The organism is Psychroflexus aurantiacus, assembly GCF_010820555.1.
Classification (GTDB): domain Bacteria; phylum Bacteroidota; class Bacteroidia; order Flavobacteriales; family Flavobacteriaceae; genus Psychroflexus; species Psychroflexus aurantiacus.
On sequence record NZ_JAAIKD010000006.1, the window covers coordinates 57,672 to 115,342 of the forward strand.

49 protein-coding genes (1 of these 49 only partly in view) are annotated in these 57,671 nt (G+C 41.0%); 32 read left to right on the forward strand and 17 right to left on the reverse strand.

Features of this window, described 5'->3' with window-relative positions; translation table 11 throughout:
- Positions 1-207 carry the 5' end (the start) of a glycosyltransferase gene (locus G3567_RS11170; RefSeq protein ID WP_164005415.1) on the reverse strand. It extends 858 nt beyond the left edge of the window, so 207 of the gene's 1,065 nt are visible here — the first part of the coding sequence; the start codon lies at positions 205-207; its stop codon lies off the left edge, out of view.
- Between the two features lie 59 nt (positions 208-266).
- Between G3567_RS11170 and trmB the strand changes: the two genes are divergently transcribed.
- From trmB to G3567_RS11190, 4 genes are all read left to right on the forward strand, one after another.
- Positions 267-944, forward strand: coding sequence for a tRNA (guanosine(46)-N7)-methyltransferase TrmB (gene trmB / locus G3567_RS11175; protein WP_164005416.1), 678 nt, complete (start codon positions 267-269; stop codon positions 942-944).
- A 3-nt stretch (positions 945-947) separates the two neighbouring features.
- On the forward strand, positions 948-1,562 hold the full coding sequence (locus tag G3567_RS11180; protein WP_164005417.1) for a LysE family translocator: 615 nt from the start codon (positions 948-950) through the stop codon (positions 1,560-1,562).
- An 11-nt stretch (positions 1,563-1,573) separates the two neighbouring features.
- Entirely contained in the window at positions 1,574-1,903 is a 330-nt protein-coding gene (locus tag G3567_RS11185) for an MGMT family protein (RefSeq protein WP_164005418.1), read from the forward strand.
- A gap of 504 nt (positions 1,904-2,407) precedes the next feature.
- Complete coding sequence (locus G3567_RS11190; RefSeq protein WP_164005419.1) at positions 2,408-5,812, forward strand: hypothetical protein; 3,405 nt, start codon at positions 2,408-2,410, stop codon at positions 5,810-5,812.
- On the opposite strand, the gene G3567_RS11195 is transcribed toward G3567_RS11190, so the two are convergent.
- Positions 5,809-7,326, reverse strand: a complete 1,518-nt coding sequence (locus tag G3567_RS11195; protein WP_164005420.1) for a lytic transglycosylase domain-containing protein — start codon at positions 7,324-7,326, stop codon at positions 5,809-5,811. The genes G3567_RS11190 and G3567_RS11195 overlap by 4 nt on opposite strands.
- A gap of 136 nt (positions 7,327-7,462) precedes the next feature.
- Between G3567_RS11195 and G3567_RS11200 the strand changes: the two genes are divergently transcribed.
- A complete protein-coding gene (locus G3567_RS11200; RefSeq protein WP_164005421.1) occupies positions 7,463-8,506 on the forward strand; it encodes a ferredoxin--NADP reductase in 1,044 nt (347 codons plus the stop codon).
- Here G3567_RS11200 and G3567_RS11205 read toward each other — a convergent pair.
- Positions 8,503-8,895: a DUF2721 domain-containing protein gene (locus tag G3567_RS11205; protein WP_164005422.1), complete on the reverse strand. Its 393-nt coding sequence runs from the start codon at positions 8,893-8,895 to the stop codon at positions 8,503-8,505. The two genes, G3567_RS11200 and G3567_RS11205, sit on opposite strands and share 4 nt — an antisense overlap.
- Before the next feature lie 101 nt (positions 8,896-8,996).
- On the reverse strand, positions 8,997-11,264 hold the full coding sequence (locus G3567_RS11210; RefSeq protein ID WP_164005423.1) for a TonB-dependent receptor: 2,268 nt from the start codon (positions 11,262-11,264) through the stop codon (positions 8,997-8,999).
- Positions 11,265-11,372: 108 nt separating this feature from the next.
- Here G3567_RS11210 and G3567_RS11215 point away from each other — a divergent pair, with 108 nt between their 5' ends.
- The 3 genes from G3567_RS11215 (at position 11,373) to G3567_RS11225 (ending at position 13,496) form a co-directional block, all read left to right on the forward strand.
- Entirely contained in the window at positions 11,373-12,026 is a 654-nt protein-coding gene (locus G3567_RS11215; RefSeq protein ID WP_164005424.1) for a metal-dependent transcriptional regulator, read from the forward strand.
- 2 nt (positions 12,027-12,028) lie between these two features.
- On the forward strand, positions 12,029-12,850 hold the full coding sequence (locus G3567_RS11220; protein ID WP_164005425.1) for a ZIP family metal transporter: 822 nt from the start codon (positions 12,029-12,031) through the stop codon (positions 12,848-12,850).
- Positions 12,851-13,061: 211 nt separating this feature from the next.
- Entirely contained in the window at positions 13,062-13,496 is a 435-nt protein-coding gene (locus tag G3567_RS11225) for a hypothetical protein (RefSeq protein ID WP_164005426.1), read from the forward strand.
- 2 nt (positions 13,497-13,498) lie between these two features.
- Here the strand turns inward: G3567_RS11225 and G3567_RS11230 are convergent, their stop codons facing one another.
- Together G3567_RS11230 and G3567_RS11235 are read right to left on the reverse strand one after the other, a co-directional pair.
- Entirely contained in the window at positions 13,499-14,095 is a 597-nt protein-coding gene (locus G3567_RS11230) for a lipoprotein signal peptidase (RefSeq protein ID WP_164005427.1), read from the reverse strand.
- A gap of 278 nt (positions 14,096-14,373) precedes the next feature.
- A complete protein-coding gene (locus tag G3567_RS11235) occupies positions 14,374-14,694 on the reverse strand; it encodes a hypothetical protein (RefSeq protein ID WP_164005428.1) in 321 nt (106 codons plus the stop codon).
- A 273-nt stretch (positions 14,695-14,967) separates the two neighbouring features.
- Between G3567_RS11235 and G3567_RS11240 the strand changes: the two genes are divergently transcribed.
- Positions 14,968-15,357: a hypothetical protein gene (locus tag G3567_RS11240; protein ID WP_164005429.1), complete on the forward strand. Its 390-nt coding sequence runs from the start codon at positions 14,968-14,970 to the stop codon at positions 15,355-15,357.
- A gap of 191 nt (positions 15,358-15,548) precedes the next feature.
- On the opposite strand, the gene G3567_RS11245 is transcribed toward G3567_RS11240, so the two are convergent.
- A complete protein-coding gene (locus G3567_RS11245; protein WP_164005430.1) occupies positions 15,549-16,805 on the reverse strand; it encodes a dipeptidase in 1,257 nt (418 codons plus the stop codon).
- Positions 16,806-17,152: 347 nt separating this feature from the next.
- On the opposite strand from G3567_RS11245, the gene G3567_RS11250 reads away from it, so the two are divergent.
- The 6 genes from G3567_RS11250 to G3567_RS11275 all read left to right on the forward strand — a co-directional run bounded on the left by G3567_RS11250 (position 17,153) and on the right by G3567_RS11275 (position 25,738).
- The gene (locus tag G3567_RS11250; protein WP_205521222.1) at positions 17,153-18,004 is read left to right on the forward strand and encodes a fructosamine kinase family protein; all 852 of its coding nucleotides are present in this window, start codon (positions 17,153-17,155) and stop codon (positions 18,002-18,004) included.
- 73 nt (positions 18,005-18,077) lie between these two features.
- On the forward strand, positions 18,078-19,040 hold the full coding sequence (locus G3567_RS11255) for a bile acid:sodium symporter family protein (RefSeq protein WP_164005431.1): 963 nt from the start codon (positions 18,078-18,080) through the stop codon (positions 19,038-19,040).
- Between the two features lie 306 nt (positions 19,041-19,346).
- Complete coding sequence (locus tag G3567_RS11260) at positions 19,347-20,084, forward strand: hypothetical protein (RefSeq protein ID WP_164005432.1); 738 nt, start codon at positions 19,347-19,349, stop codon at positions 20,082-20,084.
- Positions 20,081-22,834, forward strand: a complete 2,754-nt coding sequence (locus G3567_RS11265; RefSeq protein ID WP_164005433.1) for a TonB-dependent receptor domain-containing protein — start codon at positions 20,081-20,083, stop codon at positions 22,832-22,834. Before G3567_RS11260 ends, G3567_RS11265 begins: the two co-directional genes overlap by 4 nt.
- Positions 22,835-22,849: 15 nt before the next feature.
- On the forward strand, positions 22,850-24,013 hold the full coding sequence (locus G3567_RS11270; protein ID WP_164005434.1) for a DUF4249 domain-containing protein: 1,164 nt from the start codon (positions 22,850-22,852) through the stop codon (positions 24,011-24,013).
- A 15-nt stretch (positions 24,014-24,028) separates the two neighbouring features.
- A complete protein-coding gene (locus G3567_RS11275; RefSeq protein WP_164005435.1) occupies positions 24,029-25,738 on the forward strand; it encodes a hypothetical protein in 1,710 nt (569 codons plus the stop codon).
- A 54-nt stretch (positions 25,739-25,792) separates the two neighbouring features.
- Here the strand turns inward: G3567_RS11275 and G3567_RS11280 are convergent, their stop codons facing one another.
- The gene (locus G3567_RS11280; RefSeq protein WP_205521223.1) at positions 25,793-26,329 is read right to left on the reverse strand and encodes a hypothetical protein; all 537 of its coding nucleotides are present in this window, start codon (positions 26,327-26,329) and stop codon (positions 25,793-25,795) included.
- Positions 26,330-26,405: 76 nt separating this feature from the next.
- On the opposite strand from G3567_RS11280, the gene G3567_RS11285 reads away from it, so the two are divergent.
- Entirely contained in the window at positions 26,406-29,381 is a 2,976-nt protein-coding gene (locus tag G3567_RS11285; RefSeq protein WP_164005436.1) for a zinc-dependent metalloprotease, read from the forward strand.
- 276 nt (positions 29,382-29,657) lie between these two features.
- Here G3567_RS11285 and G3567_RS11290 read toward each other — a convergent pair whose 3' ends face one another.
- Together G3567_RS11290 and G3567_RS11295 are read right to left on the reverse strand one after the other, a co-directional pair.
- Positions 29,658-30,890: a serine hydrolase domain-containing protein gene (locus G3567_RS11290; RefSeq protein WP_164005437.1), complete on the reverse strand. Its 1,233-nt coding sequence runs from the start codon at positions 30,888-30,890 to the stop codon at positions 29,658-29,660.
- A 203-nt stretch (positions 30,891-31,093) separates the two neighbouring features.
- Positions 31,094-31,819, reverse strand: coding sequence for a phenylalanine-4-hydroxylase (locus G3567_RS11295; RefSeq protein ID WP_164005438.1), 726 nt, complete (start codon positions 31,817-31,819; stop codon positions 31,094-31,096).
- 274 nt (positions 31,820-32,093) lie between these two features.
- Here G3567_RS11295 and G3567_RS11300 point away from each other — a divergent pair, with 274 nt between their 5' ends.
- The 11 genes from G3567_RS11300 (at position 32,094) to G3567_RS11350 (ending at position 46,399) form a co-directional block, all read left to right on the forward strand.
- Positions 32,094-33,086 (forward strand): Gfo/Idh/MocA family protein, encoded by a 993-nt coding sequence (locus tag G3567_RS11300; protein WP_164005439.1) that lies wholly within the window; start codon positions 32,094-32,096, stop codon positions 33,084-33,086.
- Positions 33,087-33,251: 165 nt separating this feature from the next.
- A complete protein-coding gene (gene serS, locus G3567_RS11305; RefSeq protein WP_164005440.1) occupies positions 33,252-34,523 on the forward strand; it encodes a serine--tRNA ligase in 1,272 nt (423 codons plus the stop codon).
- An 88-nt stretch (positions 34,524-34,611) separates the two neighbouring features.
- A complete protein-coding gene (locus G3567_RS11310; RefSeq protein WP_164005441.1) occupies positions 34,612-36,438 on the forward strand; it encodes a tetratricopeptide repeat protein in 1,827 nt (608 codons plus the stop codon).
- A 1-nt stretch (position 36,439) separates the two neighbouring features.
- The gene (locus tag G3567_RS11315) at positions 36,440-36,748 is read left to right on the forward strand and encodes a DUF4286 family protein (RefSeq protein WP_164005442.1); all 309 of its coding nucleotides are present in this window, start codon (positions 36,440-36,442) and stop codon (positions 36,746-36,748) included.
- Positions 36,748-37,614 (forward strand): 16S rRNA (adenine(1518)-N(6)/adenine(1519)-N(6))-dimethyltransferase RsmA, encoded by an 867-nt coding sequence (gene rsmA, locus G3567_RS11320; protein ID WP_164005443.1) that lies wholly within the window; start codon positions 36,748-36,750, stop codon positions 37,612-37,614. Before G3567_RS11315 ends, rsmA begins: the two co-directional genes overlap by 1 nt.
- A complete protein-coding gene (mgtE, locus tag G3567_RS11325; RefSeq protein ID WP_164005444.1) occupies positions 37,604-38,953 on the forward strand; it encodes a magnesium transporter in 1,350 nt (449 codons plus the stop codon). Before rsmA ends, mgtE begins: the two co-directional genes overlap by 11 nt.
- Positions 38,954-38,955: 2 nt before the next feature.
- The gene (locus G3567_RS11330) at positions 38,956-39,366 is read left to right on the forward strand and encodes an acyl-CoA thioesterase (RefSeq protein ID WP_164005445.1); all 411 of its coding nucleotides are present in this window, start codon (positions 38,956-38,958) and stop codon (positions 39,364-39,366) included.
- A 40-nt stretch (positions 39,367-39,406) separates the two neighbouring features.
- Positions 39,407-40,345 (forward strand): 2-hydroxyacid dehydrogenase, encoded by a 939-nt coding sequence (locus tag G3567_RS11335; RefSeq protein ID WP_164005446.1) that lies wholly within the window; start codon positions 39,407-39,409, stop codon positions 40,343-40,345.
- A 447-nt stretch (positions 40,346-40,792) separates the two neighbouring features.
- A complete protein-coding gene (locus tag G3567_RS11340; protein ID WP_164005447.1) occupies positions 40,793-41,662 on the forward strand; it encodes a hypothetical protein in 870 nt (289 codons plus the stop codon).
- Positions 41,663-41,881: 219 nt separating this feature from the next.
- The gene (locus G3567_RS11345) at positions 41,882-42,187 is read left to right on the forward strand and encodes a hypothetical protein (protein ID WP_235923580.1); all 306 of its coding nucleotides are present in this window, start codon (positions 41,882-41,884) and stop codon (positions 42,185-42,187) included.
- Between the two features lie 747 nt (positions 42,188-42,934).
- Positions 42,935-46,399 carry a T9SS type A sorting domain-containing protein gene (locus G3567_RS11350; RefSeq protein ID WP_164005448.1) on the forward strand — a complete coding sequence of 1,155 codons (3,465 nt, stop codon included), beginning with the start codon at positions 42,935-42,937 and terminating at the stop codon, positions 46,397-46,399.
- Between the two features lie 90 nt (positions 46,400-46,489).
- Here G3567_RS11350 and G3567_RS11355 read toward each other — a convergent pair whose 3' ends face one another.
- On the reverse strand, positions 46,490-46,828 hold the full coding sequence (locus G3567_RS11355) for a single-stranded DNA-binding protein (RefSeq protein WP_164005449.1): 339 nt from the start codon (positions 46,826-46,828) through the stop codon (positions 46,490-46,492).
- A 631-nt stretch (positions 46,829-47,459) separates the two neighbouring features.
- Here G3567_RS11355 and G3567_RS11360 point away from each other — a divergent pair.
- Genes G3567_RS11360 through G3567_RS11375 form a run of 4 tightly spaced genes read left to right on the forward strand, consistent with a single transcriptional unit; the run spans position 47,460 to position 50,572 of the window.
- Positions 47,460-47,639: a hypothetical protein gene (locus tag G3567_RS11360; RefSeq protein ID WP_164005450.1), complete on the forward strand. Its 180-nt coding sequence runs from the start codon at positions 47,460-47,462 to the stop codon at positions 47,637-47,639.
- Between the two features lie 43 nt (positions 47,640-47,682).
- Complete coding sequence (locus G3567_RS11365) at positions 47,683-47,862, forward strand: hypothetical protein (RefSeq protein ID WP_164005451.1); 180 nt, start codon at positions 47,683-47,685, stop codon at positions 47,860-47,862.
- Positions 47,863-47,897: 35 nt separating this feature from the next.
- Positions 47,898-49,898 carry an ATP-binding protein gene (locus G3567_RS11370; protein WP_164005452.1) on the forward strand — a complete coding sequence of 667 codons (2,001 nt, stop codon included), beginning with the start codon at positions 47,898-47,900 and terminating at the stop codon, positions 49,896-49,898.
- 5 nt (positions 49,899-49,903) lie between these two features.
- Positions 49,904-50,572 (forward strand): response regulator, encoded by a 669-nt coding sequence (locus G3567_RS11375; RefSeq protein ID WP_164005453.1) that lies wholly within the window; start codon positions 49,904-49,906, stop codon positions 50,570-50,572.
- A 34-nt stretch (positions 50,573-50,606) separates the two neighbouring features.
- On the opposite strand, the gene G3567_RS11380 is transcribed toward G3567_RS11375, so the two are convergent.
- The 3 genes from G3567_RS11380 to tyrS form a co-directional block, all read right to left on the reverse strand.
- On the reverse strand, positions 50,607-51,566 hold the full coding sequence (locus tag G3567_RS11380; RefSeq protein WP_164005454.1) for an OmpA/MotB family protein: 960 nt from the start codon (positions 51,564-51,566) through the stop codon (positions 50,607-50,609).
- Between the two features lie 42 nt (positions 51,567-51,608).
- The gene (locus tag G3567_RS11385) at positions 51,609-52,373 is read right to left on the reverse strand and encodes an exodeoxyribonuclease III (protein ID WP_164005455.1); all 765 of its coding nucleotides are present in this window, start codon (positions 52,371-52,373) and stop codon (positions 51,609-51,611) included.
- A 335-nt stretch (positions 52,374-52,708) separates the two neighbouring features.
- Positions 52,709-54,004, reverse strand: a complete 1,296-nt coding sequence (gene tyrS / locus G3567_RS11390) for a tyrosine--tRNA ligase (protein WP_164005456.1) — start codon at positions 54,002-54,004, stop codon at positions 52,709-52,711.
- Positions 54,005-54,077: 73 nt separating this feature from the next.
- Here tyrS and G3567_RS11395 point away from each other — a divergent pair, with 73 nt between their 5' ends.
- Positions 54,078-55,073: an SDR family oxidoreductase gene (locus G3567_RS11395; protein ID WP_235923581.1), complete on the forward strand. Its 996-nt coding sequence runs from the start codon at positions 54,078-54,080 to the stop codon at positions 55,071-55,073.
- Here the strand turns inward: G3567_RS11395 and G3567_RS11400 are convergent.
- Genes G3567_RS11400 through G3567_RS11410 form a run of 3 tightly spaced genes read right to left on the reverse strand, consistent with a single transcriptional unit; the run spans position 55,070 to position 57,594 of the window.
- The gene (locus G3567_RS11400; RefSeq protein ID WP_164005458.1) at positions 55,070-55,525 is read right to left on the reverse strand and encodes a DUF4296 domain-containing protein; all 456 of its coding nucleotides are present in this window, start codon (positions 55,523-55,525) and stop codon (positions 55,070-55,072) included. The genes G3567_RS11395 and G3567_RS11400 overlap by 4 nt on opposite strands.
- Positions 55,522-56,865 carry a dihydroorotase gene (locus G3567_RS11405; protein WP_164005459.1) on the reverse strand — a complete coding sequence of 448 codons (1,344 nt, stop codon included), beginning with the start codon at positions 56,863-56,865 and terminating at the stop codon, positions 55,522-55,524. The genes G3567_RS11400 and G3567_RS11405 overlap by 4 nt, the downstream gene beginning before the upstream one ends.
- Before the next feature lie 3 nt (positions 56,866-56,868).
- Positions 56,869-57,594: a polyprenol monophosphomannose synthase gene (locus tag G3567_RS11410; protein ID WP_164005460.1), complete on the reverse strand. Its 726-nt coding sequence runs from the start codon at positions 57,592-57,594 to the stop codon at positions 56,869-56,871.
- Between the last annotated feature and the right edge of the window lie 77 nt (positions 57,595-57,671).

A 57,671-nucleotide genomic window follows, 5' to 3' on the forward strand; every position in this document is an offset into this window, starting at 1 on the left:
GCTTGAATAGGTCACCTGACTTGAATGTAATTCCAAAACTTCAAGTTCAGGAAATTCGTCTTTCAGCAATTGCAGGGCGTTTCCATCTGAAGCCAGGCTTACTTTGGAGCCCTGGTTCAGAAAATAGCGGATGACAGGGATACACCTTGTAGCGTGGCCCAGCCCCCAGTTAAGCGGGGAAACTAAAACATGACGGGGAAAAGCCATAATAGAAGATTTTGCGTATTGGTAAATTTAGTTAATTTTACACGAAAATTTCAGCAAAGGTGGGGAGTAAAAACAAACTAAAACGGTTTCAAGAGAATGAGGTTTTCGAAAATGTAGTCCAGCCTACACGTTCTGAAATTGTAGAGGAAACCTATGCCTATAAAGGCAAGTGGAAACAGGAGTTTTTTAAAAATAACAATCCCTTAGTCCTGGAACTGGGCTGTGGCAAAGGTGAATATACAGTGGGACTGGCCAGAAGAAATCCAGACACCAATTTTTTGGGCATTGATATCAAAGGCGCCAGGTTTTGGAGAGGTGCCAAAACGGCGCTGGAAGATAATATGACCAATGTAGGATTCCTGAGAACACAAATCGAGCTGGTAGACCAGGTTTTTGCAGAAGGCGAAGTCGATGAAATCTGGATCACGTTCCCCGACCCGCAAATCAAATGGAAACGTACCAAGCACAGAATGACCAATCCTGAGTTTTTAGAAAAGTACAAAACGATTTTGGCTAAAGACGGCATCGTGCATCTGAAAACCGATAGTGAGTTTATGCATGGGTATACGCTGGGTATTCTGGAAGGCCTTGGGCATGACATCATCTACGCCCATCATGATATTTATGTGAATCATGAAGCTCCGGAAGAAGTGGTGGGTATCCAGACCTTTTATGAACAGCAATATCTAGATAAAAAGAAATCTATAACCTATCTGAAATTCAGACTTAAGCCATAGTTTTTGGAGTATTTACAAATTTATCTTTTCACCTACCTGGCTGCTTTGGTTGGCGTAATTCCGCCAGGCTTAGTCAATATGAGTGTGGCTAAAACCTGCCTGGAAAGGGGAAGGCGTAATGGAGTTTTAATGGCTTTCGGAGCTTCCAGCATTGTGTTTTTCCAGGCCCTGTTGGCGGTTTTAATTTCAAAATTTATATTCTCAAACCCGTATGTTAAGAATATTTTTCTGCAGGCGGGAATTGCCATACTCATCCTGATGTTTATTTATTTTTTGCTCTCGGCCAATTATAAAAAAACGCAGAGGAATATCAAAAAGCGCACGGGAACCAAGAGTTTTTTTACCGGCGTTTTGGTATCGGCCATCAATATTTTTCCCATCCCTTATTTTGTGCTTATAGCCACCTTGCTAAGCAATAATTTCAAAATAGCCTTCTCTTTTTACAGCGACTTGTTTTTCGCGTTAAGTGCTGCCCTGGGAACACTGACAACCCTTTATTTTTATGTGATCTTTATGATGCGAATAGGGGGTAAAACAGAACTTTTTAAAAGGTATTCCAACTATTTCATGGCTCTTTTGATGCTTATTCTTATCGTCGTGACCTGGTTTCGTCTCTAAGAACTATAAAAATGGCCAACTCAGATTTTTTTGAAAAAGTATATGCAATAGTCGCCCGCATTCCAGAAGGGAAAGTCACAAGCTACGGCGCTATTGCCAAAGCTATAGGCTCAGCCAAAAGTTCCCGAACGGTAGGCTATGCTATGAATGCCTGTGTAAAATTAGATCGCGACCTTCCCGCCCATCGCGTGGTTAATCGAAACGGCGTTTTAACAGGGAAACACCATTTCCCCGGTCAGGATACGATGCGAAAGTTGCTGGAAGAAGAAGGCCTGAACATCGAAAATGACCAGATTAAAAACTTTAAATTTTATTTTTGGGAACCGCCTATAAATCAGTAGGTTGTAAATTCATCTTTAATATTTACTTAAAAAATGCTCAAAATATTGATTTAATGCTATATATTCGCATCAGGATGAAGTTTTTCACAATAGATTGGTTAATTAGCAAAGCCCTGGTTTTATAACCGGGGCTTTGTGTTTTTACCCCATTTTTGAACTTTGATTTGTTTATAATAGGATTATAGGGTTTTATTGGCAATTGTTAAGTTTTAATTTGGTATAAATTAATACCTTAATTGCTTTGAAATCTAAACTTATCTTTTATATTTGTGTCAGGATGAAGTTTTTCATAATAGATTGGTTAATTATCAAAGCCCCAGATTCATAACTGGGGCTTTGTGTTTTTATAAACTTTTCTATAGTTATAGCACTTAGTCTTTTTTTTGACTCGACAGGGCTCATGATCAGAAAGCAGCTTTGTTTTTCGCAGGATTTCATCATTAATTTGTCACTACTTTTTTAAGAGGCTTTAAAATATTTCTGTAATGCTTTAGTTTTACACACATGAGGCAACTTCTTTTTTATGTCTTTTTGTGTGGCGGAGTAACTTCACTTTGGGCGCAGTCCGGACTGGTAACCAAAACGCTTGCTATCCGGGACACCATACAGCTGGAACAGGTGAGTATAAGCCCATTTCAATTTAAGTTGCAGACCACAGACAGCGTAGAAATAAGACCTTCACTTTACCAGATTGATTTTCCCCTGGCTCAGCTGATTCCCTTTTCAGAATTGAAACGAACCCGGGACAGTTTAATAGTGACTTACTTAAAGTATCCGGATTTTCTTACCAAAACCTATAAAGCACTCGATGAAAAGCTTATTCTGGATACCGGTGATCCGGTAGATAATCTCTATGAACTTCAGCAGCAGAAACAGCCCGGTAATTTTATTCCCTTTTCAGGCCTGAGTACCAGCGGGAGTATCTCTCGTGCGATCAGTGTGGGGAATAACCAGAATGCGGTGGTGAGGTCTGAACTTGACTTACAGATCTCAGGGAAAATCTCAGAAAACGTGGTTTTGCGAGCCTCCATACAGGATGATAATGTACCAGTGCAGTCCGGAGGTTATACTCAGCAGCTCAATGAATTTGATCAGATCTTTATTGAACTGCAAGCCGAAAAGTGGCGAATCCGAGCCGGGGATATAGACTTGGTGGAAAACCAGTCTTTTTTTGCCTCCTATACCAAGCGTGTACAGGGTCTTTTGCTTTCTGCAGAGGTTGGAAATGAAGAACGGCAGACTGAGGTTTATGGAGCTGCGGCTTTGGTAAGAGGTGTGTTTACCAGGAGTGAATTAACTGCGATTGAAGGCAATCAGGGGCCTTATAAACTCGTAGGAGACAACGGCCAGCTTTACGTTTTAATAGTCTCCGGAAGTGAAGATGTGTATGTGAATGGAAGACTGCTTACCCGAGGTGAAAATGAAGATTATCTGATCGATTATAATGCCGGTGAAGTTATTTTTAACTCTACATTTCCGATTACGTCTGAAATGCGAATCGTCGTGGAATACCAGGTTTCCGACAGGAATTTTTCAAGAATCGTTGCCACAACGGGGTCCCGTTTTAGATCCGAATCTCTTCAGCTAAACGGATTTCTCTACAACGAAAATGATCTTAAAAATCAGCCATTACAGCAAAGTCTTACCGATGAGCAGGTGGATGTGCTGGAAGAAGCAGGTGATGACCAAAGTGACATGTTTGCCCCCAGCGCTGTTCCAGCCGAGTTTTCTGAAAACAGAATTTTATACACCAAAACATTTCTGGACGGTCGGGAGATCTTTGTTTTCTCTTCCGATCCGGAGGCTGAACTCTTCCAGGTTCGCTTTACCAATGTAGGTCCCAATCAGGGAAACTATGTTCTTTCAAGCCAGGATGCTATTGCGACGATTTATGAGTATGTGTCTCCGGTTAACAGCGTTCCACAGGGTAATTTTGAACCTATTGTTCGACTCTTTGCGCCTACCAAACTCCAAATCGCTATGCTGAATGGTGTGTATTCACCTTCCGAAAAATCCAGCATTCAATTTGAAGTTGCCGCGAGTAACGCCGATGAGAATCTGTTTTCAGAACTGGATCAGGGAGATAACCGCGGTTTGGCTGCTCAGTTTTCGGTCAACCAGACCCTTTATAAATCCGAAGCCAACAACAGCCTAGATGTGTTTGCAAACCTTAATTTTATAGAAGATACCTACACCAGTATAGAGCGTCTGTACAACGTAGAATTCACCAGAGACTGGAATCTGTTCAATCCCTCGGGAGACCAGCTTTTTTTGGATGCTGGTTTTGATTATCGAAATAACTTGGAAAGTTTTACGCGGTATAACTTTCAGCGTCTGTCTTATTCAAAGAATTTCTTAGGTCAGAAACATTCTATAATCGCCAGGCAAATTCAGAACAAATTCAGAATAGATGTCAACGCCAGCTACCTGGATAGCGAATCCCCTGTTTTGACCTCAAAATTTGCCAGAGCCGGGGTTTCCGGAATTTATGATTTCGGGAAGTTTTGGTCTGGATTGCGCTACACTATGGAAGATAACCAGGAACTGCGAGTAGAAACGGAAGAGTTTACACCCAACACCCAGCGGTTTTCCGGTTATGAAGTCTTTTCCGGAGTTGGAGATTCCACAAGTGTGTATGTGGAAGCAGGCTATCGGTACAGACAAAACGATAGTTTGAGAGCAAATCTGCTAAAACGCGTCAATACCTCCAGTAACTATTTCGTGCGCTCACAACTGGTCAATACGAAAGCTTCCAGATTAAGCCTGTTTGCGAATTTGAGAACTCTAAAATTTAAGGAAGAAAACAGAGCCGATGAGCAGACTTTAAACTCCAGAATCGTCTATTCTCAAAATCTATGGAACCGGCTTGTCAATCTCAATACAACTTACGAAACCAGCAGTGGAAGCATAGCTCAGCAGGAATTCACTTACCTAGAAGTAGAACCGGGACAGGGGCAATACACCTGGATCGATTACAACGAAAACGCCATCCAGGAACTGAATGAATTTGAAATCGCTCAATTCCAGGATGAAGGCCGTTACGTGAGGATTTTACTGCCCAATCAAATCTTTGTCAGAACCAATCAGGCTCGTTTCAGCCAGCAATTCACATTGAATTTTCAAACCTGGCAAAATCAGAAAGGCTGGAAAAAAATCGCCTCTCACTTTTATAACCAGACCTCCTTATTGCTGGATAAAAAAATGAGAAAAGATGGGAATTCGCTTAGTCTCAATCCTTTTAAATCCAGCGGTCAGGAGGTTTTGGGTGAGAACACGACCTTTAGAAACATCCTTTTTTTTAACAGAGGCCTGCAGAAGTTTACTACCTCCTATAATTTTACGAAAAACACCACCAAAAACCTCACGGTTCTGGGGCTCCAAGAAAGTTCAAACCTGTTGCAGGAACTCAAGTTTATTCACAAATTTCAGGAAAGCTGGCTGATCACTTCAACTCAGGATTACAAGTCCTCTGAAAGTTTTTCAGATCAGTTTGAAAACAGAAACTTCACTATTGAAGGCTTCTCATTTCATCCCAAAGTCTCCTATTTACTGGGAGATAAACGTTTTGATGTTTTTTATGCATATACCTCAAAAGAAAATCAAATAGGGGGTCTGGAAGCCTTGAAGCAGCAGACCTTAGGTTTATCTTTTGTACTCAACAACAACCAGAAATATAGCATTACAGGGGAGGCCAGTTATATTCAGAATGACTTTGAAGGCGGTGCGTTTTCTCCGGTCGCTTACCAGATGCTGGAAGGTTTGCAGCCCAACGACAATTTTACCTGGTCGCTTTTTTTACAAAAGAAAATCACTGCTTTTCTGGATCTTAACCTGACCTATTTTGGCAGGAAAAGTGAAAACCTCAAGGCTATTCATACCGGTAGTGTTCAGTTGAGAGCCTTTTTCTAACCCTTGGAAACTTTAAGCTTCATGCCTGGCTGAAGGCGATTGCTTTTCAGCTTATTGAGTTTTTTTAGGTCTTCTACGCTTAGGCCGGGATATTTTTTGGAAATCGTCCATAAGGAATCTCCCGGCTTCACGTTGTAGAATTCTGTATCACGTTTTGATGAATTGTCAGTTTTTGAATTACTGTCAACCACAGCATCCATATTTTTGGGATAAATAACAAGCTTTTGACCGATATTCAGATTCGTTCCGTTGAGGTTATTCCAGGCTTTAATCTGGCTAACCCCTACGCTGTATTTTTCAGCAATCCTGCCCAGATAATCCCCGGATTTCACCTTATAACTGATTTTATCTTCTGCTTTTATATACTTAGGTTCAGGTTCTTTGGCAATTGCCGCCAGCTTTTCTGAATAACCATAAATCATATCTTCATTGGCTGCAAACAAACCTGCTTTTTCATAAGGAAGGCGGACGTAATAGGATTTGTCTTTTTCAAAGGGGATGATGCCTAATTTATAACTTGGATTCAGAAATTCGAGAAGTTCTTTGTTGGTTTGGGTAACTTCAGCAATCTGATCTAAAGTGATGCGCTGCTTGACTTTCAGGGTATCTGTGCCGTAATAGGTGGACCTTGGGCGTTGAGGTTGAAAACCATGTTCTTCGGCATACTCGTGTATATAAAGCATGGCCTGAAATGAAGGCACATAGCCGGCGGTTTCCCGGGGTAAATAACGTCTGAGTTTCCAGTAGTTGGTTTCCCCGCCACTTCGGCGTATGGCTTTGGAGACATTCCCCATGCCTGAATTGTAGGCCGCCAGGGCCAGGTCCCAGTCTCCAAACATGATGTAAAGTCTTTTTAAGTATTTGGCAGCAGCTTCTGTAGAAGCCACGGGATCCATGCGTTCATCGACATAACTGCTTACATCGAGATCGTACATTTTAGCGGTACTGTACATAAATTGCCATAGACCCGTGGCGCCAACTCTGGATTTTGCTCTAGGATTTAAGGCAGATTCGACCAGGGCCAGATATTTCATTTCCAAAGGCACGTCATGCCTGTCGAATGCAGCCTCAAACATGGGGAAGTAGAATTCACTCAAACCCATCAGCCGTTCGGTTCCTTCTTTCTCACGCCTTAAGAAATAACCGATGACACTTTCCAGACTTTCATTATATTCAATGTTGAATGGCGTTTTAGCATTTAAAGCAGCTAAACGCGCTTTGAGAAGTGCAGTTGGAATCTCGGTGATTATGCTGTTCTGATTCAAACTGTCTTTAATCACATTTTCCAGGTGCTGCGAAAAGTTTTGGTCTGTTAGCTGACTTTTCCAAAGAGAATCCAGTTCCATGGATTTTTGATAATCCCTGAGGATCAGTTCTAAAGAGTCTATTTCAACTTTATGAATTTCAAGCTTACCAGCTTTCCAGTTTAAATCTGTGGTAATGGGATTCTGTGCAAAGCATAATACTGTGCTGAATAAACTGATGAAAAGAAAGCGTAAAAAGGTAAACCTCATAAAATTAGTTTTAAGTAGTTCAAATGTACTTTGAAAAACTGAAAGTGTAGATAAAAACTTAAAACCGCATTAAATTATTGTTCATTGTTTAGGCTAATTCTTGAAGGGTTGTATTTTTGGGCACAAAATAAAATCGATGACTCATTTTCATACACTTTCTATCAAGGAAATCAACAGATTAACCGATAAAGCAGTTAATATAATTTTTGACGTCCCTTCTGAATTAGCTTCAGAATATACTTTTAAAGCAGGACAATACATCACTTTGGAAGCCAAAATTGATGGCGAAGAGGTAAGACGCTCTTATTCCATTTCTTCCGAAGAAGGGAAAGACCTGGGAATTGTCGTCAAAGCCATACCTGGTGGAAAGTTTTCCAATTATGCCAATTCTGCTTTAAATGTTGGGGATACTATGGAAGTGCATCCGGCGGAAGGTAAATTCGTTCTTCCAGAGCAAATCGATGACAACACCTTTGCTGCATTTGTCGCAGGAAGTGGAATCACGCCGGTAATGTCGATGCTAAGAACTTCATTATCCCAGTCTGAAACCTCCAAATTCGTTTTGGTCTACGGTAATAAATCTCCAGAACAAAGCATTTTCCTGCAGGAAATTTTAAGTCTTCAGAAAGAATATCCGAAGCGATTTTTCCCTGAATTTATCTATAGTGAAGCTAAAGAGGATGGGGCCAGATTTGGAAGGATAGAGCGCTCGACCGTGAATTACATCATCAAAAATAAATATGAAGCCTATGGGTTTTCAGAATTTTACCTCTGTGGTCCGGAGCAGATGATAGAAGCCGTCACCGAAAGTTTAAGTGCTGCTGGAATCGATAAAGACAACATTAAATACGAATTGTTTTTCTCCAAGTCGGAAGGCAGCGTGGAAGCCAGCACAGATGGCAAAACCCGATTGACCGTGATCGTAGATGATGAAGAATTTGAATTTACCATGGAGCAAAGCGAAGTCATCCTGGATGCGGCTTTAGCTCAGGACATCGATGCCCCGTATTCTTGTCAGGGGGGAATCTGTAGTTCCTGTGTTGCCAAAATCAAGGAGGGAACCGCAGAGATGAGAAAAAATCAGATCTTAACCGATGATGAACTTGAGGAAGGCCTGATTTTGACCTGCCAGGCGCAACCTACCTCGGCAAAAGTCGTGGTGGATTACGATGATATTTAGTCGTTTTCAATGTTTTTAAGCTGAATATTTAAGGCGTTTACACTGATTTGAATTTCGATAATGGATAAGATGAGCGAAACCATGAGTAAGACCAGTGAGACTCCGAAAATGATGCTGCCAAGGGTCTGCCAGGTTTCGTAAATGGCAAACATGCTGACAACGCAAAGCAGAAGGGACACGATACCGAATAATTGCATGTTTTTGATAAGGGTCACTCGTTTTTTCAGGTTTGAAATCTGCGCTTTGACGTCAGTATCAGGATGGTCCTGGTATTTTTGATGCAAATTTCGTATCAAGCCTGCAATGGTTAAGAACCTGTTGGTGTAGGCGAGAAGCAGCAGTGAAATGGCGGGAAACAGCAAAGCCGGAGTAGTTAAAGAAACATCCATACGGTTATTCATTTTGAAAAGTGAGTCAAAGATACTTAGGCTCTGTCAATTTCGTAGAATCCCAAGACATAAAATAGTATTCTATCGTTTTCTATACTGCATTAAAACTGATACCTCACATTCAACATCAGGTTTCTGCCGGGACTTGGAATATCGAAAGCCCTCAAAATCGATAAGTGATCCACGTAGGTTTCGTTCAGGACATTTTGTAAGGTTGCTGAAACTTCAAGAGGTCCTGAGTTGCCAATCTCAAAAGACTTGGTGAAGCCCATGTCCACCAAGGTAAACCCCGGGGTTTCTTCCTCATTAAAACCTGGCTGGTCCTGTCTTGCAACCCCTCTTACTTTTGTAAACACCGAAGTGTTTTGAAGTTTACCAAAGCTGTAATTGACTTTTAAGCTGGCATTGTCTGGAGGGATAAACGTCAGTGGTTCCTCAAAATCTTTGTTTTCCCCTCGAACCATAGCTGCACCGAGATTAAATCTTAAGTTTCGGCTGGCTAAAGCGACATATTGCAGATTGATTTCGCTACCGTAAAGCCTGGCCTCCACCTGCTGGTATTCCCAAATCTGTAGACCGGAATCAGGTCGTGTTTCACCGGTGTCTGCGAAAAAAATATAGTTATCGACCCGGCTTCCAAAAACCGACCAGTCCAGGCGAAATCTGTCCCTTGTCAAACTGTAATTCAAATCCAGCTGCAGGCTTTGCTCCCGCTCAAAATTAGCGTTTCCTATTTCAAATCGGTTGGTCCCCGGATGCTGGCCGAAAGAATACAATTCGGCCAGATCCGGTGAACGAAAACCGGAAGAGAAATTGGCCTTGAGTTTCTGAGTTTCGCTGAGTTGTTTTGTAATCCCAAGCGAACCCGTAAACCCGCTAAAGCTGGATTCCAGAGTACGGTTTTCGGGATTACCCGGCAAAACGAAGCCCTGTTCAATAAATTGATCATCGCTGGCATCTGCCTTTACCAGGCGGTAGTCGTAACGCAGAGCCCCCTGTATGAAGTAAGTGTTCCAGTCCCAGTTCACCAGGTAGTAAGCGCCATTTTCAGCGTAACTGGCGTTGGGAATTAAGATCTCCTCGACAGGCTCTTGATTTTCATTTTTCAGAAAATTACCCTGTAAACCCAGGTTGTGCGTGAATGGGCCGGCATCAAAATTTAGTCGGGCATTGTAAAAGGTATTGTTCTGATTGAGTCCCAGGTCCACCAGATCCTCTCGACTTTCTATTTCCTTTCTCACATTAACATGATGCGACACATGAACTACAGTTTCAAATGTTCCGTGATCACTATGCTGGTTATAAGAAATCAGGACATCGGCCACTTCCTGGAACGGTAACTGCATGGTTCTGTCATTTCGAGTCGTGGCATTGGAATTTTCCAGTTCATCTTCCCCAATAATGCCCAGGTTTTGCATGGAGTAGGATACCGATAATTTATTGTCGAAATGTTCTTTTTCGATTCCAGCATGAACTCTGGCACTACTCATATTATATCGGCTGTTTCCAATGATATCTCCGCTGCCCGATGTATAATCCGCATGATTTTCGTAGGCAAGTTCGACCCCGTAGAACAGGTCGTTTTTCAAGTTCTGTCCTGCCGAGCCGTAGGTCCTCAGTCCTCTGGAAACCGAATTGAAAGTCGTTCCTACATTACCGGAAAGCCTGGTTGAGTTTTTATAAAATTCATCATCATGAATCAAAATCACTCCTCCCAAAGCTCCCGAGCCATAGAGAACAGAGGCGGGCCCTTTGATGACATCGATACGCTCAACGCCAAGGTCATTGACGCCCAAACCATGATCGGCTCCCCATTGCTGATTTTCTAGTTTATTACCCTGAAAAATAGTAGCTACCCGACTAAAACCAAGTCCGCGTATAAAAGGCTTTACAATGCCCTGACCAAATTCTGCACCGTAAACCCCGGGCACCTCCCTGAGAACGCCCATCACCCCGGACGGACTGCTTTTGTTTTCTATGCGCCCCATACTTATCGGGGTATAATTGTAGGGTGTTTTTGAATTTAATCCCGTTTGCCGGTCAATGATGACCACCTCATCCAAGGTGTTGTTTTTGGGCTTGAGCTGGAACACCACTTTGGTGGTTTCTTTTAATTTTACTTCTACGGACTCAATTAAATCGATATAGCCTAAGGAGGTTACCCTAAGCTGATAAGTTCCCGGAGCCAGATTTTGAAACAGGAATTTCCCGTTTTGATCGGTGATGCTGTAAGCCTCCTGTCCCAGGACTTCAATGGTCGCCGAGACTCCTGCTTCATCTTCGAATTCGATCTTACCTTCAATGCTACCGGTCTGTGAATAGCTTTCGAAACTTATCAGAAGCAAAACCATATAAACTATATATTTCATCAAAACTTAATTTAAATTTAGACAAAACTAAAAATAATTAATGTACAAATCTAAATATATTATAAGATTAAAAAAAATACTTACTTTTGTGCATCTTAAAAATGTTTTATGTTTTCCTTATCTGAAGAGAATTATCTAAAAGCCATTTTTCATTTGCAAAAACATTCCACAGCTGGAGTGAGCACAAATGCTTTAGCCGAAGAGATGCAAACCAAAGCATCTTCGGTCACAGATATGGTCAAGAAGCTATCCGACAAGAAACTGGTGGTTTATAAAAAATACCAGGGCGTATATTTGTCTGAGTCCGGCCGTAAAACCGCTTTGAAAATCATAAGAAAGCACAGGCTGTGGGAGGTGTTTCTGGTAGAAAAACTTAACTTTTCCTGGGATGAAGTCCACGATGTGGCAGAGGAACTGGAACACATCAAGTCAGAAAAATTAATTTCAGAACTGGATAAATTCCTGGATTATCCCAAAAGAGATCCGCATGGGGATCCCATTCCAGATGCTCAGGGTGATTTTCAGGTGGCTAACAAAACCCTGCTATCCGATTTGTCCACGGGTGAAAAAGGAACTTTGGTGGGGGTAAAGGATACCTCCTCTGAATTTTTGAAGTACCTGGACAAAAATAAAATTGCCTTGGGTAAAACCATAGAAGTCATGGATCAGGAAAAATTTGACGGGTCTATGTTGATTCAGATTGAAAAAAACAGGCTGAGAGTATCGACACAGGTGACTGCAAACATTTACATTAAAATTTAATTATGGAAACTATTCTTTCTTTTTTCGAAGCCCAGGATCCGGTGATGGCTGCTCTTATCGCTACCATTTTTACCTGGCTGGTAACGGGGCTTGGCGCTTCATTAGTCTTCTTTTTCAAGGGTATGAATCGGAAGTTATTTGATGCTATACTGGGGTTTACCGGGGGCGTGATGGTCGCTGCCAGTTTCTGGAGTTTGCTGGCGCCGGGTATCGAAATGAGTCATGGGGAGGGTTTTGTGAAAGTCATTCCTGCGGTGGTTGGTTTTGTCATGGGTGCACTTTTCATTTTTGCATTGGATAAGGTTTTACCGCATTTGCATGTCAATTTCAAAGAAAGCAGAAAAGAAGGTGTCAAAACCAAATGGCATAAATCCGTATTACTCACGCTGGCCATTACCTTACATAATATACCCGAAGGTCTGGCTGTTGGTGTTCTCTTTGGGGGTGCTGCAGCAGGGATGGAGGGCGCCAGTATTGGGGGTGCTGTTGCCCTGGCTATTGGTATTGGTCTGCAGAACTTTCCTGAAGGTTTTGCTGTGGCGATGCCCCTGCGCGGACTAGGGCTTTCACGCTGGAAGAGTTTCAATTACGGGCATTTATCGGCGATTGTCGAACCCTTTGCGGCTGTACTAGGGGCCTGGGCCGTGTTAACCTTTGAGCCTATTTTACCCTATGCGCTTTGTTTTGCCGCCGGTGCTATGATATTCGTGGTAATCGAAGAAGTGGTGCCGGAGTCCCAGCAAGCCAGGAATATTGACCTGGCAACCCTAGGCTTTATTGCTGGCTTCGTGGTGATGATGACCTTAGACGTCGGTTTGGGCTAGTTTTTTTCTTCTTAATCGATGTCTTGTCGAGCGCAGTCAAGGCATTTTTCTCTGATGAATATGAAATTGATCAGTCCACAAATTATCGGTTTTAAAACTTTCTTAGCCTAGCTGCTTACATAAGGCTAGAAAAGGTTTAAACTCTAATCAGAATTTATATTGGTATAATTTCTGTTACCTTTAGGTTTTAAAACGCTAACCCACACGGCTTATGAAATTTTATCTATTGGTTTTAAGTCTCATGTCGATGACATTAAGTCTATCTGCCCAGAGTTCCGAAGAAAACAAAAGCACACCGACAGAACGAGTTCAGGTACCTGAGATTTTGACCAAAATCGGTCTCTTGCAGGGTATTGAAGTCGACGGACATCTTATCACCTTCAAAGGAGTGAGGAGTGACGGGCGTTGTCCTAAAAAGATCACTTGCGTCTGGGCCGGTGAAGCCGAAATTCTTATAGAAATTAACGATGGGACCGAAACAGTGGCTAAGCACATAGTGATTCCGGCTATGGGTACCCACAGCGAAATTCTATCCACATCAACCCATACGGTCTACTTAAAAAACCTGAGGCCCTATCCCGTTAATGCCGGTGAGGATATTGAGGACTATCAGCTAGTGCTGAAAATCGTGACTAAAAACGCTTAAGTTTATTTCTTCGGAAATGCCTTTTTGTTGAAGACCAGTAAAAGTCCGAAACCGGTGCTTATGGCGGTGTCGGCGATATTGAAGACAGGCTCAAAAAACACAAAACGCTCACCTCCCCAGATCGGAATCCAGTCCGGTAAAATGCCATTATAAATCGGGAAATATAGCATGTCAACTACCTTTCCCTTAAGCAATTCGCCGTAAGGTTCTTCTGCAAAAAGGGTCGCGACCTGTCCTAAACTCGTGTCGAAAATCACGCCGTAAAAGACAGAGTCGATGATGTTGCCAATAGCTCCGGCTAGAATTAAAGAAACCGAGATGATTAAAATTTTGGGAGAATCTTTTTTTATGGAATCCCAAAGCCAGTAACTGATCAGACCGATGGCTACGATTCTAAAGGTGGTCAACAGTATTTTTCCGTAAGATCCCGGAATCTTGGCTCCCCAGGCCATACCGTCGTTTTCCACAAAAAGGATGCGGAACCAGTCGAAAACATAGACTTCTTCGCCCAGCATAAAGTGGGTCTTGATATAAATTTTAGAAACCTGGTCTATAATTAGAATAAGCAGGATGAGCAGGGAAGCTTTCTTTAAAGACATAATGTTAATTTGAAAGCACAAAAATAGTTTTTTTATTGAATTGGGATTTTATTTCTATTTCTTTTACGCCATTGTAAACTTTGAGAGGTGTGTTTTATCTGTTTTCTGACTTTAATACCACAAGCTTACAGACTTACAGCTCTTCAACTTTTAGCTATCAAGAACGTGATGAGTGGCCCGGAGTGAGATGAGAACTGAAGGCTTAGCTCGAAAACGGAAAGCCGTCACCATAACAAAAAGATAAAAAGTTAGCCTCAGCTCAATATGCTCATCCAGCCTTAAAAAGCAACCAGTTCCTGAATGCTCATCATATTCAGGGCCTGCTGAATCCCGTCTTTAAGTTGATTGTATTGCGTTTTATTAAAAGTAAGCTGCAGATCCGGATAAGAGGTGTCCACTATGACTCTAAGCTGTTGGTCAGGAAATATATAAGCCCTTTCCTCAAAAGGAGTGGTGAAAAAAGAAAGCTTCCAGTCCAGAAACTCTTCTTTACTAAGACCGACAATAACCTGTTGAAAATAGACGCAGACCTTTTCGCAGGATTTACATTGAGAAATTAAATATTCAGAATCTTCGTATAAAATAGTGGTATCACACATAACTTAAGATTTAGGGCCTGGGTCTGCCATCACTGGCTTTTTGGAATGGTAAAGGCGGATCAGGGCTTTATTTAAAAATCAATAGACGCGTCAAATATAAAACTTATTTAGATTTAATAAAAATAAAAACAGTGAGTTTGTTTAAAATTCAGTCTGTAAGTTACGGGAACCAGATTTTGGAAATAGAAAAGTCAAACCTATCTTTAATATGCACCATTAACTTTATTTCTTTATCTGTATACCAAGTATGAATTTTATAAAAATAGCAACGGTATGAAAATGAAAAGAGGCATCCCCTGGATCGTTACCGGACTTGGACTGTTCATTATTATTTTATACCTCATCAACGTGGAGAGGGCCTTTTCAGAACTGAAATCTGCAGAAAACGTTCGGCTTTCCGTCAGGAATTTTCAAATCAGCATCTGGTGTGCCTGGGTGTTGATTACCTCCTCAGCCACCTATTACCAGTGGACTTTAAAGAAGTATACCCTATTAGTTTTGGATTATCTTATCGTCATTATCGCCTTTATTTTTCTAAGACATTACCTGAATCTTGGGGAAGCCAAAAATCTGTGGTCATTTGGCGGTGCGTTCATCATGGGGAGTAATTATATGACTATTGAAAAGTTTAATGAACGCATTGATAAATCAATGGAAGATTAATCAAAACACGTCATTCTAAAGCCAAAATGGAGCTATAAGTTTATTGGACTGAATTTTCTGAAAGAGAACTTAAAAATATTTAATTATTATTTTAAAAAAGTTAGTTATGAGGTCGCCAAGTGAAATAGAATGCATTGAAAAAGCCCGGTTCTCACCGGGCTCTGAAATTTAAACCAGTTTAAAGTAGTTAATTAGTACTGACCGCTATTGGACTTGGCATAATCCAGTACGGTAGTCCAGACCCGAAATACATTCTTATGGCAAATCCTGGCAATATCTTCGTCAGAATAGCCTCTGCGGATGAGTTCGGCGATAAGGTTAGGAAATTGGGAGACATCCTTCAGACCCTCAGGCAGGGTGTCGCCTACACCGTCATAATCAGATCCCAGGCCCACGTAATCGATACCCACCAGGTTGACCACATGGTCGATATGGTCTGCTACTTTTTCCACATCGGCATAGATGTAAGGGTTTTTGGTATTGAATTCTTTTATAATGGGTTTTGCAGCCTCATCATCGTAACTCAGTTCCTTTTCTTCCAGAAGTTTTTTGAGCTTCTCCTGGTTTTCGTCGCGGCTTTTCTGGGAGGCCTCATCCAGAAAATTAGACCCAAAATTGATTTGTATAACGCCCTTGTTTTCTGCAAGACGCTTGATGAGACTATCTGACATATTTCTCTCAAAACCGGGTGTAAAATGCCTGCAGGAAGAATGAGAGGCAATGACGGGAACTTTGGTTTCTTCCATGACATCGTAAAACGCATTGTCAGAAATATGACTCACATCTACCATGATCCCTGTTTTATTCATTTCACGGACTACCAGACGGCCAAAATCACTCAACCCCTGATGGGTGGCGGTAGTGTCGTAGCTGGAATCTGATATCTGATTGTCCTTACTGTGGGTAAGTGTAATGTAACGGATGCCGCGCTCAAAAAAATAATTTACATTCTCTAGTTCGGTTCCTATAGGGGCACCGTTTTCCATACCCATAGGCAGAGAAATTTTGCCGGCTCGGAAATTTTCCTGTACTTCAGAAGGGCTTCCTACCAGGGCAAATTTATCCGGATAGGTGGTGGTCATGGATCCAACCAGGTCGATAAGAGAATCGGCAAGGGCTTTTGCACCGCCTGTCTCCTGTAGTCTGGCAGGAATGTAGATCGACATAAAAGGAGCATCGAGTCCGCCTTGCTTTGCCCGTTCATAATCAAAATCTCCTTCTCCCGCATCAATAACAAGACTGCCGTTTTCGGGTGTTATTTTATCTATGCCGCGGCCTTTGAGCCAGTAGGGAAGATCGACGTGACCATCGGTGATGATAAGTGCCTGTGCGAGGGAGTCGGCCTTTTGCTGAACCTCTTCTTCAGACATTGACTCCGTTTCTTTAGGATCTGTTTTACAGGCTGTTGCGGCAACAGCGATCATAAGCAGTAGTACTATTTTTTTCATGGTAGGGTTTAAGATTAAGGGAGGGAAGTTAAGAAATTTTGTCAAAAAGCCTAGTGGATTCCTGCGATAGGCTCTGCCGTAAGGAGGGGAGCCAGATTTTATCAGTACCTGAACTTAAATAGTCCTGGTAGTCCGGGAACTCAGCTTAAAAAATGTTGACAAAATCATTCCGACCGGCAAAGGGTTTAAAAATATCTCCTAAGCATCTGAATCCGAAGAGCTGTAAAGTGCACAGGCTGCTAGACACAACTTAGTATAGTTTTCCAGGTCCTTTTAATTTAAAAGTTATTTAGTTTCATAATTTTGTAATTTCATACTGATTTTTTTTAAGTAAATGTTTCATTTCTATGCTTACAGAACACCTTAAAAAACACCTGGAAGAGCGTTTCAGCTTTGCTATAAAATCAGCTCAAGCCCTAAGAGGCGGGGATATCAATTCCGTTTTTCTTTTAAAAGGCTGGAATGGAAATGTTGTGGTCAAGGTGAATAAAGCCAGTGCTTTTCCCAAAATGTTTCAGAAGGAAGCGAATGGATTATCTGCTTTAAAATCAACTCAGGCGATTGATGTTCCCGAGGTATTGGGTTATGGTGACTTCAAAACGCGAACTTACCTAATGATGGAGTATAAGCCCTCAGGTCAGGCCGATCAGGGATTTTGGGAGCTGTTTGGTCAGCAGTTGGCCGATCTGCACCGCAATACACAGGAAACTTTCGGTTTCATGGAAGACAATTATATTGGAAGTCTGCCTCAGTATAACGGAAGTGCAGCATCTGCCTCAGAATTTTATATAGAGCAGCGTTTAGAGCCTCAGGTCAAAATGGCAAAAGATAATGGGTATGAGTTTGAGAACATAGAGAGCTTCTATCAAAAACTGGAAGAGATGATTCCCGATGAGACTCCGTCATTAATTCACGGCGACCTTTGGTCTGGTAATTATCTGGTCAACTCGGAGGGTAAACCCTGTTTAATTGATCCGGCGGTGGCTTATGCGCCCCGCGAAATGGATCTGGCCATGATGAAGCTCTTTGGAGGTTTTGATGACAAGCTGTTTCAAGCCTATGATGAATCTTTTCCATTCGAAAAGGATTGGGAGAAACGCATAGCTTTGTGGCAATTATATCATATACTTGTTCACGTTAATCTGTTTGGTGGTCACTATTATCAACGGGCAAAAGATGTATTAGGATGCTATCTTTAACAGGTTCAACCTGAACAAGATTGACTTAGAATACCCGGATAGTTTCGTAGATTTAAATGTTTAAGTTCTGTAAATGAAGATTGATAAATTCGTTCTGGCAATAGTGTTGACTATTGGGGTTGCCTATTTTTTTCCCATGTTTGGTGAGGAAGAACACGGGATCCCGCTGGACCGTATAGCAAGCATAGGTATTTCTTTGATATTCTTCTTTTACGGTCTGAAATTAAGCCTGAGACAATTGGTCTCCGGTTTAAAAAACTGGAAATTGCACCTGCTTATTCAGCTATCCACCTTTTTGATTTTCCCTCTCTTAGTCATCATGGTTTACCCTTTTTTTCAGGGGGAGACCACTGAATCTGTCTGGCTGGCCTTCTTGTTTTTAGCGGCACTTCCTTCCACGGTATCTTCCTCTGTCGTCATGGTCTCACTGGCAAAGGGGAATATGCCCGCTGCTATCTTTAATGCGAGTATCTCAGGATTAATAGGTATTGTTATTACGCCTTTATGGGTGGGGGTGTTCCTGCAACAGTCGAGTGTGGAGTACAGTCTGGGCGATATTTATCTGAAGCTGCTTGTAGAAATACTTCTTCCGGTAATTCTCGGTTTATTTTTGCAGAAATACCTGGGCAGGTATGCACTGAAGTATTCTGCCTATTTAACCTGGTTTGATAAATCCGTCATACTCCTGATTATCTATAAAAGCTTTGCGGAGTCCTTTATGGAAGGCGTTTTTACACGAGTAAAAGGTATTGATTTGGTTTTAATCGGTCTTGGCGTTGGACTCTTGTTCTTTGTGATGTATGCTTTGACAGGCTATCTTTCCAGAGTATTAAATTTCAATCGGGAAGATCAAATTACAGCCCAGTTTTGCGGCACAAAGAAATCCCTCGTCCATGGTACAGTGTTTTCAAAAGTTCTTTTTCCAGAACCCATAGCTTTGGGGATCATGCTACTACCACTCATGCTATTTCATGCCTTTCAAATTTTGATCATAAGTTTTATAGCGACCGAAGCTGCAGGAAGGTCGAGAAACTGAAACCTATGCGGTAAGCTAGTCCTGTCTTTTACCTGTAGTTCGTCTGGCAGAAATGTTACCAAGAGCTAAAAGCTGATTCGAATGTATGATTTTTGCACAGTTAACAAACAGCCACGAGGTAAGAATGATTCTACATCTGGATAGGATAGTTAAGCTTAATTTAAAAATGGGTTTAGCTACCTCTGGAGGTTCAGCAGAAGGGCAGTTATTTATTTCTATGAGATAAGAATTTAGTTGATAAATTTATTTATGTTTACGCCCTAATTCATTAAACCATATCAAAACCAACCTTTCTATCATTTTTTAATGCATAAAAATATCTTCCTGATTTTCTTATCCCTCTTAATTGGTTTTTCCAGTTTAAGCCAAAATACATCAAAAGCAGAAATCTATTCCTGGTATGATGATCAAACCGGAATTGAAAACTCTGTATTGTTTCGAGGTGTCGAATATGTCGAAAAGGACAGAATGATCAATGACAAACAGAAATTCTTTAATTCTGATAAATACCAAAAAGGCTGGGTGATTTATGACGGGCAATTGTTTGACGATGTGTCCTTGAAATTTAATATCTACGATGATGTACTGATGGTCAATGTTCAACAGGGAGAAAAGAATTTATTCTATCAGCTATTCAGTGATCAGGTGGATTATTTTCAGATCCAAGACCATACATTTAAATATCTAGAAGCCGGGAATGATGCTGGCATTCAGGGGTTTTATGAGGTTATAAGCGAAGATAAAGCGTTTAAAATCTTCAAAAAGCATATAAAAGACAGAAAGGAAAAACGAGATAAAAGCCTGGCTTATATTGAATTTACCACAGCTAAACCAGATTTTATTTTTCAGTATAATCAAGAGATTTTTGACCTGGACAACCGCAGGGATTTATTTTCACGCTTTCCCAATCTAAAAAAAGAAATCAAAGATTTTTACAGGGACTATAGAAAGCTGTCAAGAGACAAACCGGAAGCCTTTATGGTAAAGCTCGCTCAAAAAATGAATTCACTCCTTTTATATACCTCAAACGCTATTGACGAATGAGAAAGTATCTGCTTCTTTTATTTTTAATGTACCTCCCGCTTGCAAACGCTCAAACGTCAGATTCCAAACTATCCTTAACTTTTGAAAATAAGAATCTGCTCGAGGTCTTCCAGGAAATTGAAAATAAAACCAACTACCGGTTCTTCTTTGAGGAAAAATGGCTGGGAATTAAAAACCTTTCCGGTGACTACACCCAAAAAACACTCACCGACATACTCGATGCTGTTTTAAAAGAAACCAATATCAATTACTTTATAAAGGGGGATCGCATCATCCTGACTCAGGGGAGTATCATTTATGATAAACTTCCAGAAGGTTTTCTGGAGACTGAGAAGAAAATCCCTGTGGCCGTTGAAGAAAAACAAACCCCTGACCCGGTTTTTTATGTGAATAATTCTGATAAATCGGATGCGGTCGAAACCATTTTAATAGGAAAAGAAAACAGGCAATCCCGACAAAAGTATTTTCAGCTGAAAGGAAAAGTGGTTTCAAAACAGGGCGAACCTATTTCCGGTTTAAATATTTTAATACCAAGCCAGGGCAGTGGAACCGTGACCGATTTTGATGGAAATTATAGCTTAAGACTTCCGAAAGGAATAAACCTGGTTGAAATACAGGGGATAGGGGTAGCGAATCTAAAGAAGCGCCTGGTGGTTTACAGTGATGGCGTTTTGAATTTACAGTTAGAAAAAAGCTTTGAGCAATTAGGGGAAGTTCTGATCGAGGCCAATGCGCGTGATAATGTGCAGTCTGCATTTACAGGGGTTGAAAACATCAATGTTTCCGAAATCAAGACTATTCCTCTGGTTTTGGGGGAGCGGGATATCTTAAAAGTAGCCACCACACTGCCTGGAATTTCTACGGCTGGTGAAGCAGCGAGCGGGTATAATGTAAGAGGTGGAAAAACCGACCAGAATTTGATTTTACTGGACGACGGAGTCATTTATAATCCCACCCATTTCTTCGGGATATTTTCAGGCTTAAATCCGTTTACGACGGGGAATGTCAGTATTTATAAGGGAAGTATTCCTGCCGCTTACGGGGGGAGGTTATCCTCGGTGTTCGATTTGAACACCAGAGATGGAAACAAAGAGAAGTTTACGGGAGAGGCCTCTATTGGTCCGGTTACGGGAAATCTGAGCTTGGAAATCCCTGTGGTTAAAGGTAAATCAAGCCTCATTGTTGGAGGGCGAGGCACTTATTCCGATTGGATTCTGGATCTTGTAGATGACGAGGCTCTGCAGGATAGTCAGGCGACTTTCTATGATTTTGTGGGGAAATACAATCATGAATTTGACAATGAAGACGAGTTGAATGTGAGCGGCTACTACAGCAGTGATGTGTTTAGTATAACCTCAGATTCTTTATTTAGTTATACCAACAGGATGTTTGCTTTGTCTTACAGCAAGGTGCTAAATGAAAAACATCGCGGGGAGCTGGTGGCAACCAACTCCAACTATAATTTCAATTTGGATTATGAGAGTGACTTCGATAATAATTTTGATTCCGGCTACACCATCAACGAGTCCGAACTAAAATTGAAAATGAAGTATTTTCACAGTAAAGCCCACACCATAAATTATGGTATCAATGCAAAATACTACAGGGTTTCACCGGGAGAAGTTCGCCCGGGAGATGTAGAATCGCTTATTGAAGAACTTAGCATTCCCACAGAAAGAGCCGTTGAATCTGCCGTTTATATAGAAGACAGCTTTGAAGTCAATGACAAACTCCTTATCAATGCGGGTTTAAGGTATTCGTTTTACACGGTGTTTGGACCTGCCAACATAAACATTTACGAGGAGGGTCTGCCTAGAAATGAAGCTACTATTGTTGGCACAGAAAGCTTTGGGTCTGGTGAGGTCATAGAAACCTATGGAGGTCCGGAAGTAAGGCTCTCGGGGCGCTATTCTTTCACCCCCAGTTTTTCAACAAAATTGAGTTATAATAATACCTATCAGTACATTCATACCTTGTCCAATAATACTACGGCTGCTCCTACAGATACGTATAAACTTTCAGATTCGTTTATAAAACCACAACGGGCAAATCAATACGCTTTAGGCTTTTTCAAAAATTTTGACAGCAACATCTACGAACTCAGTCTGGAAGGCTATTATAAAACAGCCGATAATCTTTTGGATTATAAAGTAGGCGCGGATTTATTTTTAAATGAAAATATTGAAACCCAGGTTCTACAGGGGGAAGGAAAAGCTTATGGCCTTGAAGTTCTTCTTCGGAAGAAAAAGGGCGACTTAAACGGTTATCTGGGATATACCTACTCCCGGTCATTTGTGAAGCTGGATGGAAACTTCCAGGAAGAAAGGGTGAATAATGGCGATTTTTTTCCGACCAATTTTGACAAACCACATGATTTTAGTGCAGTCATGAATTATAAGCTGACAAGGCGATTTAGCTTTTCGGCTAATTTAGTCTATCAAACCGGCCGGCCTATAACTTACCCAATTGGAAAATATAATTTCAATAATTCTGAATACGTTATGTACAGTGACAGAAATCAGTTAAGAATTCCAGATTATTACCGATTGGACTTAAGTTTTAACGTAGAAGGAAACCATAAAATCGAAAAATTCGCCCACAGTTTTTGGAATATTTCTGTCTATAATATCCTGGGAAGAAATAATCCATACTCGGTATTTTTTGTAACCGATAATGGAGAGGTAAAGGCTTATCAAAGTTCAATCTTTGCTATTCCAATTCCTACAATAACCTATAATTTTAGATTTTAATACGTATACAGGGTGATGAAATTAAACTTAATACATACACGACTTTTTTTACTTGCTGTCCTCATCGCAGCATCTGTTTCCTGTGTGGAAGAGATTCCGCTGGAAACTGAAGGCTTTGAAGAAGCCATCGTCATTCAGGGAACGATAACCGATGAATTCAAACAGCACCAGATAAGCTTATCTGAGACTTACCCTATTGCCACCACTGGATCAAATCCTTTATCCGGAGCTGATGTCAGGGTCATCGGTAACAGTGAATTTATTTTTGAAGAAACAGAAGCGGGGACTTACGTATCAAGAGACAGTTTTGCTGCTGAATCCGGCATCGACTATCAGCTCAAAATAGCAGTCAATGGCCAGGAGTATGAATCCGAACCCATGCCGCTGACAGAGTCAGGCCAAATCGAAAAATTAGAGGCCAATCGCATTGATTTCAAAGGAGAAAACGGGGTTGCCATTACCCTAAGCAATGAAACCACTGCCGGATCTTCGAATTTTTATAGGTATGAATATACGGAAACCTTTAAATTCAATTCCAATTTTTTCAAGTCCAGGGATCTTATAGTGGAAGGCGGTGAAATTGTTGAGGTTCCCAAACAGAAAGAGGAATATACCTGTTACCGCACCGATGAATCTCAGGATATCATATTAGCCAATACAAATTCACTTTCAGAAAATAGTGTAAAGAATTTATTTATCACCTTTATCAATTCGGATGATCCAAAACTTTCCAACAGATACAGTATCCTCGTAAAGCAATATGCCATAAGTCGGGGTGCCTATTCTTATTTTAGTATACTGGAAGAGCTTTCGGGAACAGAAAATGTCTTTTCACAAAGCCAGCCGGGATTTTTTGCAGGTAACATTTCCAATATTAATAACCCTGATGAGAAAATCATAGGTTATTTTGATGTGTCTGCAGTTTCAACACAAAGACTCTATTTTAATTTTGAAGATTTTTACGCGCAAGGGACTGAAAGGCCAAAGTTTGTGGCCCTCGAAAACTGCGAAACTTTAAGTTTCGAGGTTCCCATTTTGAAAAATCAGATACAACAAAATGCTGTAAGGTGGTCTCGAACGAATCCCGGAGAAATCCCGTCCTACGAGGTTGTCCCGAGACGCTGCGTAGATTGTACGGTTTTTGGAACCAATCAAAGGCCAGAATTTTGGGAGGATTAATCATAAACTAAACGAATGATCAAAACTATAGCTTTAATTTTTATGTGCTGCTTTGGGCTTGTGAACTCGTCTTATTCACAAAATGAAGTCGATAAGGCATTTTTACAAAATCAAATTTCCAAAGAGCAGGTATACCTCCATATAAATAGCAGTTTTTTATTTAGCGGAGAAAAATTGTTCTATAAATTTTATAATCTCAATGCCGACTCCAAAACCCTGAGTGATCTGAGTAAAATAGGATGGGTGGTTTTGATAAACTCAAACAAAGAAGAAGTTTTTAAACATAAATTGAATTTAAAAGCTGGGCAGGCGCATTCAGATTTTTTTATTCCCTCCAGCCTGGCTTCCGGGACCTATAAAATTCTGGGCTATACCTCCTGGATGTTGAATGCGGAGAATTATTATTTTGAACAGGATATTTATATTTTAAATCCGTATCAAAACGCAAATCAAAGACTCACTCTAACGGATAGCATTGAAGCTGCTGTGCAGGGGGATAGAACGCAAACTTCAAATGAATTCAGCATAAGTCTGAATAAAACTTCATTCAGCAAGCGGGAAGAGGTGGTCTTGTCATTCGATAATGCAGAGGAGATCAGAGGTGATTTTTCAATTTCTGTGAGGAGAATAGATAATCTGGTCAAACCCGATAGAATCAAAAGCACGGAGGTTTCGAAACTCTACAAAAACAAGTCTTGGGATTTTTCTGATACCTTAATCTTACCAGAAGTGAGAGGTTCATACTTTAAGGGAAGAATACAAGGCGTTGATGAAGAAATTTTTAAAACCAGCAATTTGATGCTGTCCTTCGCCGGCGAGGAAAGTGAGGTGAGAATTATTTCTCTGGATGACAGGGGTGAATTCAATTTCACCTTAACCAACAGAGTCGCCGTAGATGAGGTCTTAGTTCAGCTTACAGGGTATAGAGGTGATTTTTCTGTAGAGCTTTACAAAGACAAGCATCCGGATTATTCAGAGCTGGACTTCGTTAAGCAGCCTGTGGTTCAAACCAGCCTTAAGCAGTATGTTCTCGAAAAAAGTATAAATAATCAAATTGAAAACGCGTACTCTGCAGTCAAAGCCGATCTGATAAACCTTCCCGACGACAAAGCTTATTTCTTTGATGACAAACTGGTAACATACGACCTGGATGATTATACAAGATTCCCTGAAGTTTCAGAAACCTTTGTGGAAATCATTAAATCTGGACGAATAGAAAAAAATAAAGACAATACCTATAGCATATTCGTGAGAAACCTGGAGGGCAACTGGAAATTTGATCTGCCTGCCTTGTTGATTGTTGACGGTGTGGTGCTGAAGGACCATACTAAGTTGATTTCTTTTGGAACGGAAAAGATTCAAAGCATAGGTCTACTCACAAGTAAAATCTTTTACGGCCCTGAGATGTTCCAGGGGGTGGTTACAATTCAAACCAAAACCGGTGACTTTCCTGAAGAGCTGAGAGATACTCAAATAAAATCAGCTAAAATCACCATTCCGCAGGATCCTAAGCAGTACTATAGTCCTGACTATGGAAAGGAAAATCTGGATCGCATTCCTGACTACAGGTACCAACTCTGGTGGAACCCTGAACTGCGTTTTAAAGGTGAGGATTCACTTAAGTTTTTTACATCAGATCTGAGTGGAAAATTTGAAATAGAAGTGGAAGGCTTTACCCAGTCTGGAAAACCAGTTTCACTACGTCAGGTTTTTATAGTCGAGTAATTTTCACTTAAAAACCGATCAAAAATCGATTCCTGACTGTTCAGGCAGTCTCATCTATTTCTTATGGCTATGTGTCACTGATACTTCTGTTAAGACATGGGGAACGTCTGTGAGTTCAATATTAAAACTGTAGGTAATCGACTCATCTTTGTTAGAACTTACTTTGAAATGCCCTTCTCTCACGGGAAAGTAGCCAGCCTGACCTTTGCAAAAACAAAGCCTGCCAAATAAAAGCTTGGCCTGTTTGAGCTGATCGTCGTTTAAGTCTAATTTTTTCTGACCGGGCTCAATTTGAGCATACACGACTTCAGTATATTCATCATCGGCGATTTGGGGATCCTGATTTCGCTTGTATTCAAATTTTAAAACCTTATGCTTGCCTTTGGTAACCTGGGGATATTGAGCGCCGGTAGCATCGGTTTTGATGACCAGTGATTTTTGATTTAAAACTTCAAAACTGCAGGTTCCATCTTCAGGACAGTTCGCAATACTGATTTTGTTCAAACCCTCTTCTTCTGTGGATTTTTGTTGGGTTTTACATGCTATAAAACAAAAAATAAGGCTGAATACTAAGAAAACTCCTGGCTTCATAATGATTTAATTATCAAATGTTACACAGTAATATAGAATAAATTATTAGTTTAGAGGATATAAGTTTTTAATAATTATGGGAACAGCAAACAATTTTAAGAGGATAATCCATCTTGTCCTTATCTTATTATTCTCCAAGTTTGGTTTTTCACAAGACCAGGGGGCTTTCTGGACAGTGGTGGAAGATAAAGGTTTAAAAAAGGTTCAATTTGCTAAGTCAGTTCCGGAAAAGAGTAGTTTGCTCAGGCTGGATGCTCAGCGAATGCAGGATTTTTTAACCGACGTTCCTAAACGCAGTGAAACCGAAACCTCTTCAAAAATAATTAGCTTTCCCAGTGCAGATGGTTCTTTCGAGTCTTTTAGAGTGATGGAATCTTCGGTCATGACGCCAGAACTTCAGCGTAAATTTCCAGGCATCCGTTCTTATATAGGAAGAGGTGTTAAAAACCCGTCTTTGATCCTTCGCTTTAGCATGTCGAAAGCAAAAGGAGTGAGTTCCATGCTATTATCAGGAGGTGAAACCGTTTTTATTGAGCCCTATAATTTAAAGGAGAATACTTACATCAGTTACATCAACTCTGAAAGTGATAAACACAAGGAAGATTTTGAATGTTTAACGGAATATGCTCCGCTTAGGAATTCGATGTCTGATGAAGAATTTAAGAGCTTGAAAAACGCTAATGACGGAAAACTGAGAACTTACAGATTGGCCTTAGCCTGTACGGTAGAATATGCACAATTTCATGGCGGAACGCTTGATCAGGTTATGGCTGCCATGAATACCACCATGACCAGAGTCAATGGAATTTTTGAGCGTGATTTAGGCTTGACCATGGAGATGGTTCCCAATGAAGACATCATCTTTTTAGGTCCCGATGTCGATTCAGACCCGTATACCAACGATAGTGGTTCTACCATGCTGAGTGAAAATCAAACGACCTGCGATGGAATCATTGGGTCTGCCAATTATGACATAGGTCACGTATTCAGTACGGGTGGAGGAGGAGTAGCCTATCTTAATTCCCCTTGTACAAATTTGAAGGCCGGAGGAGTTACCGGGTCTTCCTCTCCGGTAGGGGATACATTTGATATAGATTTTGTGATCCATGAAATGGGTCATCAGTATGGAGCTAACCATACCCAAAACAATGACTGCAACCGAACAGGAAAGTCCTTTGAGCCGGGAAGTGCCTCGACGATTATGGGTTACGCCGGCATTTGTGCGCCAAACGTGCAAAACAACAGCGATGACTACTTTCACGGAGAAAGCATCAAGGAAATGTGGTTGAATGTTTCTCAGGGAAACTCCAGCAATTGCGGGAGTATAGCTGACACAGGCAATACGGCTCCAGTAGCTAAAGCTGGCTTAGATTACTCGATTCCTAAATCGACTCCTTTTGTTTTGAGAGGTGAGGGAACAGATGTGGACGCAGATGATGTGTTAACCTATACGTGGGAACAAATCGATCCGACTCCTGCACCAATGCCTCCAGAACCTACCTCTACGGCAGGACCACTTTTCAGATCCCTGTTACCAACGACGTCTCCAGATCGATTTATGCCTTCCTTTAGTACGGTGCTCTCCGGCGCATTATCGTCAACCTGGGAGGTGGTTCCTTCGGTAGCCAGAGAGATGAATTTCCTACTTACCGTAAGAGATAATTCTACCCCTGCTGGAAATACGAGTTCCGCAGCATTAGTGGTGACTACGGTAGATGCCCCGCCTTTTGAAGTGCAAACGCCACCCACCTGGGCCTCAGGCTCTACACAAACTTTAAACTGGACCGTAGGTGAAACCAATGTAGCTCCTATAAACTGTCAAACTGTAAATATCTATTTCTCAGAGAAAGGCAAAGACTTTTCTTTCGTATTAGCTACGGGAGTTGCGAACACAGGCTCTGCCGAAATTACCTTGCCTTCCGTCGCTGATACCTCACAGGCGAGAATTCTTGTGGAAGCAGCAGATAATATCTTTTATGCACTTACCGAGCCCTTTGCTATTGGGAGTTCTCCGGATTTCACGATCAGTGCTCAAACGCCAGATCAGAGCCTGTGCAATTTAGATACCGCCAGCTATGAATTTGAGTTTATAACCTCGAATGGCTTTTCGGAAACCACAGAATTTACGGTTTCCGGACCTCAGGCCGCCACCTACGCCTTTACCCCGTCCAGTCTGAATGCAGATGGCAGTTTTACCTTAACCATCAGTAATCTTTTAGATTTAAATCCAGGCGATTATACGCTGGAAATTACCGGAAGTTCTTCTTCTGTTACAAAAACTGAGAGCGTAGGTCTCACAATTATCGATGGAGCCTGTGCTTCTGCAGGGAATACCGACTTCCAGACCAGTACCACGGGAGTCATTATAAATGAGGGAGGTACCGAAATTTTGAGCAATCTGCAGACTGGTAAACCTTCAGGTTACAGCGATTACACCAATATAATTACGGATCTGCTGGTGGATTCTCAATATGATTTCACCGTGAATGTGAATACCGATGGGGAATACGATGTGAAGACCCTGATATGGATTGACTGGAATCAAAATTGCAAGCTGGATGATGCTGGTGAGGAATACGACCTTGGGACTGCTTTCAATGTAGAAAATGGCTCTACGTCTAATTCCCCGTTCTCTATTGCAGTGCCAAGTGATGCTGTCTTAGGTCAAACCCGAATGCGGGTAACCACCAAATATCTTGAAACTGCTGAGGATGTTCCTCTGGCCTGTGAAAACAGCTTTGATGGTGAGGTAGAAGATTATACCATCAATGTCAATGCAAGTTTGGGTTCGGATAGCTTTGCTCTCCAAAACCTGTCCATCTATCCCAACCCTTCCCGGGGAAGATTCACTGTCCAGTTTTTTGCAGCCTCCAGTACAGCTCTCCAGCTCTCGCTTTATGACTTACGAGGACGTTCTCTGGTAAGGAAGACCTACGATGCTTACGGCAATTTCCAAAAAGAACTGGATTTAACACAGCTTGCCTCCGGCATTTATCTCTTAAAACTAAGCGATGGATCTGGAAGCATTACCAAAAAAGTTATTGTGGAATAAAGGCTTTACAGGAGAGGAAATTGGTAAAAAAGAACAAAGAAGCAACAATCATTAATGAAATTTGATACTTACTGCTTAGTACTCAGTAGTAACTAGTTTGTTGGTGAAAAAAGAATAAAGAGTAAAGAACTAAGAAGAAAAAGTAAAGGTCAACAGTCAAATAAAAAACTTGAAATAGCAGATTTGAATTTCGAAATTTGTACTCACTACTCACTACTCACTACTCACTACTCACTACTCACTNTATAGTCCAGCAGCTTTAGAACATTTAAGGAGTTATAAAATCAACTCCGATTCTTCCTCCTGAAGTTCAAGACGTTTTTCTGCGGAGGTAAGCAGCGCTTTGGATAACCTGACCACCTGGTTTTGGAAGTAGCGTTTACGCTTGTTTTGGGTGTGGGTCATGACAATAACGACGAGATCCTGTTTGGGATGATATTCCAGGCCATTCCTAAATCCATCCCAGAGCCCATTGTGAAATATCACCGGGTCCTGGCCATCCGTATCCAGTCTAAAGCCCATTCCGTAGCGTTGATTCTTCCCCTTTTCATCTCTGCCAAACATCATGTCTATGCTTTCCTGGGTGAGAATTTTTCCGTTTTTAAGATCGCGAAACCACACGTACAAATCTTTTGGCGAAGCATAAATACCCTTGTCACCAATGGCATTGTTATGAAATCCGGGCGGGAGTTTGATTAACGAGCGACGATAAGGTTGATAGCCGTCCAGGATATTGATTTTATTAAGCTCATTTTTTTCTACGAAGGTTTCATCTAAACACAGCGGTTGTAAAAATTCCTCTTTCAGATAATCCCCCAGAGAGCGCTCACTCACCTGTTCAACCAGGGCACCCAAAACCACATAGCCTGTATTGCTATAGCTAAAATACCTGCCAGAAGGGAAATTGAGCCGGGGAGCATGCGTATTAATCAAGTCAACCACTTCAAGATTATTGGGAGCAATCTCGTCATCCCAGTACTGTTCCGTGAGGTACATATAGTTCCATAAACCAGACCTGTGTTTGAGCAGATCCCGTATGCTGACGTTCTTGAACTTGAAATCTGGCAGGTAATTCGCAACCGGATCATCGATGTCCAAAGCCTTATTTTCGTGTAATTTTAAGATGGCCGCTGCAGTAAACTGCTTGCTTACCGAGGCTAATTGATAGGATAAGCCGGGTTGCATCGGGCTTTTAGTGATAGGATTTTGATATCCGAAATCTTCCTGGTATAAAATCTGATCTTTATAGGCAATCAATACAGATCCGTTTATTCCGTAGCGTTTAGCTTTATTCTGAATTTGTTCCTGCAGGAGATTCAGCTCTTCAGAAAACAAGGAATCGTAGTCCGGAACTGAGGCTTCGATTTTGGATGGGATGACTTCTGAAGATTCAAAAGACTTGGTTTCAAAATTGCTAAAAGCAAAATTTTGAAACATCGTGTAGGAAATCAGAACTGTAAGGCTTGCAAACAGAAGCAGTCTAAAAAAAAATTTCGAATTAAATTTCATCTAATACCTTAAGCTTCAAACACAAACCAATATATTATAAATACGGTGCAGGAAGTATATTTTTTGCAATTTTAACTAAATAATTTTAAAGGAACAGACTCAAAACCATACAATAACTTGATTTTATCATTTTAAAAACTTTCAACGTAAAGCCTCACATCCTGAGGTCTGCTTAGGATTTTTATTAAGGGGTGAACCCTCAGTTAAGCCTCCTCGAGTTCCTTATTCCAGACTTTTGAAAGTTTTTTTAAGGACTGAAAAAGAATCTCAAACGAAGAAATCACGTAATAATCCTCCTGCATAATGTCAGTTCTAAAGACTTTTTGAATAATCGAATCTATGGAATAATCCAAAAAAGTTGCCTTTTGCTCATGGATTTGATTGGTTTCTCCATAAGAAGATAAGATGCCGGCACCGTAGGACTGAACTTTACCCTGTTCCTGAATTACACCAAATTCAATAGTAAACCAGTACAGGCGCTGCAGCTGCAGAAGCTTTTCCGAATCCCCAAGAAACTGGCAGCCTAGTTTTCCGAATTCATGTACAAATTCAGAAAAAACGGGATTGCTGAGCAGCGGGACATGCCCGTAGATGTCATGAAACATGTCGGGTTCTTCCAGATAATCCAGACTGTCTCTGGAACGCAACCAGGTGGAGGAACAAAATTTGCGCTCCGCTAAAAGCTGGAAAAACTCTTCAACCGGAATCAGTCCCGGTACTACTTTCAGTTGCCACTTAGTTTCGGTTTCAAACCAGGCATTGATTTTCTCGAAACTTGGAATCTCATTGGCATTCAAAACAGGAGACATATGTTCTAAAGCATCGAGATAAGCCTGAGAAGCTTTGCCGGGGATATTTTCCTTTTGTCTGGTAAACAAGGTTTTCCAGACCCATAAATCTTCTTTAGTGTACTTTGACATGTCTTGCATGAGAAGTGGTTTAAAATAAAAATCCCGATTCAGCTGTGAATCGGGATTGATTTAGGTTTATAAATGAATTATACCATTAACCGATTCTAGGGTTTAGAAAAAGATAATAGTGATAATAGCGGTTGTTATTAATCATGCCTCAAAACTAATTATAAATTTAAAACCAGCAAATCAACAAGTGTTAAACAAACAACATAATTGATGATGATATTTTTCAAAAAATTAATCGTAATATCAGCATCCTTGATTTAATTTTCACACAAAACTATACAGGATGGAACAAATGCACAACTGGGGGATTATAGGTTTAGGAGGTATCGCAAGAAAATTCGCTTCCGATTTACAAGACGTAACCGGTGCAAACCTTTACGGCGTAGCTTCCAGGTCACCGGAAAAAGCTCAAGATTTTGCTACAGAGTTAAACGTTGAAAAGGCTTATGGCTCCTATGAAGCCCTGGCTAAAAACCCGGAAGTAGAAATCATTTATATAGCCACACCCCATGTGTTTCATGCAGAACACACGCGCATGTGCTTTGAGCAGGGCAAAGCCGTTTTATGTGAAAAACCTATGGCTATGAATGCAACTCAGCTAAAAACGATGATACACGCGTCAAAGGAAAAGGCTTTGTTTTTGATGGAAGGGCTTTGGACCAATTTTATGCCTCATCTTCAAAAAGTACATCAGCTTGTCCGGGAAAAAACTTATGGCGAGTGCCTAAAAGTTGAAGCAGACTTTTCCTTCAAAGCTGAATTTGATTCAGAAAAAAGATTGTTCAATAAAGATTTAGGCGGGGGTGCTTTGCTGGATATCGGTATTTATCCCGTGTATTTGGCTTTAAAGCTTTTGGGACCTCCTCAGGATATTGAAGTTAACTGCGAATTTTCTTCAACAGGGGTGGATATTTCCAATCAAATCGATTTTAAATATGCTTCCGGAGCGACGGCTCAGCTGTCCTCCAGTTTCGCCAAAACCACACCTTCGAAGGCCAGGATCCATTTTGAACAGGCGACTGTGGAATTGGGTTCCAGATTTCACGAAACCGATCAGCTCGACATCCAAACCAATGCCGGGCTAGATCAAATCGATTTTAGTTATCCATCGCATGGCTATCAGTTTGAAATCAAGCACGTCCAGACGTGTTTGGAAAAGGGATTAACCCAAAGCCCGGACTGGCCGCTCGATGCCTCCTTAGAACTGATGGAAACCCTGGATAAAATTCGGGAACTGATGGGACTGGTTTATAAGGAAGATAAGAGTAAGAGTTAGTTAAAAGCGATAAATAAGATCCAATCTATAACAATAATGTTATCGGCGCTTATTTTATGCATTTAAAAATTGCCTAAGCTTTTCGATTTGCTAAATTTGCCGCAAATACAGATTTCAAAGAAGCCGACTTATCAGCTTCTTAAAAATCTACAATGACAAAGTATTATGTTGGAAGTTAAACACATTCGGGCACATCGGGAAGACTACACGCAAGCGCTCAAAAAACGAAATTTTGAAGCTGAGGCTGTTTTTGAATCTATTTTAAAATTAGATGAAAAACGTCGAGAAACTCAGAAACAACTGGACGAAATTCTTTCAGAATCCAACAGACTTTCCAAAGACATCGGAATGCTTTTCAAGTCAGGTGAAAAAGAAAAAGCCAACGCGCTTAAAGAAAAAACGGCAGGTCTTAAAGAGGATTCTAAGCGACTTGGTGAAGCCATGGGTCAAGCGGCAAACGAGCTTCAGGCCCTGCTGTACCAGGTTCCTAACATTCCACATCCTTCTGTTCCTGCTGGAAAAAGCGAAGAGGATAACGAAGAGGTTTTCAAGGAAGGTGACATTCCTGTATTGGCAGAAAATGCACTTCCGCACTGGGAGCTGGCCAAAAAATACGACATCATAGATTTTGAGCTGGGGAATAAAATTACCGGCGCTGGTTTTCCCGTTTATAAAGGTAAAGGAGCCAGATTACAAAGAGCACTGATTTCTTATTTCCTCGATAAAAATGTTGAAGCAGGCTACAGCGAAGTCCAGGTGCCGCTATTGGTTAACGAAGCTTCCGGCTATGGAACCGGACAGTTGCCGGATAAAGAAGGGCAGATGTATCATGTGGGCAACGATGATTTGTATCTGATCCCTACGGCTGAGGTGCCGATTACCAATATTTACAGAGATGATTTACTGACCGAAAATCAGCTACCTATTCAGTTAACAGGCTATACCCCCTGTTTCAGGCGAGAAGCAGGAAGCTACGGGGCGCATGTCCGCGGTCTCAACCGCCTGCATCAGTTCGATAAGGTCGAACTGGTCAATATTGTAAAACCGGAGGATTCCTACCGGGTTTTAGATGACATGGTTGAGCACGTCAAGTCGATTTTAAGAGACCTGAAATTACCTTACCGGGTGCTGAGACTATGTGGCGGGGATTTAGGCTTTACATCGGCACTGACATTCGACTTTGAATTATTTTCAACCGCTCAGGACCGCTGGTTAGAGATTTCATCGGTTTCCAATTTTGAAACCTTTCAGGCCAATCGCCTGAAAATTAGGTATAAAGATGCCACCAATACCAAAGCTTTGGTGCATACCCTGAATGGAAGTTCACTGGCTTTGCCAAGAGTTCTGGCAGGTATCCTTGAAAATTATCAAACCGAAGAGGGGATTGTCATTCCTGAAGTCTTAAGGCCTTACACGGGATTCGATAAGATTTCTTAAGGCCTCCTAAGTCCACCTAAACTGATGGAGGCTTCATAAATCTTTTTCAAAAATTTACGACACCAAAAATATTTAGGTAAATTTGAGCATGCGTTTAGAATGGCCTGGATCTTTTACACCAAAATTCCTACTGACTTTTTTGTCAATGTTTGCCTTCACCTTCGGTTTTGGTCAGAGTGAAGACCTGGCTCAGAGTTATTTTGATCAGGGGGAATACGAAAAAGCAGAAGCTATTTACGCCAAACTTCACACCAGCAATCCGGAATATCAGAATTGGCTGCTGGGCTATGTAGAGACTCTGCAGGCTTTGGAAAAGGCAGAACAGGCCGAGGCAGTCTTAAAAAAATACCTGGCTGAAATCGGCGCATACCCTAACATTCAGGTTGAACTCGGATACCTGTACCAAAAGCAAAAGGATAGTATTGCCGCTTACCAACTTTATCAGGATGCGATTTCCAAAGTGAAAGAAAGACCCGGTTTTGCCTATGCCGTTGGGGATGCGTTTCAAAAACACGGCTTATTGGATCTGGCAGTAGAAACCTATGAAACCGCTCAGCGTATCGAACCCAGGACCACGACCAGCCTGGAACTCGCGAAAATTTATGGTGAGCAAAGTCGCTACCAGGAAATGTTTGACAATTACATGAATTTGATTGTTGAGAACCCTAGTTATTTCAGGATACTCAACAGAAATTTCTCACAATATATCACCGAAGATTCTAGTCATGAAGCCAACCTGGCTTTAAGGCGGGTACTGCTTCAGCGCAATCAGGAAGAGCCCAGCCTTACCTATAACCAAATGCTGGCCTGGTTGTATGTTCAGCAAAAAGACTATGTCAAAGCTTTTGCTCAGGAGAAGGCTATTTTTCAGCGTTCAGAACCTAAATCCCTTGACAGAATAATAGATTTAGCCCTCATCGCTAAAGCAGAGGACGATTTGTCCAGCGCTCGAGAAATGCTGGAGTTTGCCGTCGAAAAGGATTCAGACGAACGCGAAATGCTTTCCGCAGAAAGAGAGTTGCTGCTTATCAAAAGCGCCCAGGCTCAACCGGAAGACTATCCGACTATCGAAACGGCTTATCAAAATGTTCTGGACAGGATCGGCAGGCGCAGAGACAGCTTTTTAATTCAAAAAGACTTTGCTGAATTTTTGGCCTTCCAGAAAAAAGACATTCAAAACGCACAGGCCCAGATTGAAATCATCAAGACTCAAAATCTTTATCAGCAACAGGCCGCAGAGCTGAAGTTGCTGGAAGCCGATTTGAACGTGCAGCAGTCCAAATTCAACCAGGCGTTGCTGCTCTATACCCAGGTCGAAAAACTGATTCCCAATAGTGATATCGCCCAGGAGGCCAAATTCAAGGTTGCTAAAACCAGCTACTTTACGGGCGATTTTGACTGGGCGCTCACACAGCTTAAAGTTTTGAAAAGCTCGGCTTCACAATTGACGTCCAACGATGCTTTAGAATTGTCCCTGCTCATCAAGGATAACAGTCAGGAAGATACGACCCGAACTGATTTGAAGCTGCTGGCCAAAGCGGACTTGCTTCAATTTCAGAATAAACCCGATCAGGCTTTGGACATTTTGAACCCCCTGCTTAAAAACTATACATCCCCTTCCATAGTAGATGACGTTCTTTTTAGACTGGCAAATCTACATTTGGACAATTCAAAAGGCCAGGACGATATTGAAAAAGCAATTCGGTATTTGCAGAGAATTACAGAGGAACACAGCGATAAGATTTTAGCCGATAACGCCAATTTCTTACTGGGAAAACTTTTTATGGATCAGCTTAATCAGCCAGAAAAAGCAAAACCCTATTTTGAAACTTTAATTTTTAATCATCCCGACAGCATTTTTTTCGTAGAAGCCAGACAGCGTTTCCGAAAGCTTAGAGGAGATCAAATCCAATAATATGTTAATTTATAATGTAACGACCAACGTAGAAGAAGACGTCCACGACGAGTGGGTAGACTGGATGAAGAACATTCATATTCCTGCCATGTTGCAAACCGAAAAGTTTGTGGCTGCCACGATGAGTAAGGTGGATGTGGTAGAATCTATGGGTGGTATCACCTATTCTGTACAATATAGAATTGAAGATAAAGCCACTTTGGAACGCTATTTTGAAGATGATTTTGAATACATGAAGAAGCAAACTAAACTTTTTGAAGGTAAGTTTGTGAGTTTTAGAACCGAGATGGAAATCGTACACGAGCAGTAATGAGCAACAAGGAAAGAACATCTATAGACGACGAAATTTTCAAAGCCAATTTTGAACAGGGCGTGCGTGAGGTCAAAGCCAAGAAACACCTGGGTCAGCATTTTCTGACCGATGAAGGAATTTCTGAACGCATCGCGAAGACTTTGCAGAAAGAGAACTACAGCAACCTCCTGGAAATTGGGCCGGGCATGGGTGTGCTTACCAAATATTTGCTCAACCAATACGATCGCTTTGTCGCGATGGACCTGGACAGAGAATCCATTGCTTATCTCAACTCTACCTTCAAAGCAGAACATGAGATACAGGACAATCCGGATGCACTTCAGGTGGTTGAAGCTGATTTCTTAAAAGCCGATTTGGGTGCGTATTTTGGTCGGGAGCAGTTTGCCATCATCGGAAATTTCCCCTACAACATTTCAACCCAGATCGTTTTTAAAACCCTGGAATACAAACAGCAGATTCCAGAGTTTTCGGGCATGTTTCAAAAAGAGGTTGCCGAACGTATCTGCGCGAAAGAAGGCAGTAAAACCTACGGGATCTTATCGGTATTGACTCAGGCCTTTTATACGGCCGACTATTTATTTACCGTTCCGCCGGAAGCTTTCGATCCGCCACCCAAAATTCACAGCGGCGTGCTAAGGCTGCAGCGCAAAGAAAATTACGAATTGCCTTGCGAGGAAAAAAAGCTTCGGGATGTGGTGAAAACCGCTTTTCAGCAGCGAAGAAAAACCCTGCGCAACAGCCTAAAAAAATTCAACTTATCCCCAGAATTACGAGAAGATTCTATATTTGCGCAGCGTCCGGAACAACTGAGTGTGGAGCAGTTTATCGAGTTGACTATAAAAATAAGCAAAGATGGCATTTGAACTCACCCAGGAATTAATTGATAAAATCCAAACTCTCATTGAGGAGAACAACGACCAGGAGCTTCAAACCCACCTGGAAGAATATCACCATGCCGATATCGCAGAGGTGCTCGACGAATTGAGTCTGGATGATGCCACCTACATCATCAGGTTATTAGGCAGTGATCAGACCTCGGAAGTCCTGATGGAAATGGACGATGACGACCGGGAGAAAATCTTAGGAAACCTGAATGCCAAAGAAATCGCTGAGGAAATCGAAGAGATGGACACCGATGACGCGGCAGATATTATTTCAGAATTATCTGAGGATATCAAAACCCAGGTCATTTCTAACATCAAGGATAAGGAACATGCCGAAAATATTGTGGAACTTCTCAAGTATGACGAAGATTCTGCCGGAGGTCTGATGGCGAAAGAATTGATAAAAGTCAATGAAAACTGGAGTGTCACCGGCTGCATGACCGAGATGCGAAACCAGGCCGAAAACGTGACCCGGGTGCATTCCATTTATGTGGTGGATAACAAAGGTAAACTCAAGGGGAGGCTCTCTCTTAAAGATCTGATCACAGCTCCCAGCAAAGCGGAAATCGGTGATGTGTACATTCGAAATGTAGATTATGTCGATGTGCATACCCCCGGAGACGAAGTGGCCAGAGTCATGCAAAAATACGATCTGGAAGCTATTCCTGTGGTGGATGAGTTCGGGAGACTGGTCGGTAGAATTACCGTAGATGATATTTTGGATTTTATCAAAGAAGAAGCCGAGAAAGATTACCAGATGGCCGCAGGTATTTCTGAAGATGTGGAAGCCGATTCTACCATCTGGCAGCTCACCCGGGCGCGATTGCCCTGGCTTATTCTGGGACTTTTCGGAGGTCTAGGAGCGGTATATGTGATGCAGGGGTTCGATTCTGCTCTGGAGAAGTATGAAATTCTTTTCTTTTTTACACCGCTTATCGCCGCCATGGCAGGAAACGTGGGGGTGCAGTCTTCTGCGATTATCGTGCAGGGTCTGGCCAACGATTCGGTAAAAGACAGTCTGGTGAAACGTTTGCTCAAAGAAGTGTCGCTTAGCATCATCAACGGCACCGCGCTTGGTCTGCTGGTCATCGGCTTTGGGGTAATCACCTCTATGGCGTTTTTGGTGAGCATTACCATTGCCATTTCCATCCTGTCGGTGATTATCATGGCCGCCCTGATCGGGACGTTTGTGCCTATCATTCTAAATAAACGCGGCATAGATCCGGCCATTGCGACCGGTCCATTTATCACGACCAGCAACGATATCCTTGGAATTTTAGCCTATTTCTACATCGCCAAATTAATTCTGAATTTTTAGAGATGACCCCTATTCCTTTTCAACGTGACCTGACCGTAACCAGCAAGCATCTGGATGAGCAGAACCACGTGAATAATCTGGAATATATGAAGTGGGTGTTGGAGATTTCAGAAGCGCACTGGGTAGCAGAAACCTCCATAGCCCTCAGGAAAAAATACGCCTGGTTTGTCCTGGACCACTACATCCAATACAGGCATCAGGCTTTTCTGGGTGAAGCTTTGGTGTTGACCACCTGGATAGAAAATTATTCCAAAGTCAAGTCAGAGCGTCGCGTGCACATCACGCGTAAAACCGACGGCAAAACGATTGTGGAAGCCAGAACCAACTGGTGCTTTATAGATCAGAAAACCAAAAAACCAACACTTATCACCCAGGAGATTGTAAAACCTTATTTTGAATTTGAATCGGCTTAGCCTTGTGCTTTAGCGATATACAGCTTAATACCTTTGTCCTATGAAGATACTACATCTGGATAGTAATCATCCCCTGATGATTCAGGAATTGACCAAACTGGGTTTCGATAACACTGAAGATTTCTCGAGTTCCAAAGCTGAGGTGGAGACTTATATCCATGCGTTTGATGGCCTGATCATCCGCAGCCGCTTCACGATTGATAAAGCCTTTCTCGATAAAGCTATTAATTTAAAGTTTATAGGACGCGTAGGCGCAGGATTGGAAAATATAGACGTGGACTACGCCGAACAAAAAGGTGTAAAATTATACAATGCTCCGGAAGGTAACCGTAACGCGGTGTCCGAGCATGCGCTGGGTATGCTTTTGAGTTTATTCAACAAACTGAGAACCGCTCACGAGGAGGTGGTGAACGGGCAGTGGAGACGCGAAGCCAATCGTGGGCATGAAGTGGAAGGCAAGACCATTGGCCTGATTGGTTATGGCAACACCGGAAAAGCCATGGCCAGAAAGCTGAGTGGCTTTGACTGTGAAGTTCTCTGCTATGATATTTTAGAGAACGTTGGGGACGAAAATGCCAGGCAGGTGAGTTTGGAAGAATTAAAGTCCAGGGCCGATGTTATCAGCCTGCACACCCCGCAAACGCCAGAGACGCTCGGCATGATCAATCAAGAATTTATCGATTCTGTAACCAACCCCTTCTGGTTCATCAATACCGCCCGAGGCAAAAGTGTGGTCACTTCAGATCTTGTCAACGGACTAAAATCGGGTAAAATTCTGGGTGCGGGTTTGGATGTGCTGGAATATGAAAAATCTTCCTTCGAAGATATGTTTAGCAAAGCGCAGCAACTCCCTGAAGCCTTTCAGTACCTGATGGAAGCGGATCATGTCCTTCTCAGTCCCCACGTTGCCGGCTGGACGTTTGAAAGTCATGTTAAACTTGCACAGACCATTGTGGATAAGATTGATAGGGATTTTTAAGATGATTTAATTAAATTAATTCAAAAATAAGCCCTGCTGATTTTAAGTTTTTTTTTGCTTAAAGTCTAAGTTCGATTAAAAATAGGATGGGTTAAACCTTTTACTTACCAGCTTTGTCAATACTTATATGAAGATTTACGGTTTTCCCCTAACACAAGTACGGTCAAACCGCAATTGTAAAAGAAATATTAGATATAAATTTAGATGTAATTAAATCACTTGAAATGAGGTAGTTGATGTGTTTGAAGAAAGGAAAGCATTACCATGCCTATGATTCCCCTTTGGGGGTTAGGGGGATTTAAGCTTCTCCCGTAAAGGCATGAACACATACACTTCACTGTGCGCTACAAATGTATTGGGTTTCATGAGATGTGCAACTTCTTCTGTAAGAACGTAATAATCCGGTAAGATGATAAACTGCCCACATCACTTTTTAAAATTATTATCATGAAAGCTAAAGAACAATTCAACGAGATTACAATAAAAGTGGCTAGAGGGATGATTTTAATTTTTGCTATTAAATTATTTTTAATTTTAGTAGTATTCACCTTTCAAGCTTGTTCTGCCGATGACACCTTAAAATCAGATATTTACAATACTGATTTTAATAATGCTCTAGTAATTAGTAAAGCAAATTTAAATGATGTTAAAATATTGAATGCTAACAGAGACTTTTCAAAATTAGATGATGACAATAAGGCTATTTATCTGTTAAAAAATCCAGAACAAGATATGAATGATAAGAGTTTTTTAAATGCAATTGATAATCTTGAGAGTCTGGTTAGAGAAACTAGTTACCACAATCTTGAATTGAGCGAAACATTTAGTCTAAAAGATGATGCAGTAGTGGTTGGAAGTTTTATAATTCAAGAGCAACCTATTAAAGATGCTTTAAAACCTGCAATAGAAGAAGCGAGAAGATACTTATATGTTAAAGGATTTTCAGATCAAGCCATAAATCAAATGATAAGCGATGATGGTGGGACAGAAGAAGATTTAGTGACTTTTGTTATGGCTTTGAATGAAATTGAAAATATACATAATCGAAATGCTTTTTCTTTTAATAATTACTCCAGTTTGTTTTTTAATACAGCATGTGCTCAAGAGCTTACACTTGCTGAAGTTGGCACTTGTGCTGCTATAGCTATTGGTGCTGATATACTGTGGGCTTTAGGTGGGTCTAGTGCATCTTCATGGACTTTGCCTGCTATGAAGAAAGCTTTTGGCGCAGTTGCTAAAAGAATGTTAGGCCCAATTGGTGTTGCAATTGCTGTTGTTTCATTTGGGATTTGTGCTTTCAATGAATCGCAAGATTAAACGAAGAAATCATGTCAATAACATCAATTGTTTTATTGCCTTTAATGGCTTATGTTTTAAATCTTAGACTAAAGAGTATTTATTTTGTTTATAAAAACAACGTAGAAGAAAAAAAAAGATTTGAAATTTTATTATTAGTACTATCAGTTATGCTTATAGTGTGTATTCTTATTCTATCGGAATTAATAATGCCTTAATTCGGTATATAAGATGACTAATATGTCATTAGAGAGTAAGAAATATTATTTTTTTATCATGGATAATTTTTGCAGCAGCAAAGGCCTGGAATCGATTATGCACCGAACCTGTAAGAATTCAAAAGTTATGAGATTACCCAAAACAATTCACCTGATCTTAATAGGTATAGTGATGATAAGTTCGATTGGAATTGCCTTCCAGCTCAACTGGAATGCTGTCCTTGATGCGAGCATCAGCTTTAAAGAACTTCAGGCGTTTTTGACCTCAGTTTTTATTCTTTTTTTATTAAGTATAGGGTTTTATTATAAACCCAAAACAATGGATTAGCGCCTATTTTGTAATTCAAACCCCTTCTTGTGGAATGACAAGAAGGGGTTTTTACATTTAAGGATGCCTGCTCTTCTCTGCAGGATGTGATAATGCCAGAACACTTGATTTCAGTGATATAGGGTTTTTAGTCATTTTTCCGATAGCGGACTGGGATTCCAATGGCGGAAGCCTTGAAAATCTTAACTAAAGAGTCCGCAAATTTCAATCTGTGTGAGTTTTGTTGATGACTAGACAACAGGGTTTTTAGTCAGGTTACAACTTCCAAAAATATGCGGTTTTCCCGTAGCAAGACTGCGGTCAGACCGTAACTGTAAAAGAAGCATCATCTTTACTTTTACATCAAAATGAATCCGTGTCAAAGCCTTTTACGTAAATAACACCGGGAAGTTTCCTGTCAGATGATCAAGCGTAAAGCAAAAAAAATGAATCAAAAATCAAGAGGTGTAAAGCTGATTTAAACGTCTGAGCATGCTCGACTTACAGGAGGTTCTGAGTTTTGAAAGTGTAAATACTTCATAAAAGTTTTTGTATTATCATAAAAATTGCTATTTTCACTTTTATATTGAGAATCGACACTTTGCTGAGATACAGTTCTTTAATGTCGAAAATTTTCAAACATAAGCTATAAGGAGTATTTATAACATAATACGTGCAACAATTATTTTAAAAACTTACTTTTTTATGAAAACAAATCACTGTTATCCTAAAAAGAATTTGTGCTTTTTGTTTCTAAGCCTATTTTTTTTGACAAGTTACGTTGGTTTTGGGCAAACCTTCGAGGGTGACAATATGTTAATAAAAATAACTGACAATAGTACAATCACCTCTGTCATCAGTGTAACTGAAAATGGTGTTGTAGGCGATGACATTTTAATCAAAAATCTGTTATTAAGTTTAGCCCATGAGAATAATGAAGATCTGTCGATCACACTTACATCGCCTCAGGCAACCACCCTGAATTTATCCATTAAAAACGGAGGGACGTCAAACGATTACACCTATACAAAATTTGTCGATGCAGGTGCCGATATTACGGGAGCTACAGGGCCTTTTACAGGGGATTTTCAGCCACAGGGAGGCACTTTAGCTGCTGCCTTTGCAGGAGAGAATATCAATGGGGACTGGATATTAAGTATTAGTGATGATAAGAAAAATGACGAAGGTGCATTCAATTATGTAAGTTTAACCTTTGCCAAGGATGCCGATCGGGATGGAGTTTTCGGATTGGATGATTTTGATTCTGATAATGACGGGATTTTAGATGTTGATGAGGGTTCTACCTGTTTCAAAACTGAGACCGTCATTGATATAACCAGTGATCTACCATATTATGGGCCAATAGAAAATTTGTCTGATGGTATTCTGACCCAGGAAGGATTTTATTTTGATGCTCAAAAATACCCGGGTTCCGAAACCGTGCTATTCAATATCAGGTTAGAAGAAGCACTTCTCATCACCCAGTTTAGGATTCTTCACGATATGAGTCATAACTTATCTGATTCAAACGGAGCATTTTTCTTAGGTAATAGTGTTAAATACAGGGTTGAAGCTTCCAACGACGGCAGCACCTGGGACAATTTAATTTTGAATGATATTTCGAATGGAGACTCCCCCGGGGGTGAAAAAGTGTTTGATTTTGTAAATGCTACAGCTTATAACCACTATAGAATTGTATGGATTGGAGGTCAGATCAATAACGATCCATGGATCGAGGAAATCTTATTTTCAGCAAACCCCTGTCCGGAAACTTCATTAGATTTCGATAATGATGCCAGGCTCAATTATCTAGATTTGGATTCTGATAATGACGGGATTTACGATGCTTTGGAAGCGGGTGCAGATCCTTCTTTGTTGGATGAAAATGGTCGTATTGATATCACTGCCAATGGCGTAAATGCAGAGGGTATACCGCTTGATGCCAATGCAGGATCAGGCCTTAGTGTCATAGACACAGACGGGGATGGTCTGGTCAACTTTTATGACCTGGACTCCGATGGAGACGGCTGCTCAGATGCCAATGAATTTTATTTCAAAGCCGATGCCGATGGACGGGATGACGCTGTCTATGGTGTAGGTATACCAGCGGTAGGTGCACTTACAGGACTGGTTACTGAAGCAACCTATAATGGCTCAAATTATTCAGATGTTTTAGATAATTCAATAACCAGAGGTTGTCAGTTTATACAAACAACACGAGGGAGCTGGGACTCCTCCGGCAACTGGGAAGCACGCACTGTGCCTATTTCAACAGATGATGCTATTATTCGTGCCCATTCCACGGTGACACAAATGCAAGACGTAAACAAACTTACCGTGGATGAGGGATATACCGTTACAGTAAGTGCAGGTCAGACCGTCCACGTTAAAGCAGACCTGATCAATAACGGTGACTTTCTGGGTGAGGGCTATTTGGTCTTCGATGGGAACGCCTCCCAAAACATCATCGGCGATGGAACAGATGCCGGCAGCTTCACCCATATGCGCATCAATAATACTGCGGGAGTAAGCCTGACCGACGATGCCGATTTATATGATGTCATAGACATAGATGCCGGTGACTTTACTGTAGAAAGCGGTAATTTCTTAACCTTTAAAAGTTCTGCTGAACGCACTGCTGTTTTAGGAGAAGTTAATGGTGGAACGCTTGCTGGCTGTGTAATTGTGGAGCGCTACATCCCGCCAAAACGTGCCTTTAGGTACATAGCGAGTCCGGTGACGACCACTGCAAATTGCGGAAAACCTAGCATCCAGGAAAACCTCCAGGAAGGACAACAGGTGGCGGACTATACCCGATACGATACTACGCCTGCCAATACGGATTTTGGTACGCATATCACAGGAACCGATTTAGGTACTGATTTAGGCTTTGATGCGACGCAAACAGGTAACCCGTCTATGTTTACCTTTAATAATCATAATCAGACCTGGAATTCAATTCCTAACACCAATAGTTTAGGATTAACGGTCGGTACACCTTATGGACTGATGATCAGAGGCGGCCGGGATATGAATTTGAACATCAATAATACCATGATAGGAAGCGAAACCACTTTGAGATTTACCGGAGAACTTACAACCGGTAGTCAGCCTGCACCTCAGTTAACAAGTGCAGAAAGTGGTTATAATTTTATAGCCAATCCCTATCAGGCACAGGTACATTTGGGTGATTTGCTTTTGAATCACTCCATAGATATTCAGGAAACCAAAGTTTGGGTGTATGATCCAACCAATGCAGGGGCTCATGGTTCTTATACGCTATTAGAGTTTAATAGTACTGGCCAGTTAAATACTAAGATCCCATCGGGGTCTGAGACCAATGGATTTTTACAGCCGAACCAGTCTTTCTTTGTAGAAAATAAGCCAACGGCAACAAGTGCGAGTCTGACATTTACTGAACAGCGAAAAAAAGCGGCGGAAGACCAATCGTCTACAACTGCAGTTTACAGAGGTGAATCCCAGTCCAAAACAAAGAAGCAGCCTAAGGAATTTAAGATGTCTGTCGATTTGTATGAAGCGAATACCGGTGATCTGCGTGATGGGGTGCAGGTGCGTTTAGGGCGCAACTATAAGGATACCTATGATGCAACAGAAGATGCCTTTAAGTTCTGGAATTCCCTGGAGTCCTTGGCCACAAGCCTGGATGACGGCAGTTATCTGACCCTGGATAAAAGGCATTTAAATGCTTCAGACAAAGTGGTGCACCTGGCTCTGTGGAACTATAGGGCTAGCAACTATATTTTTAAATTGGATATCACTAACCCAGGAGTACACGACATTTACCTTGTCGATAACTATCTCAATACAAAAACACGTCTCGACCTCCAGCAAGATGAGTACAGATTTAGTGTAGACAGGAGTGTTCCGGCGTCAACAGATGCCTTTCGTTTTCAGCTCCATTTCGAAAACACAAAGCGAAACCACAAGGCCGGTAAACCAACTACTGAAAATGAAGAGTATGACCTAGGCGGTATCCGTTTGTATCCCAATCCGGTGAAAGATAAGATGACGGTTAACCTGTCTCAGGTCGCAGGTAAAGTGAGTAGCATAAAACTCTATGACATGACAGGAAAAATGATCAGTCAGCATGCATTGTTGAACGACAATACAGCTTTGGAGATCAATATGGAAAATTATTCGAGCGGTCTTTACCTTCTTGAAATCGATACAAAAGATGGTGCTCATTATCAAAAAAAGGTGATCGTAGAATAAGGCGTTAAGGGGAAGCCTAAGCATATAAATTTAAAAACCCTCCTGTTTGTCGAAAACAAGGAGGGTTTTTAAATTCACTAAAAACAAGGTTTAAGCCTTTTGAGAGGTTGTCACAATTTCAGAACAATTGATTTCTGTGATATAACGCTTGTCTCCATCCTTATTTTCATAAGAGCGGGGGGCGAGTTTACCTCTAAGCAGGACTTCCTGTCCTTTCTTCACGTAAGTCTCAATAAAGCTGGCGGTTTTACCCCAGGCAACGATGTTATGCCAGTAGGTGTTGGTGACTTTCTCTCCGCTGCCGTCGTAATAAAACTCATTGGTGGCGATAGAAAATTTAACTAATTTCTTTCCCGACTCCAGATTAACAACCTCGGGATCCTGGCCTAAGTGGCCCATTAACTGAACTGAATTTTTTAAAGTGCTCATAACAATAAAATTTAATGGATTTAAAAATCCTGGCTCAGACCCTCCAAGCCAGATCGACGTGTTTTCCATCGACAAGGCAAAGATGCAGCTGTGATTTTGTTCTAGTCGTATGTTAATCAGTTACTTACTTTTACTTACGTTTAAAATCGTTTGTAGCCGTTTGTAAACAACATATAAGTCAGGGAGTTCCCTTTGAATTAAAGGGCATTTGCTAAGTCCTGGCCGGCTGAAGCTGGGATAGGGGGGGTATATAGTTTCATGATACTTTTTATTTCTTGTATTTGACGTCCTTACAAATCTCTAACCAGAACTACTGAAAAAAAATGTACGGTTTTCCCGTAACATAAGTACGGTCAAACCGTAGTCGGATAGTATTTTGTTAATTTACATTTGTTTGAATGAATGCGTAATCATTAATTTTAAGGCACAGTTTCAGAAAAACTAGTGATAATTTGAGCGCAATAGGAGGTTTATTTTTTTAAAGGACCTTTACTGGAATCATTTAATAATGACGTGTAAACCCTAAAAAAGTATTCGGAACTTGATGATTAAATAGAGCGAAAACACACCACTGTATGAAAGTGGTTTGATATATATGTTAAACAGAACTATTAATTTAAAACTTAAAGTCATGAAAAAAATTATCGGAATTTTCACAATGCTATGTTTATTTTTCTTAACGGGATGTTCTCCAGAATCCTTTAGCGACGACCAATACGAAGGACAGACTCCGGAAGAAATCTTTGGAACAGGGGGAGAAAACAGAGCCTACAAAGCGGAAAACTTACCTCCCGACGAGAGCGATTTGTAATTATTAATTCATATACAAGTATCAATTTTTAAAACTTAAAGTCATGAAAAAAATTATCGGAATTTTCACCTTGCTATGCTTATTTTTCTTTGCCGGCTGTTCACCGGAATCCTTTAGCGACAACCAGTACGAAGGACAAACCCCTGACGAAATCTTTGGTACAGGAGGAGAAAACAGAGCCTACAAAGCAGAAAACTTACCTCCCGACGAGAGCGATTTATAAATTTTAGTACATTAGACGAGACATATCAGGAGTAAATGAAGAAAGGCTTATATTATCTTGTCGTACTAATTTTTATTTATAGTTGTCAGTCGCCTCCCGAAAACAAACCGGAGGTAGATCCGCAGCTTCGGAGTTCAATATTGGAAAATCTCAAAAAGATTGACAATAACATCAACAAAGATGAAAACCTTGTACAAGCTTTTCAATCGATTCAGAAGATTGAAAATGACAGCTTGCAGATAAAATACTTAAAGGCTATAGACTATAGAGCCTTAAACTCTAATTCTGGAATTTATTTAGATATAAATTCACTTGGAAGAGAAAAGGCTGAAAAATATAAGGATACCTTATCCCTTGCTAACTTTTACTGGAATCTTGGTGACAGTTATTTAAATGAAAATAAAGCCGATAAAGCTTATTATGCTTATAATGAGGCCCAGTATTTATATAATCTGAAAGATGACCTTGTAAACTATGCTCAGATGCTGTACAACCTAGCACTGATACAAAGTCAAGCTAAAGATTTTACAGGGGCTGAAGTTAACCTGATAAAAGTTGCTGAGATTTCTCAGGACATAAAAAACTTTGATTTGCTTTACAGATCTTATAATCTGCTTGGCATTACCAATTATAACCTTCAGAATTATGAGGTAGCAATCAGGTATTACAATAACGCCTTACAGGCATCAGGAAAAGTAGAAGATGCGGATTTGTATCAGGCAGCGACCTTCAACAACCTCGGCAATGTTTACGAAAAGCTGCATAAATACGAACTGGCGATTAAAAATTACCGAAAAACTCTATCCATAAAAGATTTATACGATAAGGATCCTTACCTCTATGCCATGGCCCTGGACAACCTGGCGTACAACCGACTGGAAACCGGAGAGCTTCAGAATGTTCTTCCCGACATGGAAAAAGCTCTGGACATCAGAAAGCAAATTAAGCATTTGGCGGGCATTTCCATAAGTCAGTTGCATATCGCCTCCTACTATGACTTTATAGGCGATACGACTCAGGCGATTGCGTTTGCAGAGGCAGCCAATACCACAGCAAAAAGCAATAACAACAATCGGGATATTTTAAAATCCTGGAAGTTACTGGCAGATCTTCAGCCGGAAAACAGCTATACCTACACCACCGCTTATATAGATTTAAGCGAAAGCCTTCAGGTGGAGGAACGTCAGGTTCGTAATAAATTTGAGCGTATTCGTTTTGAGACGGATGAAGTCATGCAACGGGCGGAAATGCTCGAAGAAGAAAAGACTTTTATCTTCCTCATTTCTTCCTTAATTATCATCATCGGAAGTTCTCTTTTTGTTCTGTACATACAGCGATCCAAAAACAGGTCTTTGGAGCTGGAACGCGATCAGAAAATTGCCGATGAAAAAATCTATGAGCTTCTTCTAATACAGAGTGCCCGAAAAGACGAAGGGAAGCGAGAGGAACGGGACCGCATCGCAAGAGAACTTCATGACAACATCCTTACAGAGCTTTATGCTAACCGTATGAATCTGATGTTTTACAAATATAAAACGGGCATCAAAGGGGATGAGAAATTTGGCAAGCTTACCGATAATCTCATGGATGTTGAAAAACAAATCAGAAATTTATCCCACGAACTGTCCAATACCTATTTCGATGAGCACAAGGAATTTGGAGATCTTATTCAGGATCTGATTCAGAAACTACAACTGGAATCCACCCACCAGTTAACCGTGGATGACTCTGTAAACTGGTCCAAAATCCCTTCCAATATCAAAATGCACACCTATCGTATTCTTCAGGAAGCCATCATGAATATTCAAAAACACGCCGAGGCCAGTTTTGTTTTTATAAAATTCAGCATCAATGAAGAAGCCAATAAAATTGAGTTTGTGGTAAAAGACGATGGTAAAGGCTTCACCAATCATAAAAAGCCCGGAATTGGACTTAAAAATATAAAATCGCGGGTTCAGGATATTCAAGGAAAAATAAGTATAGATTCCAGCCCGGGTTATGGAACTAAAATCAGTATTTTTATCCCAATCAATTAAATGCCATGCCTAAATACAACGTACTACTAGTCGACGATCACCCTATGATAATTGCTGGCTTTGAACAAGCTTTGGATATCATCAGGGAAAATGATAAAACCATAAAATTCTCGAAGGATTCTGCTCAGGACTGTACCGAAGCTGCGAACTACATTTCCAATACCGATAAAGCCTACGATTTGATATGCCTGGATCTCTCACTTCCGGGTAGCAAGGACGGGAAATATAATTCCGGCGAAGATTTGGCAAAGCTGGCTAAAAAACTTCAGCCAGAAGCAAAATTATTGATTTGCACCATGCTGGAAAATAACTACAAGGTATTGAATGTCATGAAAAGAATTGATCCCGATGGATTTCTGGTTAAGTCAGATACCAATCCTGACATCTTAATTTCTGCCATAGAGAACCTGCTCAAAGGCAAAACCTATCAAAGCGCTACGGTACATCAGATGTTGAAAAAAACGGTTGAGTTTTCTCACAATATCGATGAAGATAATTTACAAATACTGTATTTGTTGTCTCAGGGTATTCTGACTAAAAACCTTCCGCAACACATGGGGCTTTCTCTGAGTGCCATTGAAAAGCGAAAAAAACAGATGAAGCAGTTTTTCGATATTTCCAATACCAATGACAAGATACTTCTGGAAAAAGCCAAAGAGAAAGGCTTTTTATAAAGCCTTTCTCTTTGGAGTACACAAATCTTAGGCCTTATTCACTCAGTAATTTTGAAATCTCATCAAGTTTAGGTGTTAACACCACCTCAATCCGTCTGTTTTTTGCCCGGCCTTCTTCGGTGGTATTGGGAGCAAGGGGAACATACTCTCCTTTACCGGCGGCGGTTAAATTCTGAGGATTAATCGCTTCATTTTTCAAAAGCAGTTTTAAAACTTCAGTAGCGCGTTTGGTGGATAAATCCCAGTTATCGGTTATGGCGCCAGTTCCTCCGTAGGGAACGTTATCGGTATGACCTTCTATCAGAACGGCAATATCCGGGTTTTGAGCCAGGACCTTAGCGAGTTCCTGCACAGCCTTTTGTCCTTCAGCACCCACATTCCAGCTTCCGGAAGCAAACAGCAGTTTGTTTTCCATAGACACATATACCTTTCCATTTCTCATTTCCACGCTAAGGCCCTGTCCTTCAAAATTGGTAAGCGCTCTGGACAGGTTGTCTTTGAGGTTTTGCATTTTTTGCTCCTTTTGGGCAATCAGGCTCTCCAGTTCCTCAATGCGTCGGGCTCTGGCCTGCAGGTCCTTTTGAAGCTGTTCAAGTCGGTTTTGCTCCTTGGCAAGGGCCACTTCCTTGTCCTCCAGTTTTTGAAGCAATTCCCGGTTTTGCTGAGAATTCTCGGCCAGGGCATTGGAACTGTTCTGTTCTAAAGCCTCATAAGATTGGTTGAGTTTATCCAGAGTACGTTCCGTGTTTTTTAGTTCTGCAAGAAGATCGTCCCGTTGAACTTTAAGGACTTCAATTCTGTCTTTGGAATACTTCAACTCATCTTCCAGTGCTGTTTTTTCTGAATAACAGTCCTCCAGCTTTCTTTTGAGTTCTTCATTGCTCCTTTGAAGGGAGTTGAAATCGTCTTCGAGTTCTAAAAACTTTTTCTGACTGACGCAACCGATTAAATTTAAACTAAGTAATCCGATTAAAACATATCTTAACAGCTTCATGTGGGTTGGGTTTAAAAGGTTAAAAACGACAAATCATTACTTTTATTTCAATTCTAAAAGCACAGGGCAGTGGTCGCTGTGTTTTGCTTCCGGCAGGATGACGGATCTGTAAATTCGGTCTTCGATTTCTTTAGAGACCAAAAGATAATCCAGTCTCCAGCCCTTATTGTTTTGTCGGGCATTGGCTCTGTAGCTCCACCAGGAATATTGCACCACATCTGTGTTCATTTTTCTAAAGGAATCTGTAAAACCGGATTCGTTAAGAAACTTAGATAACCATTCCCGCTCTGCAGGCAGAAAACCGGAGACGGTTTTTAACCTGACAGGATCGTGAATATCTATGGCTTCATGACAAATGTTATAATCTCCGCAAATGACCAGGTTGGGTATTTTTCGTTTGAGGTCTTCAATATAGATTTTGAAATCATCCATATACGTGAATTTATAGCTCAACCGGTGATCATTTGTTCCCGAGGGGAGGTACAAACTCATCACTGAGATGTCCTCAAAATCCAGCCTCAGGTTTCGGCCTTCCAAATCCATATAATCTATACCAGTCCCATATTCGACATGCTGAGGTTCTACCCTGGTAAGAATGCCTACACTGCTGTAGCCTTTTTTTTCTGCAGAATACCAGTAGCAGTACTTGTAACCAATGGCTTCAAAAATAGAATCGTCTATCTGTTCGGGTTGAGCCTTGGTTTCCTGGAAACACACGACGTCTGCATCGGTTGCTTTCAGCCAGCCGATAAGTCCTTTTTTAAGGGCGGCACGAATACCGTTGACGTTATAAGAGATTATTTTCATGTTTTAGTTTGCTTCAAAAATAAGGAATACAGGTCAACTTTATTTACAGGCATATTTATAATTTATGTTTAAAATAAGTTAGAATTCACAAATAAATAAGTCTTTGAAAATGAAAACCTTAATAAAAAAGGTGTTAATTGTTTGTAAATTGTGATTATTTTATTTTCCCGATACAAATACCTGTTCTATATTTGCACCAGGATGAAGTTTTTTCATAATAGATTGGTTAGTTAAGAAAAGCCTTGAGCACATGTTCAAGGCTTTTCTGTTTTTAGGACGTAATCACAAAAAAAAGGCTTTCATCTGAAAGTCTTTTTTTAGAATTTAAACACATACTAGTCGAATTTAATCAGATAAGTATTCTTTTTCCCTTTGTTGATCACCACGTACTTGCCGTTTATCAAATCAGATTCTGTAAGCACATAATCCAAACCTACTTTGGTTTTGTTCACTGCAATTGAATTTTCTTTGAGAGCCCTTCTGGCTTCACCGTTGGAGTTTAGAAAATCGGTTTCAGCGGAAAGCGCAGCAATCATATCAAACTCATTTTTCAATAGGTCTTTGCTTAATTCTTTCAGAGGGACACCTTCAAAAACATCGAGAAAAGTGGCTTCATCCAATTTCGCCAGATCTTCTTCGGTGCTTTTTCCAAACAGGACCTGAGAAGCTTCTTTGGCTTTTTCCAGGGCTTCTTTAGAATGCACAGCCTCTGTAATCTCTTCGGCCAGCTTTATCTGTAAGGTTCTGAGATGAGGTTGTTCCTTATGCGATTTTACGAGGCTTTCAATTTCGTCTTTGGAAAGGAAGGTAAATATCTTAATGAATTTTTCAGCATCTTCATCGCTGGTATTGATCCAGTACTGATAGAATTTGTAGGGTGAGGTTTTTTCAGGATCCAGCCAGATGTTACCTGTAGCCGTTTTTCCAAATTTGGTGCCATCGGCTTTGGTAATCAAAGGGCAAGTCAATGCAAAACCTTTCCCCTGGTCGATGCGTCTTATCAGTTCAGTTCCCGTGGTGATATTTCCCCACTGGTCACTTCCGCCCATCTGCAGGGTGCACTCCTGAGTTCGGTACAAATGTAAAAAATCGTAGCCCTGAACCAACTGATAGGTAAATTCAGTAAAACTCATCCCTTCTTTAGATTCTGAAGACAGGCGTTTTTTGACCGAATCTTTGGACATCATGTAATTCACTGTGATGTGCTTTCCTACATCTCTTATAAACTCCAGGAAAGAAAAATCTTTCATCCAGTCGTAATTATTCACCAGTTTGGCTGAATTTTCATCTTCAGTTTTGAAATCCAGAAATTTAGATAGCTGATCTTTCAACGCATTTTGATTGTGTCTCAACGTTTCTTCATCCAGCAGATTTCGTTCCTGAGATTTGCCGGAAGGATCGCCTATCATCCCCGTAGCACCACCAACCAGTGCAACTGGCTTATGTCCTGCCAGCTGAAAATGCCTTAGCATCATAACGCCTACCAAATGACCAATATGCAGCGAGTCTGCCGTGGGATCGATCCCTACATAAGCAGCTCTTGGGGCTTCATTGAGGTGTTTCTGTGTGCCGGGCATCAGGTCGTGCACCATTCCTCTCCAGGTCACTTCTTCTATAAAATCTTTTTTCATGCGTTGTTTTGATTTGCCACAAAGATATTATATTGAAAAAACTATCAACTTTCGAAATTCGTATATTTACCAAATGAATTTACTCACCGGAGCAACTGGACTTGTAGGAGCGCATGCATTGGCTCAGCTTATTTTGAATAAAGAGCAAACACGGGCTTTGTTTAGAACAGAAGCCAAACGTCAACAGGCTTTGGCTGTGATTTTAAAATACGATATTTCTGATGAGGACCTCTCCACGTATGTGGACTGGTTCGAATGTGATATACTTGACCTTCCAAAACTGGACATGGCTTTTAAAGGGATCACTCACGTTTACCATTGTGCGGGCTTTATAAGCAATAGCCCGTCAGATTATAAACAGATGCGGAAAGTCAATATTGAAGGCACTGCCAATATGGTGAATCTGTCAATTGATTTTAAGATTGAAAAATTCTGTCATGTGAGTTCCATTGCTGCTTTGGGGAAGCCGTTGGTGGGAGAAAAGGTAACCGAAGAAACGCCAATGGGGGAGGACCAAAAACCTTCGGCTTATGAAATCAGCAAATACGGAGCTGAGATGGAAGTCTGGCGTGCTTCCCAGGAAGGTTTAGCAGTAGTTATCCTTAATCCGGGTATCATTCTCGGCGATGGATTTTATGACTCCGGGAGCGGGACATTGCTAAAGAACCTGAAAAAGGGTTTGAAGGTTTATCCGCCTAAAATCACAGGCTTTGTCGGGGTTTATGACGTGAGTAAACTCATGCTTCAGCTGATGAAAAGCCCTGTGGTTAATGAAAGGTTTATCCTGGTTTCTGAAAACCTATCCTTTAAGCAGGTGGCTGCTCGTTTTGCGAGCCTTTATGACAAGCCGGGACCCAACATAGAACTTAAGCCATGGATGCTTTATGTAGCCTGGTGCTTTGAAGTTCTGAGGTCATTTTTAACCTCTTATAAAAGGCATCTTACCCTGGAAGTTATACCGAGTTTGTTTGAAGATTCCCTGTATTCTTCAGGAAAAGTAAAAGAGGCACTGCATTTTGAATTTGAGTCTTTAGAGGAATTCTCTAAAAGGATTTATGAGCGTTCCTAGTTGTTAAGCTTCAATTTAGGTAAGGTCTTATCAGTGGAGAGGCTGTCTATATTTTTTATGGAATCTCGTATTTTCATTTCTGCTCTTCTAAGACTATCCCTTAGGTTTGAAATAGAATCGTACACTCTGTCCAGTCTTTCGATGCTGTCTTTGGCCTTTTCAAAAATGTCTAAATTCTCATCGAATCTCATGTTGTAATACAGGATGTTTTGTTTGAGATCGGTGCTGTCGATAGTGTATTTTTTAGACAGGAACTGAAGAATTTCAACATCGAGCTCCTTTAATTTCTTATCGTTTACCACAGCGGCAGCATCAAGCAGAACCATGTCGTAAATGAGGTCTTTCATTTCAGAAGAGCTCAAAAGGTTTTCCGGCTTTTTGACCTCATTCCTGTTTTGACAGCTGACTATTAAAATCAAACCCAGCAAACAAATTGCTCTAATTAGCTTCATGAGCGGTTGAATTCAAGGCGTTCTCCAAACAAGCCTTCGTTAAATCTGAAATTTTCGAAAACCAGGTGACCATTGACGAAGGTGTGAGATACCCTGGATTTGAAAGTGGTTCCTTCAAATGGCGACCAGCCGCATTTATAAAATATATTTCTGGAGTTTACCGTCCATGGCGATTGCATATCAATAAGCACCAAATCTGCTTTATATCCCTCTCTGATATAGCCTCTCTTGTCTACGTCAAATAAAATCGCCGGATTATGGCACATCTTTTCAACGATTTTTTCAAGCGAGAGTTTTCCCTGATGATAAAATTCCAGCATGGCCGGCAGCGCATGTTGTACAAGCGGTCCGCCACTTGGGGCCTTAGTATAGATGTTGTTTTTTTCTTCTTTGGTATGAGGGGCATGGTCTGTAGCCACGACATCCAAAAGGTTTTTGTTTAGGGCTTTAAGCAATTCGGTTCTGTCTTTTGCTGTTTTTACAGCAGGATTCCATTTGATGTAGGTTCCTTTTTCTTCATAATCAGACTCGTCAAACCAAAGATGATGAATACAGACTTCTGCCGTGATTTTTTTCTTGGCTAAGGGAAGTTTATTTGAAAACAACTTCAGTTCTTTTGCGGTCGATAGATGAAACACATGCAATCTGGCCCCTGTTTTTTTGGCCAGGGCAACAGCTTTGGAAGACGATAAGTAACAGGCTTCCTCACTTCTGATTTTGGGGTGCAGATGAATAGGGATATCTTCTCCGTATTCTTTGATATGTGCTTCCAGATTTTTTTGAACCGTGTCTTCATCTTCACAGTGAGTCGCAATGATCAGGGGGGAGTGCTTAAAAATCTCTTCCAAAACCTTCTCGTTATCCACCAGCATGTTTCCGGTGGAAGAACCCAGAAACAACTTGAGAGCTGCCGTGGTTTTTGGGTTTATTTTTTTGATTTCTTCCAGATTATCGTTGGTGCCCCCAAACATAAAAGAATAGTTGGCATAGGAATTGTCCTGGGCCATGGCAAATTTCTCTTCCAGTTTTTCTATGGTGGTGGTCTGCGGGTTGGTGTTTGGCATTTCAAAATATGAAGTGATGCCTCCTGAAACCGCAGCGCGTGATCCTGTAAGTATCGTTTCCTTATGTGTTAAGCCGGGTTCTCTAAAGTGGACCTGATCGTCGATAACGCCGGGGATAAGGTACTTTCCATCGGCGTCAATTATCTTGATTTCACTGGATTTGGCACTGATGGAGCTGGAAACTTCCTTTATGAAATCATCTTTGATATGGACATCGCCTTCAAAAATTTTATTTTCATTGACGATCTTAGCGTTCTTAATCAGATATTCTCTCATAATTTAAATTTTTCCGAACAGGTTCTTCAGCTTCAGGGAAATGACTCCAAAAACGGCTTCCTTGATAATGCCTCCGCTCATTTTGGACTTGCCTTTGGTTCGGTCGGTAAAGATAACAGGTATTTCTCTGAGTCGAAACCCTTTTTTGTAAGCTTTAAACTTCATTTCTATCTGAAACGCATAGCCTATAAATTTGATGTTATCGAGATCCATGCTTTCCAGTACCTTTCGGCGATAGCAAATGAAGCCTGCAGTAGTATCCTCAATGGGCAGTCCAGTGATGACTTTTACGTATTTGGAAGCTAGCCAGGATAATAATACCCGCTTCATGGGCCAGTTGATGACATTGACTCCTGTGATGTAGCGAGAGCCAATACACATGTCATAATCCTCTTTCAGGCAGCAGTTGTAAAGCCTTATCAGGTCGTTGGGGTTATGAGAAAAATCGGCATCCATCTCAAAGATGTACTCGTAATGTCTCTCCAGAGCCCATTTAAAACCGTGAAGATAAGCTTTGCCCAGACCGCTTTTTCCAGCTCTGATTTCCAGATGCAATTTCCCTTCGTAATCCTGTTGAAGTTGCTGAACCAGGGCCCAGGTTCCATCGGGAGAGGAATCATCAACTACCAAAATATCGAAATCCACAGGTTGGGAGAAAATATTTTTGATGAGCTTTTCAATATTTTCAATTTCGTTGTAAGTTGGTATGATGACTAATTTTTGAGGCATCAAAGCGGCTTAAAAGTTGGTTGACAAATATAGATTTTACAAGCTAAAAGTCGTCCATAAAAGTTCATTTTAATTTA

What these genes read in the sequence shown, in the direction of transcription:
- tyrS (WP_164005456.1), bottom strand. Translation starts at nt 54,004, where the DNA reads ATGAAAAAAGATTTTATAGAAGAAGTGACCTGGAGAGGAATGGTGCAC.
- G3567_RS11200 (WP_164005421.1), top strand. Translation starts at nt 7,463, where the DNA reads ATGACTCATTTTCATACACTTTCTATCAAGGAAATCAACAGATTAACC.
- G3567_RS11210 (WP_164005423.1), bottom strand. Translation starts at nt 11,264, where the DNA reads ATGAAATATATAGTTTATATGGTTTTGCTTCTGATAAGTTTCGAAAGC.
- G3567_RS11355 (WP_164005449.1), bottom strand. Translation starts at nt 46,828, where the DNA reads ATGAGCACTTTAAAAAATTCAGTTCAGTTAATGGGCCACTTAGGCCAG.
- G3567_RS11375 (WP_164005453.1), top strand. Translation starts at nt 49,904, where the DNA reads ATGCCTAAATACAACGTACTACTAGTCGACGATCACCCTATGATAATT.
- G3567_RS11410 (WP_164005460.1), bottom strand. Translation starts at nt 57,594, where the DNA reads ATGCCTCAAAAATTAGTCATCATACCAACTTACAACGAAATTGAAAAT.
- G3567_RS11335 (WP_164005446.1), top strand. Translation starts at nt 39,407, where the DNA reads ATGAAGATACTACATCTGGATAGTAATCATCCCCTGATGATTCAGGAA.
- G3567_RS11345 (WP_235923580.1), top strand. Translation starts at nt 41,882, where the DNA reads ATGTCATTAGAGAGTAAGAAATATTATTTTTTTATCATGGATAATTTT.
- G3567_RS11385 (WP_164005455.1), bottom strand. Translation starts at nt 52,373, where the DNA reads ATGAAAATAATCTCTTATAACGTCAACGGTATTCGTGCCGCCCTTAAA.
- G3567_RS11270 (WP_164005434.1), top strand. Translation starts at nt 22,850, where the DNA reads ATGAAATTAAACTTAATACATACACGACTTTTTTTACTTGCTGTCCTC.
- G3567_RS11380 (WP_164005454.1), bottom strand. Translation starts at nt 51,566, where the DNA reads ATGAAGCTGTTAAGATATGTTTTAATCGGATTACTTAGTTTAAATTTA.
- G3567_RS11205 (WP_164005422.1), bottom strand. Translation starts at nt 8,895, where the DNA reads ATGGATGTTTCTTTAACTACTCCGGCTTTGCTGTTTCCCGCCATTTCA.
- G3567_RS11240 (WP_164005429.1), top strand. Translation starts at nt 14,968, where the DNA reads ATGAAAATGAAAAGAGGCATCCCCTGGATCGTTACCGGACTTGGACTG.
- G3567_RS11360 (WP_164005450.1), top strand. Translation starts at nt 47,460, where the DNA reads ATGAAAAAAATTATCGGAATTTTCACAATGCTATGTTTATTTTTCTTA.
- G3567_RS11275 (WP_164005435.1), top strand. Translation starts at nt 24,029, where the DNA reads ATGATCAAAACTATAGCTTTAATTTTTATGTGCTGCTTTGGGCTTGTG.
- G3567_RS11370 (WP_164005452.1), top strand. Translation starts at nt 47,898, where the DNA reads ATGAAGAAAGGCTTATATTATCTTGTCGTACTAATTTTTATTTATAGT.
- G3567_RS11260 (WP_164005432.1), top strand. Translation starts at nt 19,347, where the DNA reads ATGCATAAAAATATCTTCCTGATTTTCTTATCCCTCTTAATTGGTTTT.
- G3567_RS11400 (WP_164005458.1), bottom strand. Translation starts at nt 55,525, where the DNA reads ATGAAGCTAATTAGAGCAATTTGTTTGCTGGGTTTGATTTTAATAGTC.
- G3567_RS11235 (WP_164005428.1), bottom strand. Translation starts at nt 14,694, where the DNA reads ATGTGTGATACCACTATTTTATACGAAGATTCTGAATATTTAATTTCT.
- G3567_RS11285 (WP_164005436.1), top strand. Translation starts at nt 26,406, where the DNA reads ATGGGAACAGCAAACAATTTTAAGAGGATAATCCATCTTGTCCTTATC.
- G3567_RS11330 (WP_164005445.1), top strand. Translation starts at nt 38,956, where the DNA reads ATGACCCCTATTCCTTTTCAACGTGACCTGACCGTAACCAGCAAGCAT.
- G3567_RS11300 (WP_164005439.1), top strand. Translation starts at nt 32,094, where the DNA reads ATGGAACAAATGCACAACTGGGGGATTATAGGTTTAGGAGGTATCGCA.
- G3567_RS11225 (WP_164005426.1), top strand. Translation starts at nt 13,062, where the DNA reads ATGAAATTTTATCTATTGGTTTTAAGTCTCATGTCGATGACATTAAGT.
- serS (WP_164005440.1), top strand. Translation starts at nt 33,252, where the DNA reads ATGTTGGAAGTTAAACACATTCGGGCACATCGGGAAGACTACACGCAA.
- G3567_RS11190 (WP_164005419.1), top strand. Translation starts at nt 2,408, where the DNA reads ATGAGGCAACTTCTTTTTTATGTCTTTTTGTGTGGCGGAGTAACTTCA.
- G3567_RS11195 (WP_164005420.1), bottom strand. Translation starts at nt 7,326, where the DNA reads ATGAGGTTTACCTTTTTACGCTTTCTTTTCATCAGTTTATTCAGCACA.
- G3567_RS11215 (WP_164005424.1), top strand. Translation starts at nt 11,373, where the DNA reads ATGTTTTCCTTATCTGAAGAGAATTATCTAAAAGCCATTTTTCATTTG.
- G3567_RS11365 (WP_164005451.1), top strand. Translation starts at nt 47,683, where the DNA reads ATGAAAAAAATTATCGGAATTTTCACCTTGCTATGCTTATTTTTCTTT.
- G3567_RS11230 (WP_164005427.1), bottom strand. Translation starts at nt 14,095, where the DNA reads ATGTCTTTAAAGAAAGCTTCCCTGCTCATCCTGCTTATTCTAATTATA.
- mgtE (WP_164005444.1), top strand. Translation starts at nt 37,604, where the DNA reads ATGGCATTTGAACTCACCCAGGAATTAATTGATAAAATCCAAACTCTC.
- G3567_RS11280 (WP_205521223.1), bottom strand. Translation starts at nt 26,329, where the DNA reads ATGAAGCCAGGAGTTTTCTTAGTATTCAGCCTTATTTTTTGTTTTATA.
- G3567_RS11295 (WP_164005438.1), bottom strand. Translation starts at nt 31,819, where the DNA reads ATGCAAGACATGTCAAAGTACACTAAAGAAGATTTATGGGTCTGGAAA.
- G3567_RS11220 (WP_164005425.1), top strand. Translation starts at nt 12,029, where the DNA reads ATGGAAACTATTCTTTCTTTTTTCGAAGCCCAGGATCCGGTGATGGCT.
- G3567_RS11290 (WP_164005437.1), bottom strand. Translation starts at nt 30,890, where the DNA reads ATGAAATTTAATTCGAAATTTTTTTTTAGACTGCTTCTGTTTGCAAGC.
- G3567_RS11265 (WP_164005433.1), top strand. Translation starts at nt 20,081, where the DNA reads ATGAGAAAGTATCTGCTTCTTTTATTTTTAATGTACCTCCCGCTTGCA.
- G3567_RS11340 (WP_164005447.1), top strand. Translation starts at nt 40,793, where the DNA reads ATGAAAGCTAAAGAACAATTCAACGAGATTACAATAAAAGTGGCTAGA.
- G3567_RS11255 (WP_164005431.1), top strand. Translation starts at nt 18,078, where the DNA reads ATGAAGATTGATAAATTCGTTCTGGCAATAGTGTTGACTATTGGGGTT.
- G3567_RS11395 (WP_235923581.1), top strand. Translation starts at nt 54,078, where the DNA reads ATGAATTTACTCACCGGAGCAACTGGACTTGTAGGAGCGCATGCATTG.
- rsmA (WP_164005443.1), top strand. Translation starts at nt 36,748, where the DNA reads ATGAGCAACAAGGAAAGAACATCTATAGACGACGAAATTTTCAAAGCC.
- G3567_RS11245 (WP_164005430.1), bottom strand. Translation starts at nt 16,805, where the DNA reads ATGAAAAAAATAGTACTACTGCTTATGATCGCTGTTGCCGCAACAGCC.
- G3567_RS11405 (WP_164005459.1), bottom strand. Translation starts at nt 56,865, where the DNA reads ATGAGAGAATATCTGATTAAGAACGCTAAGATCGTCAATGAAAATAAA.
- G3567_RS11310 (WP_164005441.1), top strand. Translation starts at nt 34,612, where the DNA reads ATGCGTTTAGAATGGCCTGGATCTTTTACACCAAAATTCCTACTGACT.
- G3567_RS11185 (WP_164005418.1), top strand. Translation starts at nt 1,574, where the DNA reads ATGGCCAACTCAGATTTTTTTGAAAAAGTATATGCAATAGTCGCCCGC.
- G3567_RS11315 (WP_164005442.1), top strand. Translation starts at nt 36,440, where the DNA reads ATGTTAATTTATAATGTAACGACCAACGTAGAAGAAGACGTCCACGAC.
- G3567_RS11250 (WP_205521222.1), top strand. Translation starts at nt 17,153, where the DNA reads ATGCTTACAGAACACCTTAAAAAACACCTGGAAGAGCGTTTCAGCTTT.